This is a genomic window from Vibrio aestuarianus (genome assembly GCF_028858425.1).
In the GTDB taxonomy this organism is placed as follows: Bacteria; Pseudomonadota; Gammaproteobacteria; order Enterobacterales; family Vibrionaceae; genus Vibrio; species Vibrio aestuarianus.
Genome location: NZ_JAKNYQ010000001.1, coordinates 2,707,042 through 2,764,712, shown reverse-complemented (window position 1 = coordinate 2,764,712; position 57,671 = coordinate 2,707,042). Strand labels below are relative to the sequence as shown.

The 57,671-nt window shown below is 42.9% G+C and carries 49 protein-coding genes, 2 tRNA genes and 2 pseudogenes (2 of these 53 only partly in view); 39 read left to right on the top strand and 14 right to left on the bottom strand.

Features of this window, described 5'->3' with window-relative positions:
* From glmM to MCT08_RS12530, 13 genes are all read left to right on the top strand, one after another.
* Positions 1 to 963 carry the 3' portion of a phosphoglucosamine mutase gene (glmM, locus tag MCT08_RS12590; protein ID WP_176312904.1) on the top strand. It extends 378 nt beyond the left edge of the window, so only the last 963 of its 1,341 coding nucleotides appear in the window; its start codon lies off the left edge, out of view; its stop codon occupies positions 961 to 963.
* A 261-nt stretch (positions 964 to 1,224) separates the two neighbouring features.
* On the top strand, positions 1,225 to 1,560 hold the full coding sequence (gene secG, locus MCT08_RS12585) for a preprotein translocase subunit SecG (RefSeq protein WP_053311267.1): 336 nt from the start codon (positions 1,225 to 1,227) through the stop codon (positions 1,558 to 1,560).
* Between the two features lie 27 nt (positions 1,561 to 1,587).
* Positions 1,588 to 1,671, top strand: a tRNA-Leu gene (locus MCT08_RS12580).
* 54 nt (positions 1,672 to 1,725) lie between these two features.
* Positions 1,726 to 1,802, top strand: a tRNA-Met gene (locus MCT08_RS12575).
* A 206-nt stretch (positions 1,803 to 2,008) separates the two neighbouring features.
* Positions 2,009 to 2,464, top strand: a complete 456-nt coding sequence (rimP, locus tag MCT08_RS12570) for a ribosome maturation factor RimP (RefSeq protein ID WP_053311266.1) — start codon at positions 2,009 to 2,011, stop codon at positions 2,462 to 2,464.
* Between the two features lie 35 nt (positions 2,465 to 2,499).
* The gene (gene nusA, locus MCT08_RS12565) at positions 2,500 to 3,987 is read left to right on the top strand and encodes a transcription termination factor NusA (protein WP_053311265.1); all 1,488 of its coding nucleotides are present in this window, start codon (positions 2,500 to 2,502) and stop codon (positions 3,985 to 3,987) included.
* 24 nt (positions 3,988 to 4,011) lie between these two features.
* On the top strand, positions 4,012 to 6,723 hold the full coding sequence (gene infB, locus MCT08_RS12560; RefSeq protein WP_053311264.1) for a translation initiation factor IF-2: 2,712 nt from the start codon (positions 4,012 to 4,014) through the stop codon (positions 6,721 to 6,723).
* Positions 6,724 to 6,828: 105 nt separating this feature from the next.
* Complete coding sequence (gene rbfA / locus MCT08_RS12555) at positions 6,829 to 7,245, top strand: 30S ribosome-binding factor RbfA (RefSeq protein ID WP_053311263.1); 417 nt, start codon at positions 6,829 to 6,831, stop codon at positions 7,243 to 7,245.
* Positions 7,246 to 8,196: a tRNA pseudouridine(55) synthase TruB gene (truB, locus tag MCT08_RS12550; protein ID WP_168523209.1), complete on the top strand. Its 951-nt coding sequence runs from the start codon at positions 7,246 to 7,248 to the stop codon at positions 8,194 to 8,196.
* Positions 8,197 to 8,305: 109 nt separating this feature from the next.
* Positions 8,306 to 8,575, top strand: coding sequence for a 30S ribosomal protein S15 (rpsO, locus tag MCT08_RS12545; protein ID WP_053311261.1), 270 nt, complete (start codon positions 8,306 to 8,308; stop codon positions 8,573 to 8,575).
* 316 nt (positions 8,576 to 8,891) lie between these two features.
* Positions 8,892 to 11,027 carry a polyribonucleotide nucleotidyltransferase gene (pnp, locus tag MCT08_RS12540; protein WP_274678520.1) on the top strand — a complete coding sequence of 712 codons (2,136 nt, stop codon included), beginning with the start codon at positions 8,892 to 8,894 and terminating at the stop codon, positions 11,025 to 11,027.
* A 155-nt stretch (positions 11,028 to 11,182) separates the two neighbouring features.
* Positions 11,183 to 12,109 carry a lipoprotein NlpI gene (gene nlpI / locus MCT08_RS12535; RefSeq protein ID WP_053311397.1) on the top strand — a complete coding sequence of 309 codons (927 nt, stop codon included), beginning with the start codon at positions 11,183 to 11,185 and terminating at the stop codon, positions 12,107 to 12,109.
* A gap of 90 nt (positions 12,110 to 12,199) precedes the next feature.
* On the top strand, positions 12,200 to 13,543 hold the full coding sequence (locus MCT08_RS12530) for an MATE family efflux transporter (RefSeq protein ID WP_274678519.1): 1,344 nt from the start codon (positions 12,200 to 12,202) through the stop codon (positions 13,541 to 13,543).
* Between the two features lie 87 nt (positions 13,544 to 13,630).
* On the opposite strand, the gene MCT08_RS12525 is transcribed toward MCT08_RS12530, so the two are convergent.
* The 3 genes from MCT08_RS12525 to MCT08_RS12515 all read right to left on the bottom strand — a co-directional run bounded on the left by MCT08_RS12525 (position 13,631) and on the right by MCT08_RS12515 (position 17,689).
* Entirely contained in the window at positions 13,631 to 14,509 is an 879-nt protein-coding gene (locus MCT08_RS12525) for a U32 family peptidase (protein WP_420895659.1), read from the bottom strand.
* Between the two features lie 16 nt (positions 14,510 to 14,525).
* Positions 14,526 to 15,539, bottom strand: coding sequence for a ubiquinone anaerobic biosynthesis protein UbiU (gene ubiU / locus MCT08_RS12520; RefSeq protein ID WP_168523201.1), 1,014 nt, complete (start codon positions 15,537 to 15,539; stop codon positions 14,526 to 14,528).
* A gap of 98 nt (positions 15,540 to 15,637) precedes the next feature.
* The gene (locus MCT08_RS12515; protein WP_274678518.1) at positions 15,638 to 17,689 is read right to left on the bottom strand and encodes a sensor domain-containing protein; all 2,052 of its coding nucleotides are present in this window, start codon (positions 17,687 to 17,689) and stop codon (positions 15,638 to 15,640) included.
* A 197-nt stretch (positions 17,690 to 17,886) separates the two neighbouring features.
* On the opposite strand from MCT08_RS12515, the gene ubiT reads away from it, so the two are divergent.
* From ubiT to rimI, 4 genes are all read left to right on the top strand, one after another.
* Positions 17,887 to 18,414: a ubiquinone anaerobic biosynthesis accessory factor UbiT gene (gene ubiT, locus MCT08_RS12510; RefSeq protein ID WP_171979544.1), complete on the top strand. Its 528-nt coding sequence runs from the start codon at positions 17,887 to 17,889 to the stop codon at positions 18,412 to 18,414.
* On the top strand, positions 18,398 to 18,901 hold the full coding sequence (locus MCT08_RS12505) for a GNAT family N-acetyltransferase (RefSeq protein WP_053311254.1): 504 nt from the start codon (positions 18,398 to 18,400) through the stop codon (positions 18,899 to 18,901). The genes ubiT and MCT08_RS12505 overlap by 17 nt, the downstream gene beginning before the upstream one ends.
* Positions 18,902 to 19,060: 159 nt before the next feature.
* Positions 19,061 to 19,462: a DNA polymerase III subunit psi gene (locus tag MCT08_RS12500; RefSeq protein WP_274678517.1), complete on the top strand. Its 402-nt coding sequence runs from the start codon at positions 19,061 to 19,063 to the stop codon at positions 19,460 to 19,462.
* A gap of 7 nt (positions 19,463 to 19,469) precedes the next feature.
* On the top strand, positions 19,470 to 19,916 hold the full coding sequence (gene rimI, locus MCT08_RS12495; protein ID WP_274678682.1) for a ribosomal protein S18-alanine N-acetyltransferase: 447 nt from the start codon (positions 19,470 to 19,472) through the stop codon (positions 19,914 to 19,916).
* Between the two features lie 5 nt (positions 19,917 to 19,921).
* Here rimI and MCT08_RS12490 read toward each other — a convergent pair whose 3' ends face one another.
* A complete protein-coding gene (locus MCT08_RS12490; protein ID WP_274678516.1) occupies positions 19,922 to 21,973 on the bottom strand; it encodes a putative bifunctional diguanylate cyclase/phosphodiesterase in 2,052 nt (683 codons plus the stop codon).
* Between the two features lie 243 nt (positions 21,974 to 22,216).
* On the opposite strand from MCT08_RS12490, the gene prfC reads away from it, so the two are divergent.
* Positions 22,217 to 23,806: a peptide chain release factor 3 gene (gene prfC / locus MCT08_RS12485; protein WP_053311250.1), complete on the top strand. Its 1,590-nt coding sequence runs from the start codon at positions 22,217 to 22,219 to the stop codon at positions 23,804 to 23,806.
* Between the two features lie 117 nt (positions 23,807 to 23,923).
* Here the strand turns inward: prfC and srmB are convergent, their stop codons facing one another.
* Together srmB and MCT08_RS12475 are read right to left on the bottom strand one after the other, a co-directional pair.
* Complete coding sequence (gene srmB / locus MCT08_RS12480) at positions 23,924 to 25,162, bottom strand: ATP-dependent RNA helicase SrmB (RefSeq protein WP_053311249.1); 1,239 nt, start codon at positions 25,160 to 25,162, stop codon at positions 23,924 to 23,926.
* A gap of 92 nt (positions 25,163 to 25,254) precedes the next feature.
* A complete protein-coding gene (locus MCT08_RS12475) occupies positions 25,255 to 25,974 on the bottom strand; it encodes a tRNA1(Val) (adenine(37)-N6)-methyltransferase (RefSeq protein WP_274678515.1) in 720 nt (239 codons plus the stop codon).
* Positions 25,975 to 26,282: 308 nt separating this feature from the next.
* Here MCT08_RS12475 and brnQ point away from each other — a divergent pair, with 308 nt between their 5' ends.
* The 5 genes from brnQ (at position 26,283) to MCT08_RS12450 (ending at position 32,783) form a co-directional block, all read left to right on the top strand.
* Entirely contained in the window at positions 26,283 to 27,596 is a 1,314-nt protein-coding gene (gene brnQ / locus MCT08_RS12470) for a branched-chain amino acid transport system II carrier protein (RefSeq protein WP_168523187.1), read from the top strand.
* A 172-nt stretch (positions 27,597 to 27,768) separates the two neighbouring features.
* Positions 27,769 to 28,867 (top strand): peptide chain release factor 2 gene (prfB, locus tag MCT08_RS12465; protein ID WP_141652882.1). Its coding sequence is split into 2 segments (ribosomal slippage): positions 27,769 to 27,843 and positions 27,845 to 28,867, totalling 1,098 coding nucleotides; the frame shifts between segments, so codons are not numbered across the junction.
* A gap of 30 nt (positions 28,868 to 28,897) precedes the next feature.
* Complete coding sequence (gene lysS, locus MCT08_RS12460) at positions 28,898 to 30,430, top strand: lysine--tRNA ligase (RefSeq protein ID WP_274678514.1); 1,533 nt, start codon at positions 28,898 to 28,900, stop codon at positions 30,428 to 30,430.
* Between the two features lie 269 nt (positions 30,431 to 30,699).
* Positions 30,700 to 32,034: a cyclic-di-GMP-binding transcriptional regulator VpsR gene (gene vpsR / locus MCT08_RS12455; RefSeq protein ID WP_274678513.1), complete on the top strand. Its 1,335-nt coding sequence runs from the start codon at positions 30,700 to 30,702 to the stop codon at positions 32,032 to 32,034.
* Between the two features lie 497 nt (positions 32,035 to 32,531).
* Positions 32,532 to 32,783, top strand: coding sequence for a hypothetical protein (locus tag MCT08_RS12450; RefSeq protein ID WP_053311244.1), 252 nt, complete (start codon positions 32,532 to 32,534; stop codon positions 32,781 to 32,783).
* Between the two features lie 38 nt (positions 32,784 to 32,821).
* Here MCT08_RS12450 and MCT08_RS12445 read toward each other — a convergent pair whose 3' ends face one another.
* On the bottom strand, positions 32,822 to 33,856 hold the full coding sequence (locus MCT08_RS12445; protein ID WP_274675179.1) for an NADP(H)-dependent aldo-keto reductase: 1,035 nt from the start codon (positions 33,854 to 33,856) through the stop codon (positions 32,822 to 32,824).
* Between the two features lie 136 nt (positions 33,857 to 33,992).
* Entirely contained in the window at positions 33,993 to 34,658 is a 666-nt protein-coding gene (mutH, locus tag MCT08_RS12440) for a DNA mismatch repair endonuclease MutH (RefSeq protein ID WP_274678512.1), read from the bottom strand.
* Positions 34,659 to 35,275: 617 nt separating this feature from the next.
* Here mutH and rppH point away from each other — a divergent pair.
* From rppH to MCT08_RS12415, 5 genes are read left to right on the top strand one after another with little or no spacing between them, the layout of a single operon-like run.
* Positions 35,276 to 35,788: an RNA pyrophosphohydrolase gene (rppH, locus tag MCT08_RS12435; protein ID WP_168523179.1), complete on the top strand. Its 513-nt coding sequence runs from the start codon at positions 35,276 to 35,278 to the stop codon at positions 35,786 to 35,788.
* A 2-nt stretch (positions 35,789 to 35,790) separates the two neighbouring features.
* Positions 35,791 to 38,037: a phosphoenolpyruvate--protein phosphotransferase gene (gene ptsP / locus MCT08_RS12430; RefSeq protein ID WP_053311240.1), complete on the top strand. Its 2,247-nt coding sequence runs from the start codon at positions 35,791 to 35,793 to the stop codon at positions 38,035 to 38,037.
* A gap of 8 nt (positions 38,038 to 38,045) precedes the next feature.
* Entirely contained in the window at positions 38,046 to 38,837 is a 792-nt protein-coding gene (locus tag MCT08_RS12425) for a sulfite exporter TauE/SafE family protein (RefSeq protein ID WP_168523174.1), read from the top strand.
* A gap of 45 nt (positions 38,838 to 38,882) precedes the next feature.
* Positions 38,883 to 39,695: a prolipoprotein diacylglyceryl transferase gene (gene lgt, locus MCT08_RS12420; protein WP_168523173.1), complete on the top strand. Its 813-nt coding sequence runs from the start codon at positions 38,883 to 38,885 to the stop codon at positions 39,693 to 39,695.
* Between the two features lie 9 nt (positions 39,696 to 39,704).
* Positions 39,705 to 40,556, top strand: a complete 852-nt coding sequence (locus MCT08_RS12415; protein WP_274678511.1) for a thymidylate synthase — start codon at positions 39,705 to 39,707, stop codon at positions 40,554 to 40,556.
* 76 nt (positions 40,557 to 40,632) lie between these two features.
* Here MCT08_RS12415 and MCT08_RS12410 read toward each other — a convergent pair whose 3' ends face one another.
* Complete coding sequence (locus tag MCT08_RS12410; RefSeq protein ID WP_053311236.1) at positions 40,633 to 41,781, bottom strand: Na/Pi symporter; 1,149 nt, start codon at positions 41,779 to 41,781, stop codon at positions 40,633 to 40,635.
* 387 nt (positions 41,782 to 42,168) lie between these two features.
* Here MCT08_RS12410 and nhaR point away from each other — a divergent pair, with 387 nt between their 5' ends.
* Both nhaR and MCT08_RS12400 read left to right on the top strand, forming a co-directional pair.
* The gene (nhaR, locus tag MCT08_RS12405) at positions 42,169 to 43,059 is read left to right on the top strand and encodes a transcriptional activator NhaR (protein ID WP_053311235.1); all 891 of its coding nucleotides are present in this window, start codon (positions 42,169 to 42,171) and stop codon (positions 43,057 to 43,059) included.
* Positions 43,060 to 43,332: 273 nt separating this feature from the next.
* Positions 43,333 to 43,626 (top strand): ArsR/SmtB family transcription factor, encoded by a 294-nt coding sequence (locus MCT08_RS12400; RefSeq protein ID WP_172531813.1) that lies wholly within the window; start codon positions 43,333 to 43,335, stop codon positions 43,624 to 43,626.
* 164 nt (positions 43,627 to 43,790) lie between these two features.
* Here MCT08_RS12400 and rpsT read toward each other — a convergent pair whose 3' ends face one another.
* Positions 43,791 to 44,051, bottom strand: coding sequence for a 30S ribosomal protein S20 (gene rpsT, locus MCT08_RS12395; RefSeq protein ID WP_053311233.1), 261 nt, complete (start codon positions 44,049 to 44,051; stop codon positions 43,791 to 43,793).
* A gap of 257 nt (positions 44,052 to 44,308) precedes the next feature.
* On the opposite strand from rpsT, the gene murJ reads away from it, so the two are divergent.
* The 6 genes from murJ (at position 44,309) to ispH (ending at position 52,055) form a co-directional block, all read left to right on the top strand.
* Positions 44,309 to 45,871 (top strand): murein biosynthesis integral membrane protein MurJ, encoded by a 1,563-nt coding sequence (gene murJ / locus MCT08_RS12390; RefSeq protein WP_168523170.1) that lies wholly within the window; start codon positions 44,309 to 44,311, stop codon positions 45,869 to 45,871.
* Positions 45,872 to 45,942: 71 nt separating this feature from the next.
* On the top strand, positions 45,943 to 46,878 hold the full coding sequence (ribF, locus tag MCT08_RS12385; RefSeq protein ID WP_274678510.1) for a bifunctional riboflavin kinase/FAD synthetase: 936 nt from the start codon (positions 45,943 to 45,945) through the stop codon (positions 46,876 to 46,878).
* A gap of 62 nt (positions 46,879 to 46,940) precedes the next feature.
* The gene (gene ileS / locus MCT08_RS12380) at positions 46,941 to 49,781 is read left to right on the top strand and encodes an isoleucine--tRNA ligase (RefSeq protein WP_274678509.1); all 2,841 of its coding nucleotides are present in this window, start codon (positions 46,941 to 46,943) and stop codon (positions 49,779 to 49,781) included.
* 17 nt (positions 49,782 to 49,798) lie between these two features.
* On the top strand, positions 49,799 to 50,305 hold the full coding sequence (lspA, locus tag MCT08_RS12375) for a signal peptidase II (protein WP_172531816.1): 507 nt from the start codon (positions 49,799 to 49,801) through the stop codon (positions 50,303 to 50,305).
* Positions 50,306 to 50,472: 167 nt separating this feature from the next.
* Positions 50,473 to 50,904, top strand: a complete 432-nt coding sequence (fkpB, locus tag MCT08_RS12370; RefSeq protein ID WP_274678681.1) for an FKBP-type peptidyl-prolyl cis-trans isomerase — start codon at positions 50,473 to 50,475, stop codon at positions 50,902 to 50,904.
* A 188-nt stretch (positions 50,905 to 51,092) separates the two neighbouring features.
* The gene (ispH, locus tag MCT08_RS12365) at positions 51,093 to 52,055 is read left to right on the top strand and encodes a 4-hydroxy-3-methylbut-2-enyl diphosphate reductase (RefSeq protein ID WP_171980860.1); all 963 of its coding nucleotides are present in this window, start codon (positions 51,093 to 51,095) and stop codon (positions 52,053 to 52,055) included.
* Positions 52,056 to 52,138: 83 nt separating this feature from the next.
* Here ispH and MCT08_RS12360 read toward each other — a convergent pair whose 3' ends face one another.
* Positions 52,139 to 53,626, bottom strand: coding sequence for a carbon starvation CstA family protein (locus MCT08_RS12360; protein ID WP_053311227.1), 1,488 nt, complete (start codon positions 53,624 to 53,626; stop codon positions 52,139 to 52,141).
* A 270-nt stretch (positions 53,627 to 53,896) separates the two neighbouring features.
* Here MCT08_RS12360 and MCT08_RS12355 point away from each other — a divergent pair, with 270 nt between their 5' ends.
* A complete protein-coding gene (locus MCT08_RS12355) occupies positions 53,897 to 54,238 on the top strand; it encodes a DUF2799 domain-containing protein (protein WP_168523160.1) in 342 nt (113 codons plus the stop codon).
* A 51-nt stretch (positions 54,239 to 54,289) separates the two neighbouring features.
* Positions 54,290 to 56,086 (top strand): cation:proton antiporter, encoded by a 1,797-nt coding sequence (locus MCT08_RS12350; RefSeq protein ID WP_274678508.1) that lies wholly within the window; start codon positions 54,290 to 54,292, stop codon positions 56,084 to 56,086.
* Here the strand turns inward: MCT08_RS12350 and murQ (MCT08_RS12345) are convergent.
* From murQ (MCT08_RS12345) to MCT08_RS12340, 3 genes and pseudogenes are all read right to left on the bottom strand, one after another.
* Positions 56,083 to 56,304: pseudogene (gene murQ / locus MCT08_RS12345) on the bottom strand (N-acetylmuramic acid 6-phosphate etherase); the annotation flags it as partial. The gene MCT08_RS12350 and the pseudogene murQ (MCT08_RS12345) sit on opposite strands and share 4 nt — an antisense overlap.
* Positions 56,305 to 56,315: 11 nt before the next feature.
* Positions 56,316 to 56,409, bottom strand: a pseudogene (murQ, locus tag MCT08_RS18695) (N-acetylmuramic acid 6-phosphate etherase); the annotation flags it as partial.
* Positions 56,410 to 56,424: 15 nt separating this feature from the next.
* Positions 56,425 to 57,537, bottom strand: a complete 1,113-nt coding sequence (locus MCT08_RS12340) for an anhydro-N-acetylmuramic acid kinase (protein ID WP_274678507.1) — start codon at positions 57,535 to 57,537, stop codon at positions 56,425 to 56,427.
* A gap of 109 nt (positions 57,538 to 57,646) precedes the next feature.
* On the opposite strand from MCT08_RS12340, the gene nagZ reads away from it, so the two are divergent.
* On the top strand, positions 57,647 to 57,671 hold the start of the coding sequence (gene nagZ / locus MCT08_RS12335; RefSeq protein WP_168786807.1) for a beta-N-acetylhexosaminidase. Its footprint extends 959 nt past the window's final position; only the first 25 of its 984 coding nucleotides appear in the window; it begins with the start codon at positions 57,647 to 57,649; its stop codon lies beyond the right edge, outside the window.

Genomic DNA, 57,671 nt, shown 5'->3' with positions numbered 1-57,671 from the left:
GAATTGGCGATTGAGGCAGAACTGGATAAAGATATCGAGTGTGTTGAATCGGCAGAATTAGGTAAAGCAACACGTTTAGTTGATGCTGCCGGTCGCTATATTGAGTTCTGTAAAAGTACTTTCCCGTCAAAATTAAGTTTAGCGGGCTTAAAAATTGTGGTCGATTGTGCGCATGGTGCCACTTACCACATTGCTCCTAACGTATTTAAAGAGCTAGGTGCTGAAGTTATTGCGATGGGTGTTGAGCCTAATGGTCTCAATATCAACGATGAAGTCGGTGCTACAGATGTAAGAGCGCTACAGCAGCGAGTGGTCGCAGAAAATGCCGCGCTAGGTTTGGCATTTGATGGTGATGGCGATCGAATCATCATGGTTGACGAGCTTGGCAATAAAGTCGATGGTGACCAAATTGCGTACATTATTGCCCGTGATGCTCTGCGCCGAGGCGAGTTGAAAGGTGGTGTTGTGGGGACATTAATGACCAACCTTGGTATGGAAAATGGCTTAAAACAGCTTGGTATTCCATTTACCAGAGCTGCCGTTGGTGACCGCTATGTGATGGAAAAACTTCTGGAGAAGGGATGGAAAATTGGTGCTGAAAATTCAGGGCACATCATCCTGCTCGACAAAGTGACTACCGGTGATGCAATTGTTGCCGCTTTGCAAGTACTTGCATCGGTTGTTGGCAGTGAATTGTCGCTAAATGAATTAGCCAAAGGCATGACACTCTACCCACAAGTGTTAGAAAATGTCCGTTTTAGCGGTGATTCTAATCCTTTAGAAGCGGAAGCGGTTAAAGCTGCGGTTACTGCTGTTGAAGCTGAACTTGGCAGCAAAGGGCGAGTATTACTACGTAAATCAGGTACTGAGCCACTGCTACGAGTTATGGTTGAAGGTGAAGATGCGGAGTTGGTTGAAAATTCTGCACTGAAAATTGCACAAGCCGTGAAAGCAAGTTGTTAAATTAGCGCTAAATAACGGCTGACCTAAGCTTTATTTGATGAATCAGCATTAATAAACTTGGTTAGCCGTGTTTGTATTTGTTTATTGCCCTTTTTTTGAGCGTTTGATACGCAAACAGTGCTTTTTTACGAAATAGCGCTTGTCAGTGTTGGTTGCATTAGTTAGTATTGCGTCCGCCTTCGCTGAGGAGGCCGCTAGCCTTGTTCAAGTCAACTGATAAGAACGGCGCTGGCTCAACAATTTGGAACATAGGTGGAAGTAATGTTTACAGTTCTACTTGTGATTTACCTGTTGGCGGCGCTTGGTATCATTGGCCTAGTGTTAATTCAACAAGGTAAAGGCGCAGATATGGGAGCCTCTTTCGGTGCTGGCGCTTCAAACACTGTGTTTGGTGCTGGTGGCTCAGGAAATTTCCTAACCCGAATGACTGCAATTTTTGCAACAGTATTTTTCATCCTTAGTTTGGCATTAGGCAATATGTCTACGCATAAAACTGAATCACAATGGGTTGACCCTACACAAGGTCAAGTGATTGAGCAAACTACTGATGCCGCGGTTGATGTACCAGCAAAAGCTGGTGATGAAATACCGCAATAACTTATCGTTAGATAAGTATAAATAATTGCCGAGATGGTGAAATTGGTAGACACACTAGCATGAGGTGCTAGCGCCTATGGTGTGAGGGTTCGAGTCCCTCTCTCGGCACCATTATTTACAAACTTGTAAATCACTTGATTGAGCGTATAATGCTCGCAAGTCGGACGCGGGGTGGAGCAGCTTGGTAGCTCGTCGGGCTCATAACCCGAAGGTCGTCGGTTCAAATCCGGCCCCCGCAACCAATTCTTTAGGGTTTTGGATGCAAGTTTGAGCAGTGTCAACCTCACTGCAATTGAGAATTTAGATTCTCAATCATCAGGGTCCAGCAACAAAAAACCCCGACTTTCGGGGTTTTTTGTTATCTAAATTTCTCAAGCTGAGATTTTAGATAGTTGCTTGGGATTTAAATTGGGCTCTGTGCCCTTTTTTTGTTTCTGGAGTGGTTTAAATGACTGGTTTAGAAAGACAACTGACAGAAATGCTTGAAGCTCCAGTAGCAGCTTCTGGTTATGAGTTAGTTGGATTAGAATTTATTCGTGCCGGTGAGCACTCAACACTACGCATTTATATTGATCATGAAAATGGCATTCTTGTTGACGATTGTGCTGAAGTGAGTCGTCAAGTAAGTGCCGTTCTTGATGTTGAAGATCCAATTTCAGTGGCTTATAACCTAGAAGTTTCTTCACCAGGTTTAGAAAGACCACTTTTTAAAGCAGCACACTATGAACAGTTTGTTGGTCACGAAGTCAGCATCGTTTTGAAAATGGCTGTAGGCAACCGCCGAAAATGGAAAGGAATTATTCATTCTATTGAAGGTGAAACTGTTGCGATTAGCGTTGATGGGCAAGAAGAGCAATTTGCGCTTAGCAACATTTCAAAAGCTAACCTGATTCCTAAATTTTAGTTCTCCTAGAGAAAAGAGCTTAAGAGGCTAGATAAATGAGTAAAGAGATTTTAGCGGTAGTTGAAGCGGTTTCAAACGAGAAAGCAGTACCTCGTGAACGTATTTTTGAGGCGCTTGAAACTGCGCTAGCGACATCGTCAAAGAAGAAGCATGACATCGAAATCGATGTTCGTGTTGCCATTGACCGTAAAACGGGTGAGTTTGAAACATTCCGCCGTTGGTTAATTGTTGAAGAAGTAGAGAACCCAACGAAAGAAATTTCTTTCGAAGCGGCTAAGTACTACGACGAAACGGCAGAACTTGGTCAATATGTTGAAGACCAAATTGAGTCAGTAACGTTTGACCGTATTACCACGCAGACTGCAAAACAAGTTATCGTACAGAAAGTACGTGAAGCTGAACGTGCGCAAATTGTTGAACAGTTTATCGACAACGAAGGTGAGTTGGTTACTGGTGTGGTTAAGAAAGTGAATCGTGATTCTGTTATTCTTGACCTTGGTAACAATGCTGAAGCGGTTATCTTACGTGATGATCAGCTACCACGCGAAAACTTCCGTCCAGGCGATCGTGTTCGTGGTCTGTTGTACGCCGTTCGCCCAGAGGCACGTGGTTTCCAATTGTTCATTACTCGTTCAAAACCTGAGATGCTTGCAGAGCTTTTCCGTGTTGAAGTGCCAGAAATTGGCGAAGAGTTGATCGAACTAAAAGGTGCGGCTCGTGACCCTGGTTCTCGTGCAAAAATCGCAGTAAAAACCAACGATAGACGCATCGATCCTGTAGGTGCTTGTGTTGGTATGCGTGGTGCACGTGTTCAAGCGGTTTCAAGTGAAATTGGTGGCGAGCGTATTGATATCGTTCTTTGGGATGATAACCCAGCTCAGTTTGTTATCAACGCAATGGCTCCTGCTGATGTCGCCTCTATCATCATGGATGAAGACGCACATTCAATTGACATCGCTGTTGAAGCTGACAACTTAGCACAAGCTATTGGCCGTAATGGTCAAAACGTTCGCCTAGCGTCACAATTGACGGGTTGGGAATTGAACGTCATGACAGTGGCTGATCTTCAGAAGAAACACCAAGAAGAATCAATGGCTTCAATCGAGAACTTCATGAAGTATCTTGATATTGAGCAAGACTTCGCTGAGCTTCTTGTCGAAGAAGGTTTCTCAACACTTGAAGAAGTGGCTTATGTCCCAGAGGCTGAGTTGCTCGAAGTTGATGGCTTGGATGAAGATCTCATCGAAGAATTACGTACTCGCGCTAAAAATGCTCTAACAACGATCGCATTGGCACAAGAAGAGTCTTTTGAAGGTCTAGAGCCTGCTGAAGATCTACTTGCTCTTGAAGGTTTAGAGCGTGAAATGGCATTTAAACTGGCAGCCAAAGGTGTAGTAACACTTGAAGATTTAGCTGACCAAGGTATTGATGAACTTGAAAATATTGAAGGCCTTACCGAAGAACGTGCTGGTGAACTTATTATGGCAGCACGTAATATTTGTTGGTTTGGCGACGAAGAATAATTTTCAGCAAGGGGAGAAAGCGGCATGACACAACTAACAGTTAAAGCACTGAGTGAAGAAATTGGTACGCCAGTTGACCGCTTATTAGAACAACTTGCTGATGCAGGCATGAAAAAAACAGATGTAGATAGCGTTTCCGATGACGAGAAACAACAACTGCTATCTCACCTGAGAAAAGAACATGGCGACACTACTGGTGATAACGAACCGACGCGTTTGACTCTGCAACGTAAAACGCGCAGTACTCTTAGCGTGAATGCTGGCGGTGGTAAAAGTAAGAATGTTCAAGTTGAAGTGCGTAAAAAACGTACCTACGTTAAGCGCAGTGCAATTGATGATGAAGCAACACGCGAAGCTGAAGAAGCTGCACAGCGTGAAGCCGAAGAATTAGCGAAACGTGAAGCTGAAGAAGCAGCAAAACGTGAAGCTGAAGAAAAAGCAAAACGCGAAGCGGAAGAAAAAGCAAAGCGTGAAGCAGAAGAGAAAGCGAAACTTGAAGCACAAGCAAGTGACAAGAGCAACGCTGATGAGAAAGCAAAACGTTCTGCAGTGAAACCAGAACTTTCTGCTAAAGATAAAATTAAGCAAGAAGCAGCGCGAAAAGAAGCCGAAGAGCTAAAACGTCGTCAAGAAGCCGAAGCATTACGTAAAGCTGAAGAGGAAAGTCAGCGCCAGCTAGAAATAGCGCGTGAATTGGCTGAGAAGAACAAAGAGCGTTGGTCTGCTGAAGAAGAGAAAAAGGGTAGTATGGAAGAAAATACAGATTACCATGTTACGACTTCAACGTATGCACGTGAAGCCGAAGATGAAGCAGATCGCCGTGAAGAAGGTGCTCGTAAGCCAACCAAAGCGAACAAGCGCAAAATGTCATCTAAAGATGATAAGCAAGAGCGTGATTCTCGCCGCGGTAAAGTTCGTAAAGGTCGCATGTCTAAGCCTGCTTCTATGCAACATGGTTTTGATAAATCAGCGGTAGTTGCTAAGCAAGATGTTGTAATTGGTGAAACAATTGTTGTTTCTGAACTGGCGAGCAAAATGTCAGTTAAAGGCACTGAAGTCATCAAAGTGATGATGAAAATGGGTGCTATGGCGACAATTAACCAAGTGATTGACCAAGAAACAGCAGCGCTTGTTGCTGAAGAAATGGGCCACAAAGTTGTTCTTCGTAAAGAGAATGAACTTGAAGAAGCGGTACTTGCCGATCGCGACAACGATGCAGCGGCAGTAAGTCGTGCACCGGTTGTTACTATTATGGGTCACGTTGACCACGGTAAAACGTCAACACTTGATTACATTCGTAAAGCTCACGTTGCCTCTGGCGAAGCGGGTGGTATTACGCAGCATATCGGTGCTTATCACGTTGAAACACCAAACGGCATGATTACTTTCCTTGATACTCCTGGACACGCAGCGTTTACTGCTATGCGTGCTCGTGGTGCTCAAGCGACAGATATCGTTGTTCTTGTGGTTGCAGCAGACGATGGTGTTATGCCACAAACGGTTGAGGCTATTCAGCACGCTAAAGCGGCGGGTGTTCCTTTAATTGTTGCGGTTAACAAAATCGATAAAGAAGATGCAAACCCTGACAACGTTAAGAATGAATTAGCGCAATATGATGTTATCCCTGAAGAGTGGGGCGGTGAGAACATGTTTGTTCACATCTCTGCGAAACAAGGAACGAACATCGACGGTCTTCTAGAAACCATTCTGCTTCAATCAGAAGTTCTAGAATTGACTGCAGTTAAAGAAGGCATGGCCTCTGGTGTGGTTGTAGAATCTCGCCTAGATAAAGGTCGTGGTCCTGTAGCAACAGTATTGGTTCAATCTGGTACTTTGCGTAAAGGCGATATCCTTCTTTGTGGTCAAGAATATGGCCGTGTCCGTGCGATGCGTGACGAAAATGGTCAAGAAATCGTTGAAGCTGGTCCGTCAATTCCGGTTGAAATCATCGGCCTTTCAGGTGTTCCTGCGTCTGGTGATGAAGCGACTGTTGTACGTGATGAGCGTAAAGCTCGTGAAGTTGCAAACTACCGTCAAGGAAAATTCCGTGACGTGAAACTTGCTCGTCAGCAAAAATCTAAACTAGAGAACATGTTCTCTAACATGACTGCTGGTGAAGTTGCTGAATTGAACGTTGTTCTGAAAGCAGACGTACAAGGTTCCGTTGAAGCGATTGCCGATTCATTACGTAAGCTTTCTACTGATGAAGTGAAAGTTAACATCGTAGGTTCTGGTGTTGGTGGTATTACGGAAACTGATGCAGTACTTGCCGCAGCTTCTAACGCTATCGTACTTGGCTTTAACGTTCGTGCTGATGCTTCGGCTCGTCGTACTATTGAATCTGAAAACTTAGACCTACGTTACTACTCAATCATTTACCAATTGATTGACGAAGTAAAAGCGGCAATGAGCGGCATGCTAGCTCCAGAATTCAAGCAAGAGATCATTGGTCTTGCGCAGGTTCGTGACGTATTTAAGTCACCGAAACTGGGTGCAATCGCAGGTTGTATGGTGACTGAAGGTGTTATCAAACGTAGTAACCCAATTCGCGTACTACGTGATAACGTGGTTATCTACGAAGGTGAGCTAGAATCACTACGTCGCTTTAAAGATGACGTACAAGAAGTTAAGAATGGCTACGAGTGTGGTATCGGCGTTAAGAACTACAATGATGTTCGCGTTGGTGACCAAATCGAAGTCTTCGAAACAGTGGAAATTAAACGTACACTGGATTAATTGACTAACGTTGCTGTATTTAAATAGACAGTAATCGGTTGTTGAATACACCATGGGGGGCTGGGTTGAACCATCCCCCCATTCTTTCTATATGTGAGAAAAGATATGTCAAAAGAATTTAGCCGCACGCAGCGTGTATCGCAACAGCTGCAAAAAGAACTTGCCATGATCCTACAACGTGAAGTTCGTGACTCACGTTTGGGTATGGTTACCATCTCTGAAGTTGAAGTGTCTCGTGACCTTGCTTATGCAAAAGTGTTTGTCACTTTTCTATGTGTGGGTGAGCAAACTCCAGAAAGTTGTTTAGCGGCATTAAAAGAGCATGAAGTTCATATTCGTATGATGCTTGGTAAGCGCATTCGTCTGCGTTTGACGCCTGAAATCCGTTTTACTTATGACAATACTTTGGTTGAAGGTATGCGTATGTCAAACCTTGTAAGTGAAGTGGTCAGTAACGATAAGCGCAAACAAAAAGATGCTGGTCGTGAAGATGAACAAGCTGCAGAAGAAGGAAATGAATAAATGGCACGTCGTCGTAAAGGTCGCCCAATTAACGGGGTAATTTTACTTGATAAGCCAACGGGCATTTCTTCTAACGATGCACTGCAAAAAGTAAAGCGTATCTATTTTGCAGAAAAAGCGGGTCACACTGGAGCTTTAGATCCTCTCGCGACAGGTATGCTGCCTATCTGCTTAGGTGAAGCGACCAAGTTTTCCCAATTTCTGTTAGATTCTGATAAAAAGTATCGAGTGATCGCTAAACTCGGTGAGCGTACCAATACGTCAGACTCTGATGGTGAAGTGGTTGAAACGCGTCCAGTTAATGTCGAATTAGACAATTTACATGCTTGCATTGAGAAGTTTCGTGGCGAAACAGACCAAATTCCTTCAATGTTTTCAGCATTGAAGTACCAAGGTCGCCCACTTTATGAGTATGCTCGCGAAGGTATTGATGTTCCGCGCGAATCTCGCAAAATCACGGTATACGAAATTACACTGATTCGCTTTGAAGGCGATGAAGTGGAAATGGAAGTGCACTGCTCAAAAGGGACTTACATTCGTACGATTGTTGATGATTTGGGTGAAATGCTTGGATGTGGCGCGCATGTCACTATGCTACGTCGTACTGCGGTCGCTAAATACCCGTATGAAAAAATGGTGACACTAGAGCAGCTTAATGAGTTACTTGAGCAAGCGCGCGAGCAAGATATTGCACCAAAAGAGTTACTCGATCCGCTACTGATGGCTATGGATACCGCAGTAGAAGATCTCCCTGAGGTGAATTTGATTCCTGAATTGGCAGATATGGTTCAACATGGGCAGCCTGTTCAAGTATTTGGTGTACCAACCGAAGGTAGCGTTCGCATGACAATGGGAGAAGAAAAACTCTTTATTGGCGTGGGTGAAATCGATAACGATGGTCGCGTGGCACCGAAGCGTTTAGTGGTTTTTAGAGACGAAGAGTCACTATAAATAGCTATTGCTTAACGTGAGTGATTTCCCTATAATCCTCGCTTCGCGTAGCGGCTGAATCAGAGATTGGCTGCTACACCTTTAAACTTACTCTTATTAGGAGAGAATTATGTCTCTGAATGCAGAAACTAAAGCAGCTATCGTAGCAGAATACGCACGTGGCGAAGGCGACACAGGTTCACCAGAAGTACAAGTAGCACTACTAACTGCTTCTATCAACCACCTACAAGGTCACTTCAAAGCTCACAAAGGCGATCACCACAGCCGTCGCGGTCTACTACGCATGGTTTCTAGCCGTCGTAAGCTTCTTGATTACCTAAAAGGTAAAGATCTTGGTCGTTACCAAGACCTAATCAAACGTCTTGAGCTTCGTCGCTAAGATCGGTTTGTTCAGAAAAGGGGCTTTTAGCCCCTTTTTTGTTATCTAAATTTGGTACAACCTTCTCTAAGTAGTTTATACTACCCGCCGTAAAAGTGTGTTTTACACATTAGCAACCATACTTAAAGCATTACAGTCACCGAAGTCGGCCAGCAGGTCGCGGCTATTAAAAGTAGCGTTCAGATACAAGAGTGAGCCAAAGCATCATTCTTGCTTTCAAGAGTTAGAGCCTATTTTTACTAGTCGCGATTCGTAATGTCTTGAGTGTAATTTCATTTAATCTAGAGGTAACTCTAGAGCAAGGATACAAAGATACATGTTTGATAAACCAGTAGTGAAAACATTCCAGTACGGTAACCATACCGTGACTATCGAAACCGGCGTTATCGCGCGTCAAGCTACAGCAGCCGTAATGGTAACTATGGATGATACTGCAGTATTCGTTTCTGTAGTCGGTAAAAAAGAAGCGGTTGAAGGTCAAGACTTCTTCCCTCTTACCGTAAACTACCAAGAGCGTACTTACGCTGCAGGTAAAATTCCAGGTGGCTTCTTCAAGCGTGAAGGTCGCCCATCAGAAGGCGAAACACTAACGGCTCGTTTGATCGACCGTCCAATTCGCCCACTGTTCCCAGACGCATTCAAAAACGAAGTACAAGTTATCGCTACGGTTATGTCAGTAAACCCTGACGTTCAACCGGATATGGTAACAATGATCGGTACTTCTGCAGCACTTGCTATTTCAGGCATCCCGTTCAACGGTCCTATCGGTGCAGCACGTGTTGGCCACATTGATGGTCAACTTGTACTTAACCCAAGTATGACAGAGCTAGCTACTTCTAAGCTTGACCTTGTTGTTGCGGGTACTAATAACGCTGTTCTTATGGTTGAATCTGAAGCTGACAACCTAACTGAAGAAGAGATGCTTGCTGCAGTTGTGTTCGGTCACGATCAACAACAAGTTGTGATCAATGCGATCAACGAATTTGCTGCTGAAGTTGCCACTCCAGCTTGGGATTGGGTTGCTCCTGAAGAGAACACAGCACTTAATAATAAGATCGCTGAACTAGCAGAAGCTAAGCTTGTTGAAGCTTACCAAATTACTGAGAAGATGGCTCGCTACGACCGTATTCATGAAATTGCTGCTGAAGTAAACAATGTGATTCTTGCTGAAGATCCTGAAGCAAATACGAAAGAAATCCACACTATTTTCCACGATCTAGAGAAGACAGTTGTACGTCGCAGCATCATTGCAGGCAACCCACGTATCGACGGCCGTGAGAAAGACATGGTTCGTGCGCTCGACGTACGCACTGGCATTCTTCCTCGTACTCACGGTTCTGCACTATTTACTCGTGGTGAAACTCAGGCAATCGTAACTGCAACTCTTGGTACTCAACGTGATGCTCAAATCATCGATGAGCTAACAGGTGAGCGTAAAGATAATTTCCTACTACACTACAACTTCCCTCCATACTGTGTGGGCGAAACTGGTTTTGTAGGTTCTCCTAAGCGTCGTGAAATTGGTCACGGTAAACTGGCTAAGCGTGGTATTGCAGCGGTAATGCCTTCAGTAGAAGAGTTCCCATACACTGTTCGTGTGGTTTCAGAAATCACTGAATCTAACGGTTCATCTTCAATGGCTTCTGTATGTGGTACTTCTCTTGCTCTTATGGATGCAGGTGTACCAATCAAGTCTTCTGTTGCAGGTATTGCAATGGGTCTTGTTAAAGAAGGTGACGATTTCGTTGTTCTTTCTGACATCCTAGGCGACGAAGATCACCTTGGTGACATGGACTTTAAAGTAGCAGGTACTAACGACGGTATCACTGCACTTCAAATGGACATTAAGATCGAAGGTATTACCAAAGAGATCATGCAAATTGCTCTTAACCAAGCGCAAGGTGCACGTAAACACATTCTTTCTGTGATGGACCAAGCTATCTCTGGCGCTCGTGAAGAGATTTCTGAATTTGCTCCACGTATCTACACCATGAAGATCAGCTCTGAGAAAATCAAAGATGTGATCGGTAAGGGTGGCGCTGTTATCCGTGCTCTAACGGAAGAAACAGGCACAACGATTGAAATCGAAGATGATGGCACAATCAAGATTGCGGCAACCGATGGCGCTCAAGCGAAAGAAGCTATCCGTCGCATCGAAGAGATCACGGCTGAAGTTGAAGTCGGCGCTATCTATACAGGTAAGGTTGCTCGTCTAGCTGATTTCGGTGCATTCGTTAACATTCTTCCTGGTAAAGATGGTTTAGTACACATTTCTCAAATTGCTGATCAACGCATTGAGAAAGTGTCTGACTACTTGAAAGAAGGTCAAGAAGTTCAAGTTAAAGTACTTGAAATTGACCGCCAAGGCCGCGTTCGTCTAAGCATGAAAGAAGCGGTAGAAAAACCTGCTGAAGAAGCGGCTCAAGAAAAATCTGCACCAGAAGCTGAGTAATATAGTTTTAGGCAGAGAAGCTTAGGGCTTTAGTCGCCTTTTCGGCATAAAGCATGATATAAAGGGAGCGTTATTCGCTCCCTTTTTTATGCCTAAATTATCGCAATATAATGGATTTATTCGGTATTGGCTTGGGGTATACAGGAGTCTTATTTGTGAAATGGTTTCAAACACTAGCGCTGAGTATTTTGATATTTACGGTATCAGGCTGTGCTTCAACTCAAGATGAAAATCAGAGACAGTGGCTATATCCACCTATGGCGGTGCCTTTGCAGTCGACTGTGCAACAGGAAGTACAAATTGCACGTCTCACGCAATTGCTACAACGTGCAGACTTAGCTGACGATGTGCGCGCCAAAATGTTTTATGAGCGCGGCAACAGCTATGACAGCGTTGGACTACGTGATTTGGCTCGTGTCGACTTTAATCAGTCACTTGCGATTAACCCAGCTCAACCTGATATTTTTAATTTATTAGGCGTGTATTACACGCAAGTCGGGGAGTTTGATGCCGCTTATGAAGCGTTTGATTCAACACTCGAATTAGACCCTGATAACTTCTATGCCGAACGAAATCGCGCGATCGCCTTATATTATGGAGATCGCATTGATTTAGCGTTGCAAGAGATGACTCATCACTATCAGCAAGATCCAAGTGATCCGTTTCGTGCATTATGGTTGTATATCATTCAAAGCGAAGTTGACTCAGCTACCGCTCGCTCTGACCTGCTTAATCGTTATCAAGAACGTGACGAGCAGTGGGGGTGGGTATTGGTTGCTTTAACTTTAGATGAAATCTCTGAAGAGCAAGCTTTTAAAGCGATTTTAAACGGTTCTCGCGATAACACCTTATTGGCACAGCGTTTAACGGAAACCTATTTCTATCTGGCAAAACGTTACCAACAAGAAGGGGATTATGCTCATGCGATCTCATTGTATAAATTAGCCCTCTCTTTCAATGTGTATGAATATGTTGAGCATCGTTACTCCTTCCTTGAGTTGGGTAAAATATTTCAACAAGTGCGAGCTGAGTACCTGACAAAAGTACAGGCTGAAGCTAAAACGCAGGCGACTTCAGAGTAACTGGAAATATCTCATCTAAGCCGCTGCGTAATGCCGCGGCTTTTTTATTGCTCATCATGCCAAAAAAATAGATAGCTTATGGAGTGTCGTATGAAAAATTCGATTTATCGTCAGTTTTGGCGTTATACCATTCCAACGGTAGCGGCTATGTTGGTGAATGGCTTATATCAAGTGGTCGATGGTATTTTCATTGGTCACTATATAGGGGCCGATGGCTTAGCTGGGATCAACATTGCTTGGCCTGTGATCGGTTCTATTTTAGGAATTGGTATGTTGGTTGGGGTTGGTACTGGGGCGTTAGCGTCGATTAAACAAGGTGAGCAAGACATAACAGCCGCCAAACAGGTACTTTCAACTGGTTTATTATTAATACTGTTACTGACGCCAATTGTTGCCGCTATTCTCTGGTTTTATGCCGATGATTTTCTATTATGGCAAGGTGCACAAGGACGAGTATACGAGCTAGGTTTACAATACTTAGAGGTATTGATTATCGCTTGTGCTTTTACACTCGGTTCTATCGCAATACCGTTTTTACTGCGCAATGATGATAGCCCCAGTTTAGCAACGCTACTGATGGTCTGCGGTGCGATCATTAATATTGTGTTTGATTATATCTTGATCGCTTACTTAGGCTGGGAATTAATGGGCGCCGCGATCGCTACTGCTATTGCGCAGTTCAGTGTCACTTTACTCGGTATTGGCTACTTTTTTTCGTCACGTGCGAAGTTACGACTTTCGCTTGCTGTGATGACTTTTCAATGGTCATTATTACCTAAAATTTTTGCGATCGGCTTATCCAGTTTCTTTATGTACGCTTATGGTTCAATGATGGTCGCGGTACACAACACTCTGTTCACTCATTATGGCAGTGCGACGCTCGTTGGAGCTTATGCTATTTTGGGCTATATCGTGACGGTTTACTACTTAACGGTCGAAGGTATAGCTAATGGAATGCAGCCGCTAGCAAGCTTTAATTATGGCGCCAAGCATTACCACAATATTCGCAAGTTACTTCGATTATCAATGAGTATTGCGCTGCTCGGTGGTATCGGTTTTATAGTGTTACTTAACTTGTTTGCGCATCAAGTGGTCTCGGTGTTTAACTCGACTGACTCACAGCTTATGGTTGATGCGGTTCGCGGGCTGAGATTGCATATGTTTGCGCTGTTTTTGGATGGATTTTTGGTGGTGACGGCGGCGTATTATCAATCAACTAATCATGGTAGTAAGGCTCTCTTTATCACCATAGGTAATATGTTGATTCAACTTCCATTTTTATACTTATTACCGAAATTTTACGGTGTTACTGGTGTGTGGATTGCTTTTCCAATCTCAAACATTGCTTTGAGTTTATTGGTGGGGGCTATGCTGTGGCGAGATTTACGTTTACTGCCAAATGATCAATCGAAGCCGCAGCCAGTATTGGTATAAATTATAGTTGCCAGTTTATTGAAAACCGCCTCCTGAATTGAAGGCGGTTATACTTCAAGTGGTTTGGGTATATATACTTGCAGAGCATCAGCTCTGTTGGATCTCTAAACCAGCGAGTTGATGCCAATAACCGTTACATTGATGATCGACTAGCGGTGAAAAATGCGTGCCCTTCTCATTTGCTTTGAATTGTTCAAGCAGTGACAAGCTCTCTATACCGAGTGGGCTGAGACGAACCACATCAACCAACCCATCCATACTTGCTAAGTCATTAATCAAGTTATAACAATAGCCAGATTGCGTCTGAATACCATTGAGATTAAACACCGCTTGTCCTTCTTGGCTATGTACTTGAATGCCAGTTGGGTATTTGACGCAGCAAGTTTCGCACTCATCTTTTGCTCGGTTTTCCGCGCGAGCGGTAAAGCAACGTGCAGAGTAGGCTAATGGTAGATAGCCATGGCTAAAGACTTCCACTTCAAATTGATTTTTGATACCCAGTTCATCACATTGAATTAATACGTTTTTTAACCAGTCTCGAGATAGCTCAACTGGCATGCACCAACGAGTCATTCCTTGTTTTAGAAATAGCTGTAGCGTGTGCGCATTGTAGGTATTGACCGCAGGACCAACCACAAAAGGGACTCTTTTTTCACTGGCTAATTGAATCGCGGAAACATCATTGGCTTCAATCGCAAAATCACCGTTATCAATGTATTTCTTCATGATGGTGATTTCGCTAGGTGCCTCTAATAGTGCCATGGTGGATAACACCACTTGTTTACCAGTTTGAGAAAGCTCTTTAGCGATATCGAGCCAATGTTGTGTTTTCATCTCTCGCCGTTTTGAGCAGACAGACTCACCCAAATAGATAATATCTGCAGCACTTTGCTGTGCCTGCTGGTAGAAGTGTTCAACCTCTTGTTTTGGCCAGAAATAGAGTAAAGGACCCAGCGCGTATTTCATTGTATTTTCCATTCGATTACTGCCATTGACGGTGGTATGCACCCAGTGTGGTTTGCGTACCTTCGGACACATTGGCCAAGGCGGCATTCCACGCGGCTTCAACTTGGTATGCTTGTGGGTTAGCTTGGTAGCGATCTATTGCTGCACGCCAAGTACGAGTAACTTGCTCGACATAGGCGGGGCTACGTTGGCGTCCTTCAATTTTTACTGAAGTCACATTGGCTGCAAATAGTTCAGGAAGCAGCGATAGTGTATTAAGGCTGGTTGGCTCTTCTAGTGCATGATAGCGTTTGTTTTCGCCATCAATCACAGCTTCAAACCGGCCCTTACACAGAGTTGGGTATCCGGCATTTTCACCTGCAGCATATTTATCAATTAAAATCTCGTTTAAGCGAGATTCAAGACCCGAGTCGGTTTCTTGCCAGCGAACATATTTGGCGGGAGAGCAAGCGCCCACAGTATTGGGTGATTCCCCTGTCATGTAGGAAGAGAGATAACAACGTCCTTCAGACATTATGCACAAGCTACCAAAAGCAAATACTTCAAGCTCGACATCGGAAGTGATATTACGTGAAAGCTGTTTGACTTGGTGGATAGACAACACTCGTGGCAGGACCACGCGTTTAATGTTGAAGTTTTGTTTATAGAAATCGACTGCAGCGACATTGGTCGCTGATGCTTGTACCGAAAGGTGTAGCTCAAGGTCTGGATATTTATTGGCAGCGTAATCGAGTACTGCAATATCTGCGACGATCAAAGCATCAATGCCTAAGCTCGCTGCATTATCGACAGCGTTTGTCCAGCGTTCAAATCCATTAGGATGAGCAAAGGTGTTTAAAGCAACGTGAATTTTTTTCTTGTTGTCGTGAACGTATTGCACGGCTTTCTCTAATTTCTTGCCTGCGAAGTTTAAGCCTGCAAAGTGACGCGCATTAGTGTCATCTCGAAAGCCGATGTACACTGCGTCAGCACCGCAATCAATCGCAGTTTTTAGCGCAGGTAGATTACCTGCAGGACATAAAAGTTCCATTGCTCTGTAAGATATTTTGAGGAAAAGTGGCTGTATTTTATGAAGAATTATTAATGGCAAATTTGATGTAAGGCAGGTTTGCGGTGAATAAGTAAGATTTACTTGGCGAGACTCGTGCGGTGGCGGCGGTTTTGTACAAATAACTCTTCGACTTCTTGCCTTGGTTGAGGGCGATAAAAATGAAATCCTTGAATTGAATTGCAGTTTAAGTTCGAGAGTAAAGTCGCTTGTTGTTGTGTTTCTACACCTTCAGCAACAACCGTGAGGTTTAATGATTTCCCTAAATTAATGATATTTTCAATCACCGTCACTTGTTTGGGTAAGGTATCAATATCGGTGATAAAGGCTCGGTCAATTTTAAGCTCATCAATTGGGAATCTAGCAAGGTAGGAGAGTGACGAGTAACCAGTGCCAAAGTCATCAATCGAAAGCGAGAAACCAAGTTTTTTAATCGCATTTAGCATTTGCAGTGTGTGTTCACTGTCGCTCATGACTGCACTTTCGGTTAATTCGAAGGTAATACAGTTTGGATCCAACTCGGTGGTGCGCAGTAACTTTTCCATGTAATCGATTAGCTTAGGATTACCAAATTGTTCAGGAGAGAGGTTTATCGCCACACGCCCAGGCAAAATACCTTGTAGCTTCCAACGTTTAACGGTAGCAAAAACGTCACGCATCACAACGCGACCTAAGTGCTCAATTAATCCCGCCTTTTCCGCGACTGGAATAAAGGCTCCAGGGCTAATATAGCCTTCAACAGGGTGTTTCCAGCGTACTAATGCCTCAGCACCATTAATGCTAAAGTCGCGTGCATTGACCTTAGGCTGATACCACACTTCAAGCCCGTTTTGCTGCAATGCTTTTTGCAGTTCAATTTCTAACCATAAGCGCATCCGCGCTTCTTTGTTCATTTGATCATTAAATTTAATTAAGCGATTACGGCCACGATCTTTAGCTTCATACATGGCGGTGTCGGCATTCTGGAGTAGCATTCGTGCATCGTTACCATCACCTGGGTAGGTAACGCTACCAATAGAACAAGCGAGGCGCTTGCTGAAATGGTGAAGATCAAAAGGTTGATTAATTAGTGCAATAATACGTTCAGCAAGCATCTCTGCTGCGCGGTTATTTTCAGGCTCTGGCAGAATTAAACCGAATTCATCTCCACCGAGATGGCCAACAACCGCTTGTTGAGACAGCAAGCGTTTAAGGCGCATCGAGACTTCTTTGATCACCTTATCACCGATATGGTGACCTAAAGAGTCATTGATATTTTTGAAGTTATCAATGTCGAGATAAAGCATGACCAGTGATGTTTCATTTTGAATAAATTGCTCTAAACGTTTGGTAAATCCAAAGCGGTTATATAAACCAGTCAGTGAATCAATATGAATATCGGCTTGAGCGGTTGCAGATAGCTGTTTGGGTGAATCTTCAGCATCTTGGATCAACACCAATTGCGAGTTGTTACCTAACACAACGGTTTCACTGGCGTGTAATTGCACTTGTCTTTCAAAACCACACCTAGGGCCAGTTAGACAGACTAGAGGTGCCTTTGCTATCAATGAACTCAGTTGTGAACTGAAAACGGTTTTAGCCTTGTCATCAATAAACAGACTAGATAGGTCTTCACCGAGTAGTTCTGCGGTGCTTTCAAAGCCAAGTAGACGAGCGGAGGCTGGATTTGCTGAGATAATGCAGTCGTTGTCGACCAATAATAGTCCGTCAGGAAGCAAACAGGTAAGTGTTGAAAATTTACTTTCAGATTCTTCTAGAGAGCGAATCAGTATCTGTTTTTCAGATGTGTCAATGGCATGAAAAACAATCTGTTTTACTTCTTTGTCAATCAATATAGGTGAGATAGAAAAATGCAAGCTAGTTTCTAAATCTACTTCGTGGAGAGTTAATTCCGTTTCTAGAGTTTCACCTTGAAATGCACGTTCATAATAGGGTTTGAGATGATGATAGAAATACTCACCGAGAATTTGGCAGTCATTCATCCCAACCAATTCGGTTGAGCTCAGTCCAGCGATGTCGCAATAACGTTCGTTGACCATAACATAATTATGTTGGTCATCTAAGATCGCAAAAAAGAACGAGTTGTTCTCGGTTATCTTTGCAAACCAATGTTGTAAATGTTGCGAAGGCATCAAGGTACTACCAACTCTCCAGAGCACTTATATTCATGAGGATGTTACAACGTAAGTAACACATTAACTATAACTTTGATTGCAGCGATGGAAAAGGTTCACAAACAATGTACGTTTTTTGATGCATAACAGGAATCAGCACTATCACATCCATTATGATTAGCCACTACTACATTACAAGGTAACGGATAAAGCGCGTGATTAACAAGATTCGTACTCAACTAGTTCAAAACGCCGCATCAATTTTGCGATCTCCACTCCACTTATTACCGCAAACTGTACAAAAAAAAGCCTTGCTAGAAGGGCTTAAAACCATATTCCATGAGGCCTTAGAGGATGGTGACTTCGATTTTCTTGAAGGAAAATGGCTAAAAGTTTCCATACGAGATTTGAATCTGAGTTGGTACATCAGTTATGAAATGCAGCGGCTTGTTGTGGCAGACAAAGCACAACAAGAAGACGTTAGCTTTAGCGGGAATTTGAATGATTTAGTTCTAATTGCGGGACGCAAAGAAGATCCTGATACGCTCTTTTTCCAGCGTCGTCTTTCGATTGAAGGTGATACCGAACTTGGTTTGGAAGTGAAAAATCTAATGGATAGCGTTGATTTAGATCTTTTGCCTAAATCGTTACAGATGTTAATAAATCAGCTAGCAGATTTTGTGTATAAAGGCGTACAATCGTCGGCGACACAAAATGAGGTAATCAATGCTTATTCGAACTGAAGCCCCTGCAGACATCTTAGCAATCGACCGTTTATTGAAGTCTGCATTTGAAACCGATGCTGAAGCCAAGCTCGTGATGTCATTAAGAGAAAATAGTCACCTGACGTTAGCGCTTGTTGCGTGTGATGATGAAGGCGAAGTTGTCGGTTACGCAATGTTTAGCCCGGTCTTCCTCAATGGTGAAGACTTAAATTGGCAAGGGCTTGCACCGTTAGCGGTCAAAAAAGAGTGGCGCAGACAAGGCATTGCGGCGCAATTAGTCACTGAAGGGCTGATCTCTTTAGCTGAATTTGGTTATCCTGCTTGTGTGGTGCTTGGCAATCCAGAGTACTACCAACGGTTTGCTTTTGAAGATGCAGCGCAACTGGAGTTTCATTGCGCTTGGGACGTACCCGCTGGCGTTTTCCGTATTGCAGAGTTAGCTGATGGAGAATTGTCTGGACGCTCTGGTTTGATTGAGTACTGCTCAGAGTTCTCTGAACTGTAATTGTCTCACTACATGATTGTGAATTGGGAGCCAATGTGCTCCCAATTTTTATAGCGCTAAGCGTAGTTGATTCTCTTATTAGCCAAGATAAAGCGATTAACGGTTTCTGTATCGGCACTGATTTGCTAGCATTGCGGCGTTCAATAAGGTCATAAACAGATGTCAAATCACGAATATCAATATTTACAAGAAATGGGCATTCAGTATTGGGAGTTAGTGCATCCTGAGCGTTTATTAGGGGTGTCGTTACCTACGATTGATTTGCCAGACTCTTGCCGGTTACTACTGGTTTCACCCAGCTGCCCACAGCAAAGCAGTGCGTTGTTATTCTCTCGTGTGCTAAAAAGTATGGGGATTGAGCTAAATGATGCGCGTCATCTTGAACCTCAGTATATTGATCAATTAAGTGGATCTTTGCCTGAATGGGTTTGGTTTGCGGGCTGTGAGGCATCACACAGCGAAGTGTCGGCCAAGGTTTTAGTTTCTCCAAATCTTAGTGATATTGAGGGTAATAACGAACATCGCCGCGATTTGTGGCAGCAGATTTGTTCTTATGAGTAATACGTTGATGAATATTGATATCGTTCCATTATCTCTGCCTTATCTTGATGCCGTTTGGTGTATTGAACAACAAGCACACAGCCACCCTTGGGCTGAGTCTTTGGTGCGCGATATCAATAACCGTGGTGCTTGTCACTATGTGATGTTGAAAAATGAAGAGGTTGTCGGTTACTTTTACGCCCAGAATATTATTGGTGAAGTGACGTTATTGAACATAGCGGTCGATCCTAAGTGGCAAGGAAAGGGCTATGGTAAAATGCTGACCGAGTTTTTCTTAGCTATGTGTGAGAAAGCAAAAGCTGAAAGCGCATGGCTTGAGGTTCGTGAAAGCAATGTCCGCGCTTATTCTTTGTATGAGTCGTTAGGGTTTAATGAACTGGATCGCCGAGTTAATTACTACCCAACCGATAAAGGTTCAGAGGACGCGATCATCATGAGCTACTATTTTTTGTAAGCACATTAATGGTCGTGGATGTTATCTGGGGTGTTTGTTTCTATATGATAACAAGCAGCCTCAAAACGTTTCACGAGTTCGTTTGCCGGTAGTGGTTTATCGAACAAGTAGCCTTGAAATTGAGTGCATCCAAGTTGCTTGAGCGCATAAAGCTCTTCACAATCTTCGACCCCTTCGGCAATTACCTCTAAATTCAGGCGTCGAGCAATCATCAAAATCGTATCAACAATCGCTTGATCACTTTCATCTAAATGCAGTTGAGTGACAAACGAGCGATCAATTTTTAGCACATCAACAGATAATAACTTTAGGTAGCGCAACGATGAATAACCAGTACCAAAATCATCAATCGAAATACTTAAGTTGCTCTCTTTAAGCTGAACCATTTTTTGGATGGCGCTTTCAACATTTTCAAGTAATAAACCTTCTGTAATTTCTAACTCAATATGTTCACCGGTTATTCCTGCATGTTGTAGAGCTTGATTTATGTGCTCAACGAATGAGTCCTGAGAAAATTGCAGTGGGCTGATGTTTATTGCAAGACGACGAAAATGGGCAGGTAGCACACCTTGTTTTTTCCATGTCGCATATTGGTAACATGCCTGCTCAATGATCCACTGACCAATCGGAATGATTTGTCCTGTTTCTTCTGCGATGGGCATGAACACGCCAGGAGGTAGAACGCCTTTTGTTGGGTGATTCCAGCGAATTAATGCTTCGACTCCAATAATGTTATGTTTTTCATCTACCTGAGGTTGGTAGTAAAGCTCAAGCTGCTGCATGTTTAATGCTTCGTGCAGCCCTTTTTCTATCTCTAAGAACGACTCAACCTGAGCCTGCATTTCCGGCTCATAAAATATGTATTTATTGCGCCCATTCACTTTGGCTCTGTATAACGCGGTATCGGCTTGTCTGAGTACGTCGATATTTGTTTTACCAACCGAAGGAAAAATAGAAATGCCTACGCTGACGGTACAATACAGTTGGTGTTCATCAATGGAATACGGATTTGAAACTAACGCCAACAGTTGCTGCGCCAGTTCTTCGGCCTGGTTTCTGTTTAAATTTGGTATCAATATCGCAAATTCGTCGCCGCCGATCCTTGCGGCTAAATGACTACTTTTAAGCCATGCATCCATCCGCATCGCGATGGCTTTAATCAGTTTATCGCCAATAGTGTGACCTAATGAATCGTTAATGGTTTTGAAACGATCCAGATCGAGATAAAACAAAACCCCAGAAGTTTTCGCTTGAATACTTTCGTCAATGGCTTTGGTCAACATTTGTAATAACAAGCTACGGTTAGCAAGCCCAGTTAAGGTATCGTAATAGGCCAATTGATTGAGTTTGGCATCAGCAATTTCTCTATCTTTCCAGAGTGAATGAAAAGTAGAGGCAAGCTCACTGAGTTCATTATTCTGCTTTTGCAGCGGTGGTACGCTGGCACGTTCATTATCTTGTAGCGAGCGCACCCAAGAGGTGAGTGTCGTTAGAGGTCTTGATAATTTATAGTAAAAGAAAAACAGTAAAATAGAGGTTAGAAGTACGTTTCTAAATAGGTCAAACAGCAATACACGAGTAGTTTTAGCAATAAAACTTTCAGCGATTGAAGAACCGTTAACCGAAAAGCTTAATCTTCCCACCACCACATCAGAGCTCGGCTGATGTAAGTCTGTTTTGAAAACAGGAATCTCTGGCGTCAAGTAATTGGATAGCAGTTGCATGAAGGTGGTCTGAGGGTTTACCTCTCTGGTTTTACTGACAAGCGTGTCACCAAAATCATCAATAATTTCGACATGATAAATAGCGTTATCGACCATTAAGCTTGAAGCGACTTGCTCTGCGAGCATATTGTTTAAATGGTAAGCCGCTTGGCTTGCGTTAGCGTAGTTTTGTAATAACTTAAAGCGGTAATGATCTTTAATTCTGCTCTGTTCTTGGTGTAGATCAACCAAAATATGATACAAACTAAACCCTATCCCAAGGATCACAGAAACTAGGAACACGGTTTTGGCTTGTTTAAACGCCAGTGAATTTCGTTGTTTGGTTATTCGCATAGTACCCGCTTATTCCTTTTACCTTGTTAAGTTATAGTTCATATTTCTTGATAACTTAATTTGAATGAGCAAAGTAGTGAGTTTCTTTTCACCTTTAATTGAGCTTGCAAGCGGTAAGTACTGAGACGGAAGTTGCTCCTAGATCAAATATAGGGGAGAATACCGCGCAAAATTGAATCGAATCGCTGATGAGCAAAAGCACTTCTGCTTCCTTTAATACAGCACATTGAGAAGACCTGTTTCATGTCAAATACTCCTTTTTTAAGTGAAGTTTCTAAACGCAGAACCTTTGCTATTATTTCTCACCCGGATGCGGGTAAAACCACCATTACCGAAAAAGTACTTTTATTCGGAAATGCCATTCAGAAAGCTGGAACAGTAAAAGGCCGTGGCTCTAACCAGCATGCCAAATCAGACTGGATGGAGATGGAAAAAGAACGTGGTATCTCGGTGACAACATCGGTGATGCAGTTTCCTTATCACCAGTGCTTGGTTAACCTACTTGATACTCCGGGGCACGAAGACTTCTCTGAAGATACCTACCGTACGCTCACTGCTGTCGACTCTTGTTTGATGGTGATTGATGCCGCTAAAGGTGTCGAAGATCGTACACGTAAACTGATGGAAGTAACGCGTCTGCGTGATACGCCTATTGTGACCTTCATGAACAAATTGGACCGTGATATTCGCGACCCAATGGAATTGCTTGATGAAGTTGAAAACGAGCTCAATATCGCCTGTGCACCTGTTTCATGGCCTATCGGTTGTGGTAAAGAGTTCAAAGGCGTGTATCACATTCATCGTGATGAAACGATTTTATATGCAACAGGCCAAGGCCATACCATTCAAGAAGAGCGTATTGTTAAAGGGTTAGATAACCCTGAGCTGGATACAGCTGTCGGCGAAGACCTAGCATCACAATTGCGTGATGAGCTGGAACTTGTGCTTGGAGCTTCACACGAATTTGATCGTGAGCTGTTCTTGAAGGGGGAGTTAACGCCAGTTTTCTTTGGTACTGCTTTAGGTAACTTTGGTGTCGATCACGTGCTTGATGGATTGACTGACTGGGCTCCGGCACCCATGCCGCGTCAAGCCAATGAACGTATTGTGGAAGCAACTGAAGAGAAATTTTCTGGTTTCGTATTTAAGATCCAGGCAAACATGGATCCAAAACACCGTGACCGTATTGCTTTTATGCGCATCGTGTCGGGCACTTATAGCCAAGGCATGAAAATGAACCACGTGCGTAGCGGCAAGCAAGTGAGCATTTCTGATGCTGTTACGTTTATGGCGGGTGATCGCTCTCGTGCTGATCATGCGTATGCTGGTGATATTATCGGTTTACACAACCATGGTACGATTCAGATTGGTGATACTTTTACTCAAGGTGAGTCACTGAAGTTCTCTGGTATTCCCAACTTTGCCCCAGAACTTTTCCGTCGTATTCGTCTGCGCGATCCTCTGAAACAAAAGCAATTGCTTAAAGGGTTAGTACAGTTATCTGAAGAGGGGGCTGTACAAGTTTTCCGTCCGCTACAAAACAACGACTTAATTGTTGGTGCGGTTGGTGTGCTGCAGTTTGATGTGGTGGTTTCTCGCTTGAAATCAGAATACAACGTTGAAGCGATTTACGAAGGTGTCAATGTAGCGACAGCACGTTGGATTGAATGCGCAGATGAGAAAAAACTCGAAGAGTTTAAGCGTAAAAATCAAAGTAATATTGCACTCGATGGTGGTGACAACCTTGCGTATGTTGCGCCAACGATGGTCAACTTGAACTTAGCGAAAGAGCGTTTCCCTGAGATAGATTTCCGCGCGACTCGCGAACACTAATTCGTACTTTTCTGGTGGAAGTCATTTTCACCGGAAATTGAATTTAAAAGTGGAAATAGAAAAAATGCCGATGTGAAAACATCGGCATTTTTGATCAGTCAGTTTTACACACGAAGATTATTTCTTCTTTGGTTTTACTTTCTTTTTCTTGGCAATGGTTTTTGTTTTTTTGTCATCGGTCTTTTTCTTTTTCTTCTTAAATACCGATTTTTTGTGCTGAGGGCGCATATCTTTAATAAAGCGCTCTTTGATTTCTTCATCAACATAGCGAGCTACACGATCCATCATTTGTTGATCATGTGCTTCAACTAGAGATATTGCGTTGCCTTTTTTGCCTGCACGAGCTGTGCGGCCAATACGGTGCAGATAAACATCCGCAGAGCGAGGTAAATCGAAGTTGATTACGTGGCTCACGTCAGGAAGGTCGATACCACGAGCCGCAACATCCGTCGCTAGCAACACATTTACGTCACCTTCACGGAAACGAGTAATGGCATTGTTGCGGCGATCTTGTGGCATTTCACCTTGGATCCACGCACATGGAATTTGCGCTTTTTCCAATTCGGTACGTAAGTCGGCAAGGCGCTCACGTGTTTTAAGAAAGACGATAGAGCGCTCCGCTTGCTCGGTAAGGATCTTCTTCAGTAGCTCGACTTTATGTTCCATGGTGTCAGCACGGTGATACCACTGAGTGATTTTCTTGCGCTCACGACGAGAAGGATCGGCATTGATTTCAGCTGGTTCTTTTAATAGATCTGCTGTAAATCCTTCGACGCCGCGACCTTCTAGGGTTGCCGAGAAAAGGTGTGTTTGTTTACGCCAGCGACATTCTGCTGAAAGACGGTCAACGACTGGGCCAAAGCCCATATCCAACATGCGGTCAGCTTCATCCAAAATGAGCCATTCAATAGCGCGGCAATCAAAACGCTCACCTTCGATGTATTCCATCAAACGACCGGGCGTTGCAACCACAATATCTTGAGTGGTTGCAAGAATATCTGCGTGTTCTTGGTATTGAACACCACCGGTAATCGTAAAGATATTCAAGCGAGTATTTTTAGCCAGTGCGCGAGCTTGATCAGCGACTTGCATCGCTAATTCACGAGTTGGTGTCAAAATTAGTACGCGTGCAGGACCTGATTTTTTACGAGGAAAATCTAAAAGATACTGAAGTGCTGGTAAAACGAATGCAGCGGTTTTACCGGTTCCCGTTGGCGCTGAGGCAAGAATATCTCGTCCATCTAGGGCTTGTGGGATCGCTTCTGCTTGAACTTGGGTGGGACGTTCAAAGCCCATATCTTCAATGGCCGCAATAATGCTAGGGTCAAGATCGAGGTCAGCAAAGGTTTTGATCACAGTGAGTACTCCACAAGCCGAGGGGCTTATTTGGCAAAAAAATTAAGGTCGAACATTATAGTGGGATTGGTGATTAGGATCACATGTTATTTCTACATCTTGAGATAAAAATCTTTTGTTAAGGCGATAAACTCTTCGCTGTAACCATCTTGAGAATGAATAACTAGATGTGATTGCACGGTATCCGCCGCTGTGAAATTGAGCTCAATCAGAATGCGGTGTACGGGTTTATTGACTGTTGGTTGCACAGTACACAGTCGGCTGATATGCCATCCCAATGCTTTCGCTAAACTAATAAATAGCTCCCCTTCATATTTGGGTAAGACAAAACAGGCATTTCCGTTGGGATGAAGCAGTTTTTTTGCTTTTAGCAATAAGTCTTGGTGACTAAGGCTTGTAGTGTGCCTTGCGGTAGCGCGCTGTTGATGCTGAGACCGCTCGCCATCATTGAAATAAGGCGGGTTACAGATAATAGCATCAAATTGTTTCACGAATGGCGTATGTAGAATATCGCTATGTATGACTTGAATACGACTTGACCATGGTGAAGCTGCGCTGTTGTGACTGGCTGTTGCAAAAGCAAAGTCATCAATTTCGACAGCAGTAATATACGCATCGGGAAAGCGTTGAGCAGACATTAGCGCAAGCAGGCCCGTTCCTGTCCCAATATCTAAGATGGAATTGGGGGAATGAGTGAAGGCCCATGCACCGAGCAGTACACCATCGGTACTAACTGGCATACCAGAATGACCGCCTTCAACGGAAAACTGTTTAAATTTGAAGTCTTTAGTCTTTAATGTGCTACTTTTCATGATTATTTCAAAACTTGATTCATTTTAAGTGAATACCACCATTGTTACTGGTTTGTTTGGTTTTTTGTTCTAACTGTTGTTGTTTTGTATAATAAGATGATCGGCATATCATTCTATCTATTTTTTAACATTTAGGGTTTTTCACTGCTTTTTTGCTGTATATATAAATTAATATAGCGTTTTTGGCTTTGCCCTTGCGAAATATTAAGTGTTTCGTCATTATTCGCCCCTAATTTTAAAAATTAGATGTGGTTATATACCCATCAATGCATACACAACATTTATCAAATAATAATTAAGGGCTATCTGTGAAGCAGACGTTAAAACTAACAGATATTATCGCGATCGGCTTTATGCTTTTCGCGTTTTTCTTGGGTGCTGGTAACATCATCTTTCCGCCAATTGCAGGCCAACTTGCCGGGGATCACCTCTTTCCAGCAATGACAGGTTTCTTGTTTACAGCGGTTGGTTTACCGTTGATTACCATTATCGCAATTGCGATCGCTGGTGGCACATGGGATCACCTCACTAAAGATCTACCAAAACAAGCGGCAACGCTTATGGCGGTAATGATTTTTATCATTATTGGTCCTGCATTTGCAGCGCCACGAACTGGTCTTGTTGCCTACGAGATGGCGATTAAGCCATTTTTCATTGATGCTCAGCAATCACATTTGACACTTTTTTCCATTCTATTTTTTGCTGTAGCGATGTTTTTTGCCTGGTCTCAAGGCAAGTTAATTGACGTGATTGGTAAGGTGCTAACACCTGCATTATTTATTGCGCTGATCGTTCTTGCTGTGGCCGTTTTTATCGACCCTCAAGGTGAAATGCTGAGCGCACACGGTGAATATTTAACCCAACCATTTACGAAAGGCTTCCTTGAAGGCTACAACACAATGGATACGTTTGGTTCACTAATGTTTGGTATGTTGATGGTTGATGCTCTACGTAGCAAAGGTATCACTGAGCGTTCTGCAACCACTAAATATTTAATCAGTGCAGCATGTATTGCAGCGGCTGGTTTAGCATTTGTTTATGTTTCGCTGTTCTACTTGGGAGCTACGAGCTCAGTGGTTGCAGCTGGCGCTGAAAACGGTGGTGTGGTGCTTAGCCAATACGTTCAGGCATTATTTGGTCCTTATGGTCAAATTGTGCTGTCAGTTATCGTTCTATTGGCTTGTTTAACAACGGCGATTGGTTTAATTTCTGCATGTTCTGATTACTTTAGTTCATTGACTTCTATTACTTATAAAAAGTGGGTATTAATCATTGGTACTATTTGCGCTATTGTCGCTAATGTTGGCTTATCGCAGCTTATTTCGCTATCAGTACCTGCACTGTTTGCACTTTACCCAGTGGCGATTGCTTTAGTAGCCCTTACGTTTGTTCGTAGTAAACTGCCTAATCCTCGAGTGGCATACCGCGTAGTATTATTAATTTCATTGCTATTTGCTTTGATTGATGCCGCCAAGGTTGCTGGAGTTGATGTTTCTGCATTCAACATGCTACCACTGTTTGAAATTGGTATGGGATGGTTGTTACCAACTACTGTTGCAATCGTCTGTATGTTTTTTGTGGCAGGTTCTGTACAAGAAACACTGGTTAAAGAAACCGCTTAGTTCAAAAATAAAGTGAGAGACTGGTCATTTATGAGCAGTCTCTTTTTTTGTCTAAAAATGAAAGTAAATACTCGTTTCCCTTCTATCTCATCAAACTAATTTTTCCTGTATCTTCGTCACATTTTTAAGTAGAATTCTTCGGTTATTTTCTACTCATAAATGCTGAGCAAACATGTTTGAAATCAATCCTATTAAAAACCGTCTTCAGGATGTGTCAGAGCGCACAAATATCCTGAGGGGGTATCTTTGACTACGACGCTAAGAAAGAGCGTTTAGAAGAAGTTAATGCCGAACTAGAACAACCCGATGTGTGGAACGAACCTGAGCGTGCCCAAGCGTTAGGTAAAGAGCGCGCATCACTTGAAGCCGTTGTTGATACTATTGATCAGCTTGATCAAGGTGTTGATGACGTTGAAGGGTTGCTTGAGCTTGCTATTGAAGCTGAAGATCAAGAAACATTTGACGAAATTGGCCCTGAACTTGAAGAATTAGAAGTAAAATTAGGCCAACTTGAATTTCGTCGTATGTTTTCTGGTGATCACGATGGCTCTGATTGCTATATCGACTTGCAGTCTGGCTCTGGCGGTACTGAAGCGCAAGATTGGACTTCGATGTTACTGCGTATGTACCTTCGTTGGGCTGAAGCCAAAGGTTTCAAAACTGAAGTTATTGAAGTCTCAGAAGGTGATGTTGCGGGTTTGAAAGGTGCGACAGTGCGTATTTCTGGCGATTACGCTTACGGGTGGCTGCGCACGGAAACTGGGGTTCATCGCTTAGTTCGTAAATCTCCGTTTGACTCTAGTGGCCGTCGTCATACTTCGTTTGCTTCTGCATTCATATATCCTGAGATTGATGAAAACATCGCTATTGATATTAATCCATCGGATCTGCGTATTGATGTATACCGCGCGTCAGGTGCGGGTGGTCAGCACGTAAACACCACTGAATCAGCGGTTCGTATTACTCACTTACCAACCAATACCGTTGTTCAATGCCAAAATGATCGTTCGCAACATAAGAATAAAGATCAGGCGATGAAACAATTGCGTGCAAAATTGTTTGAACTTGAGTTACAAAAGCAAAATGCAGAAAAACAAGCCAACGAAGACGCGAAGTCGGACATTGGTTGGGGTAGCCAGATCCGCTCTTACGTATTAGATGACTCTCGCATTAAAGATCTACGTACAGGTGTTGAGAACCGTAATACTCAAGCAGTATTAGATGGCGATTTAGACAAATTTATTGAAGCTAGCCTGAAATCAGGTCTTTAAGCTTTTTCCGACATATAAGGTGCATGTAAAATGACTGATGCTGTTCAAAATGAAATGAATCAAGAGCAAATAGCGCAAGAAGAGAACAAACTGATTGCAGAACGTCGCAGCAAGTTGGATCACATCCGTAAGAGCTGTAAAGCAAATGGCCACCCTAACGATTTTCGTCGTGATAGCCTAGCGGGCGACCTTCAAAAACAATTCGCTGAAAAAAGCAAAGAAGAGCTAGAACAGCTAAATCATGTCGTTGCTATTGCTGGTCGTGTAATGGCTAAACGCGGTCCTTTTCTTGTGATTCAAGAGACGTCTGGTCGCATTCAAGCATACGCCGATAAAGCAGTACAACAAGCATTGAAAGAGCAATACCAAGGTTTAGACATTGGTGACATCATCGGTGTAAAAGGTGCTTTGCATAAATCTGGCAAAGGCGATTTATACGTGAATATGGAAGAATTCGAGTTGCTGACTAAAGCGCTGCGTCCTCTTCCTGAAAAGTTCCACGGTTTGACTGACCAAGAGATGCGTTATCGTCAACGTTACGTTGATTTAATCGTTAACGAAGATTCACGTAATGCATTTATTATTCGTTCTAAGCTTGTTGCTGCCATTCGCAGTTTCATGACCTCTAAAGGTTACCTAGAAGTTGAAACACCAATGATGCACGTTATCCCTGGTGGCGCTTCAGCTCGACCATTTGTTACTCACCATAATGCATTAGATATTGATATGTATCTGCGTATTGCACCTGAGTTATACCTAAAACGTTTGGTTGTTGGTGGCTTTGATCGCGTATTTGAAATCAACCGTAACTTCCGTAACGAAGGTCTTTCACCACGCCATAACCCAGAATTCACTATGATGGAATTCTACCAAGCTTATGCCGACTACAAAGATTTGATGGATCTAACAGAAGAGATGCTCAGCACGGTAGCATTGTCTGTTCTAGGTTCAACTTCAATGCCATATGGTGATCAAGTAGTTGAATTTGGCGGTAAATATGCACGTATGAGCATGTTGGAAGCCATTAAACATTACAACCCTGAGCATGAAGAGATCCAAGCGCTTGATAATGAAGGCGTGCAAAATCGTGAATTGATGGTGAAGATCGCCAAGTCAGTGCATGTAGAAGTAGAACCATTTTGGACTTGTGGCCAACTGTTAGAAGAAATCTTTGGTGAAACGGCTGAACCTAAGCTTATCCAACCAACGTTCATTACCGGTTATCCAGCCGATATTTCGCCATTGGCGCGTCGTAGCGATGACAACCCATTCTTTACTGACCGCTTTGAGTTTTTCATTGGTGGTCGTGAAGTAGCCAATGGTTTCTCTGAGCTAAACGATGCTCAAGATCAAGATGAACGTTTCCTCGCACAAGTTAACGCGAAAGATGCTGGTGATGATGAAGCGATGTTCTATGATGCAGATTACGTTGTTGCACTAGAGCATGGTTTACCACCAACAGCAGGTCAAGGGATTGGTATTGACCGTTTAGCTATGCTATTCACTAATACACATACTATACGTGACGTAATCTTATTCCCTGCGATGCGTCCACAGCAGTAATTGCTACTTTAGTTGATATTAGCCGCCTTAATTGGCGGCTTTTTTGTATCAGTTCTATTGAATAATTCCGTCATTTATATGAAAGAGGAAGCAAAACTTTCATCATAACTATGAAATACTTCTCTATATCGATTGGTAGATGGCTTATATAGCACCTAGTCTTAAAGATGAGACAGACTACATCGATAAGTCTCGTTAATGTATCGTTCGTCTGATGTGCCTAAAGTAGCACTGCATAGAAATATAAATCAAAAGATAAGGAATAGCTGATGGGAACTCAATTCCGAATGGATTCTGTCCCTGGTTCGCTTGTCGTGGTTGGTGGAACATACGAGCCTTGGTTATCTGTCCTTGAGCAGGTAGGCTGGCGCTGCACACAGTGTGCAGATTTACGTAAAGCGGATGTTCTGTTTTCTGAAACAGGTCCGTGTATCGGTATTGTTGATTTAAGCCACGATGAATTTAGCCTCAATGGTATTGCGAATTTAGTAAGTAATCATAAGCAAGTTCGCTGGCTTGCATTTATTCGAGAATCGCAATTGAGTTCCGATACGATTTGCCAGTTTATCGTGAACTTTTGTATCGACTTTTTTACCGCTCCAATTCCTGATGCGCAGCTTCTGAGTACGATAGGCCATCAGTTGGGGATGTTGAAACTCGAGAAGAAAGTGTGGCCACATTATGGCTCGACTGGTGACATCGGACTGATTGGTGATTCAACACCAGTCAAACGTCTTCGTGATCAAATCAAGCGTATTGGTCCAACTGATGTCAGTATTCTTATTTATGGTGAAAGTGGTACTGGTAAGGAGACGGTTGCTAGAGCGATCCATAAAACCTCCGCTCGTTCGCAAAAACCTTTTATTTCAGTAAATTGTCGAGCAATGTCTGAGAGCCGTTTTGAATGTGAGCTATTTGGTATTGGTTGTGACGATCCTGCGCAAACTCCACTGTTAGAGAAAGCTGATGGTGGTACTCTTTTACTCAATGACATTCTGACTTTACCAAAGAGCCAGCAAGTTAACCTGTTACGTTTCATGCAGGAAGGTACCATTGAGACTCCAGAAGGAGTAAAAGAAGTTGATGTCAGGATACTGGCGGCAAACTCTTCGGATATTGAAAAAGCGTTGATTGATGGAAACTTTAATGAAGAACTTTACCATTACATCAATGTGTTGCGTATTAATGTGCCTAGCTTAAAGGAACGGGCCGGTGATATTGCACTGTTGGCTCGTCATTTCTTACAAGAGTATTCTAAAGAATTTAACGCACAAGCTCGTAGTTTCACTGAAGAAGCAACACGTTCACTGACTCGTTATCACTGGCCGGGTAATGTTCGTGAGTTAATGAATCAGATCAAGCGGGTTGTTTTGATGTCAGACTCGGTAATGTTGGATGAAGTCCACTTAGATTTGCCGAAGCGAAGTGATGGTAAACGAAGTCTTAAAAGTATACGTGAGCGCTCTGAACGAGACGCACTGTTGCTGGTACTGGAATCTAACGCCGGTCAAGTCTCAATGGCCGCAAAAGAACTTGGTATTTCTAGAGCAACCATGTATCGATTGCTAAATAAACATAATTTAATTACTGAAAATACGTTTTAACACCATGATGTTAATAATAAAAATGGTCACTTCGTAAGAAGTGGCCATTTTTTTGTAATCATATCTTTTGTGAATAAGATATTCTTTAGGTGAATATCTTATCTTTTTCTATTGATTGGGTGTGATTATAGGTTAATACGTTGTTTTTAAATCAGTTGAATATTAATGGTTGAATAATAAGCTCAGTTGCTTAGAATTTAACCGTGAGATTAACTCACGTACATCTCTTATTGGATTAACTTACTTGCTTGGAGGCGCAACATGACACATTACGTATTTGTTCACACTGTTCGCGTTTCTGATGATATCACTATGCCCAAAGCGATTAAGCGTTCCGACGCTATTCGTATCTGTGATCATATCAAAGGCACTGATTTTTAGTTAATCCGTAACCTCTAATAGGCTGCGGAAAAATGGCAGCTTATGAGAGTGTTCTATCTACCTTTCCTTTGGCTTTCATTTTTCCCCAGTAAACATTTTAAAACTGGAGAATACCCATGCGTCATTCAATTTATCTACAACTTGCTACTCTACTTGTTCGTGCTGATTTGCGTCGTGAAGAACGCGAATGGAAACGAAAATTTCGTCGTAGTGCGTTTGACTTACCTGTGCATAACGTCCATCTGTTGAAAGATATTGGTCTAGAGAGTGATGGCCGTCCAATTGGTCAATCAGAGCCAGATGCCGTTAAAGCCGAGCGTCGTGTGCGTCATCTACGTCGAGTTTTAAGTGCGCGAATACCGACGTAATCAATAGGGGCTGGTTGCTTCACCAGCCCCGACGTTATTTATGGACAAGGATTGGAGTAAGTCGTCCCAATTTCTTGAATCTTAAGAAGCAGTTCTTCATCTAACACGACATCTAAACTATCTATGTTACTTTTCAATTGCTCCAAGTTTGTCGCTCCAATAATATTGGCAGCGACAAACGGACGTTGGTTGACAAATGCGAGAGCCATTTGAGCCGGATCTACGCCATATTGATTGGCAAGTTCTACATAGGCTTGGGTGGCTTTCATTCCCTGTGCAGTAAAGTAACGAGAAAAACGTTCATGCAAACTACAACGAGCTCCTTGCGGGCGAGCACCGTTGAGATACTTGCCACTCAAACAACCAAAAGCTAATGGTGAATAGGCTAACAGCTTAACCCCTTCAAAGTGACTGATTTCTGATAGCCCCACTTCAAAGCTTCTGTTTAGGAGGTTGTAGGGGTTTTGGATTGAGACTATTCGTGTCAAATCGTGCTTTTCAGCCAATTTTAACAGAGTCATTACTCCCCAAGGGGTGTCATTAGACACACCTACATACCGTACTTTGCCCACTTTAACTAAATCATTTAGTGCTTCAAGTGTCTCGATAAGCGTCACTTCTTCTTGCTCATCTGGATAAGGATAGTTGAGCTGGCCAAACATATTAGTTTGACGCTGTGGCCAATGCAGTTGGTATAGGTCGACATAGTCCGTTTTTAGACGACTAAGACTGTCATCAATAGCAAGGTGGACATTACGTCGGTCGAGTGACATGTTGTCGCGAATGTAAGGAACATTACGAGGTCCTGCTACTTTTGTCGCTAATACGATTTTTTCTCGTTTACCTGATTTTTCAAGCCAATTACCAATGTAACTCTCGGTTAATCCTTGAGTCTGTCCTGTAGGAGGTACGGGGTACATCTCTGCGGTATCAATGAAATTAACCCCTCGTTCAAATGCGTAATCGAGTTGTTGAAAGGCTTCTTGTTGACTGTTTTGCTCACCAAAAGTCATTGTGCCTAAACAGATTTTACTCACTTCCAGTGTTGAATGCGGCAGTTTGGTATATTGCATAATCCTTCCTTGCTGAATATCGCGGATGAGTGCGTGATGTTTTTTCACTATAAGCGAAGAATATTGATAAACGGAAATGAAATTTGTGACTAGAGATCAAACTGTTAACTATTTTACAGCCACTGACTTTACTTGTTTAAACAAAGTATCGCTCAAGAATTGTAGCAGTAAATTGAGTTCTTAAATAAAAGCCACGAGGCAAGGTTCTAATGGGTTTGCCATTAGCGCCATAGGCTTCGGTTAATACTCGGCCATTAGCCGCTTTAGGGCGTAGCTGTAATACTTCACCATGCCTTGCAGTGATCTGTTCTACATTGCCTAGCACAATAAATTCCATTAACTCTTCCCAGTCATTTTTGAGTTGTTGCTCTTCTTCTATTGAAGGGCTCCAAAGTAGTGGCGATCCAACGTGGCGTTCGGCAAGTGGAATTTCTCTTTCTCCTTCGATAGGAACCCACAAAACTCGTGATAGCTTGTTGCGTACATGACTTTGCTCCCAGGTTAATCCTTGAACACCGGTTAAGGGAGCAACGCAAACAAACGTCGTTTCAAGCGGTTTGCCTGAGTAACCTATTGGAATACTTTTTAGTTCAATGCCAAGTTGTTCGAAGTCTTGCTGAGGTTTACTGCCTGCGGTAGCCCCTAAATGCCACTCTAACAGTTGTCCAACCCAGCCCTTGTCTTTCTTAAGGTTAGGAGGAATCGGCATCTGAGCTTCTTCGGCCAGCTCACGAAAGCTTAGCCCAGCGATATTTTGCGCCCTAAGCAGCAGTTCATGTTCGGTTTTAGGTGCTGGTTTCATGATAGTTGGACTTGTAAAAGTCGGATTGTAGCAAATCTAACAGGTAATGTAGTGTTGTGTCGTGTTTGGATCTTTTGTCTAAAAGATCATCGAAAAGTGAGTTATCCACATGTTGACCTCAAAAATATTATACAGTTGGTAGGTATGTATGTATTTACAGGGTTTTTAGAGGGGGGATGTGACCATTCATTACGCTTATCTCTATAATTTCTGTTTTGTTGTGTGGATAACGAATTAAGTGGTGGATCTTTGAGCATCTTGCTAAAAGATCAAAACTTGTACGTTTCACAAGCAGGCTTGTATCGTTTTTTTTATTTTAACCTGTTGTTTTTGTTTGTTATTACTTTTATTTTGTATGTTGCTTTTTAATGGTCTGGATCGTGAATTATGCGGTTTTTATGCTTTAGAACGATATTCTTCACATAGTTACTCACAGAAAACGTGAATAAATGTGGCAGTGCTCTCATTATTTTGTTGATAAGTTCATTTTAGATTAAAAGTTATCCAATCTTCTGTTGGGAGCACATAAATCTCGTGTTAATCACATTAGTAAGTTTGCTCCGATTGGGGATATGTGGAAAAATCAAAGCAATTAAGATTTTATTAGAGGTTGGCCAGTGATCGATGGCGATGGTTACCGACTCAATGTTGGTATTGTGATTTGTAACAACCATGGTCAGGTATTCTGGGCGAAACGATACGGACAACATTCTTGGCAATTTCCACAAGGTGGAATTGATGAAGACGAAACTGCTGAACAAGCCATGTTTCGAGAGCTTTATGAAGAGGTTGGTCTCACCAAGAAAGATGTGAAAATCATAGCAACAAGTCGTCATTGGTTAAGATACAAATTACCCAAACGCTTAGTTCGCTGGGATTCACAACCGGTTTGTATCGGACAAAAACAGAAATGGTTCCTTCTGCGTATGGAATGTGATGAATCAAGAATCAACATGCAACGTGGAAATACCCCTGAATTTGATGGTTGGCGCTGGGTAAGTTTTTGGTATCCAGTTAGACAAGTGGTTTCTTTTAAGCGCGATGTTTATCGCCGGGCGATGAAAGAGTTTGCATCAGTTGCGATGCCATTTAAAGAACGTAAAGGTAAACGCAAAAACCGAAGAGGATAGACATGCTCTCTCAGCTAAGGGAAATAGTTGAACAAGTATCTAAGCTAGAAAACGTTTATCAAGCGTTGGATATTTTGGTTAAGCAAACGTGCAATGCAATGAGTACAGAGTGTTGCACTGTCTATCTTGCTAATGAAGAAAAGCAGCGCTTAGAATTGATGGCCACACAAGGCTTAAAATTCAAAGGCGATAAAATTCATCTCGGTTTTGATGAGGGGTTGGTTGGTTTAGTTAAGCGCTCAGCTGAGCTAATCAACCTTGCTGAAGCGTCGAAGCATCCTAATTTCAAATATGTCAAAGAGTTGGGTGAAGAGGTTTATCACAGCTTTCTTGGCACGCCGATTATCCACCGTAAGCGAGTACTTGGCGTGCTGGTGGTCCAGCAAAAATCTCCCCGTTTATTTAGTGAAATGGAAGAGTCCTTTATTGTGACTCTGGCCGCCCAAGTGGCAGTTATTATTGCTCATGCCCAAACACAAGGGCAGTGGTTACTTTCAAAGAATCAATTAGCAACGACGGGTGTTGCTGCGTCTTCTGGTGTCGCGATTGGCGAGTTTTGGTGGGATAACACTCAACCTCAGTTATCTGAGGTTTATCCGGCTTCTACGTTAGATATTGACCGTGAACAAGAATGGCTTTTACTAGCGATTGAAAATGCGCTTAGTGATTTTCGTCGGCTGAGAAAAAAATTAGATAGCGAAATCAATAAAGATGCTTTAGCTATCTTTGATCTTTTTACCCACTTATTAAACGATCCGATGTTACGCAGTGACCTTAAAGGTCAGATCCAAAAAGGTGATCGCGCCGATTGGGCGTTAAGACAAGTGGTCGAGACCTATTCAAACCGATTTGCCAGAATGTCGGACGTGTACTTGCGCGAAAGGGCGCAAGATATTCGTGAGCTTGGGCAGCGTCTGTTATTCTTTTTGCATAATAGTGAACATGATCAACAGCAGTTGGATAAGCCAATTATTTTGGTGGTACGAGAACTAACCGCCTCAATTTTAGCTTCCATTCCCAAAGATAAACTTCTCGCAGTGGTTTCTATCGAAGGGGCGGCTAACTCACATGCGGCGATTCTGTCACGTGCACTGGGTATTCCTGCCGTGATGGGAGTATCGCTTAATCTTAAAGAAATTAATGGTAAGCAAGGGATCGTTGATGGCTATAGTGGCAAAATATTCATTGCGCCTAATCGACAACTGTTAGCTGAATATCGTGCCTTAGCAGATGAAGAAACAGAGCTTTCTAAGATGGTTAATGAAACCATTGCTGAAGCTCCTGTGACTTTAGATGGTCAACGTATCGAATTGTTGCTCAATTCAGGGTTGAGCGCTGATACTAATATTGCTATCAATCAAGGTGTTGATGGTGTCGGCCTATATCGTACTGAAATCTCCTTTTTATTGCAGCATCGTTTTCCTTCTGAAGATGAACAGTTGCAACAGTATCGTAGTGTTCTTAATGCGTACCCTGATAAACGAGTCGTGATGCGAACCTTAGATATCGGTGGTGATAAACCATTACCATACTTGCCGATCGAAGAAGACAACCCATTTTTAGGGTGGCGCGGTATTCGTTTTACTTTAGATCATCCCGATATTTTCTTAATTCAACTGCGCGCGATGATGCGCGCCAGTATTGATCATCAAAACTTAAGTATTTTGTTACCCATGGTCTCGGGAGCAAAAGAGCTAGATGATGCACTGCACCTTATCCATCAGGCGTACCGAGAAGTCTCTGCTGTTGATGAGAAAATTGTAATGCCACAAATTGGCATTATGATTGAAGTACCATCGATGATCTATCTACTCCCACTAATCGCGAATAAGATCGATTTTGTCTCGGTTGGAACCAACGATTTAACACAATATTTATTAGCTGTGGATCGGAACAATGCCCATGTTGCTGATGTCTATGAATCGATGCATCCCGCAGTTGTGCTAGCACTGAAGCAAATTCATGATACCTGTAAGCTACATAATATTCCTGTTTGTGTGTGTGGTGAGTTGGCTGGGGATCCTATTGGATCGCTACTGCTGATTGGTTTGGGGTATGAGACGCTAAGTATGAATACGTCTAATGTGGCTAAAGTAAAGTATCTGGTACGTCATTCTCAATCTAAACATTTAAAAGCACTTGCTGACAAAGCGCTGATGCAACCTTATGGTAATGATATCTATAATATGATGCATTCATATTTTGAAAATAAAGGTTTTGCTGGCTTTATCCGTGCTGGTAAAAAATAGGAACCGATGTGAATTTTGAGTTGTTGTCTTTGCTCTTGTTGTTGGGCTCTGTTGTCGGTTTTATGGCTGGGTTACTCGGCATTGGTGGTGGGTTAATTGTTGTTCCTGCGCTGTTGTTTTTGCTTCCTATAGCGGGCATTGCTCCTGAATTGAGCATGCACCTTGCTTTGGCTACATCACTCGCGACCATCATTGTTACTTCAGGATCATCCGCTCTAAACCACCTTAAACTGGGCAACGTAGATATGTTTGTCGTGAAATGGTTGATGCCTGGTGTCATTGTTGGTGGCTTTCTGGGCTCAATTGTCGCTGAACTTATTCCGACTCAATATCTTCCTAAAGTGTTTGGTGTGATTGTTTTTTTCCTCGCTATACAAATGTTTCTATCGATCAAAGCGACCATCTCACGTAGCATGCCTAATGCGTGGGTGACGATGCTATGCGGTGGTGCTATTGGTGTTGTATCTAGCTTGGCTGGTATTGGTGGGGGGTCTTTATCTGTGCCATTTTTAAACCGCCATGGTGTTGAAATGCGTAAAGCGGTTGGTTCGTCTTCGGTGTGTGGCTGTGTTATTGCTATCTCTGGGATGATAGGTTTTATCTTACATGGTTACCAAGTTGAAAATCTTCCTCAGTACAGTCTGGGGTATGTTTATTTGCCAGCATTGGTCGCTATTGCCTCAACCTCTATTTTTACGACCAGAATAGGTGCCCGTTATGCGAGTCAATTACCTACAGTGGTCTTGAAAAAAATATTCTCCATTTTCCTTATGTGCATAGCGGTAACCATGCTGCTGTAATCAGTCATCATTTATCTATTACTTGCTTAATAAGAGAGCGCATTTATGTCTCAGGGTTTTATTCAATTTCCTAATATTGACCCCGTTTTAATTGCCATTGGGCCAATCTCCATTCGTTGGTATGGCTTGATGTATTTAGTCGGTTTTGTGTTTGCTATGTGGTTAGCGAATCGTCGCGCGGACAAACCAAACAGCGGCTGGACTCGAGAACAAGTCTCTGATCTTCTTTTTGCGTGTTTTCTAGGAGTAGTTGTCGGTGGTCGTATTGGCTACGTACTTTTCTATAACTTTGAATTGTTCCTCGATGATCCACTTTATCTTTTTAAAGTTTGGACAGGAGGTATGTCTTTTCACGGTGGTCTATTAGGTGTGATTAGTGCGATGTTCTGGTATGCGAAGAAAAATGGTCGCACTTTCTTTGGGGTTGCTGATTTTATTGCACCATTAGTGCCATTTGGGCTTGGTATGGGGCGATTAGGTAATTTTATGAACAGTGAATTGTGGGGCAGAGTTACGGATGTGCCTTGGGCGATAGTCTTCCCAAATGGTGGGCCAGTGCCACGTCACCCATCTCAGTTGTATGAAATGGCCCTAGAAGGGATTGTCTTGTTCTTTATCCTTAACTGGTTTATCAAGAAGCCACGGCCACTAGGGTCGGTTTCCGGACTATTTTTAGCTGGATATGGTACATTTCGCTTTCTTGTTGAATACGTACGTGAGCCGGACGCGCAATTAGGTTTATTTGGTGGGTTTATCTCCATGGGGCAAATTCTATCTCTGCCTATGGTGATTCTGGGAGTGTTGATGATGGTTTGGGCTTACAAGCGTGGCCACTACAAAGATGCAATCGCTAAGTAAGGAATTAGAGTGAAACAGTATTTAGATCTTTGTCGTCGAATCGTAGACGACGGAATTTGGATTGAAAATGAGCGTACCGGAAAGCGGTGTTTAACGGTGGTTAATGCAGATCTTACTTATGATGTTGGCAATAATCATTTTCCTTTGGTGACAACCCGCAAAAGTTTTTGGAAAGCGGCGGTTGCAGAGTTACTTGGTTATATTCGTGGCTATGATAACGCTGAGGATTTCCGTAAATTGGGTACCAAAACTTGGGATGCAAATGCAAACCTTAACGAAGCCTGGTTGAACAACCCATACCGCAAAGGGCAAGACGATATGGGTCGAGTGTATGGAGTTCAAGGTCGAGCATGGGCAAAGCCTGATGGCGGGCATGTGGATCAACTGCGTAAAATTGTTGATGACTTAACTCGTGGTGTTGATGACCGGGGCGAAATTCTCAATTTTTACAACCCTGGTGAGTTTCATATGGGGTGTTTGCGTCCTTGCATGTATAGCCACCATTTTTCACTTCTAGGCGATAATCTGTATCTCAACAGTACTCAACGCTCTTGTGATGTTCCGTTAGGTTTGAACTTCAATATGGTACAGGTCTACGTTTTTCTTGCGATTATGGCGCAAATTACGGGGAAAAAGGCGGGGGTGGCATATCACAAAATAGTGAATGCTCACATTTACGAAGATCAACTAGAGTTAATGCGTGATGTTCAGTTGAAGCGTGAACCACTTGCTCCTGCCCAGTTCCATATCAACCCCAAAATCACTTCATTGCAAGACTTAGAAACGTGGGTGACATTGGATGATTTCTGGGTGGAAGGGTACCAATGCCATGAAGCGATACAATATCCGTTCTCTGTGTAATCATTTCAGCTAATAAATAAAAAAATCCCCGCAGCGGATAGCGTTGCGGGGATTTTTTACTTCACCAATTTTTCGTTTAAGCGGTCAGTGCCAGTATTGATCCAGGCATAACGATGAAGACCGAAATTAAGTAACCCGCCACAACTGCTTTATTCTTAGTTGCCATCTCCGCGATTTTTTCAGCGCCTTTAATCGGCAGTTCACGTAAGAATGGAATACCGTAAATTACTACGGTGGCCAGAATATTAAAGGTTAAGTGTACCAGTGCAATTTGTAAGGCAAACACGGCGAACTCACCAGATACCGCAGTAGCCGCGAGTAGCGCTGTAATACAAGTACCAATATTTGCACCTAACGTGAATGGGTATACATCACGAACTTTTAGTACACCAGTTCCGACTAAAGGTACCATTAGGCTTGTTGTTGTGGATGAAGATTGCACTAATACGGTTACAATTGAACCTGAAAGAATACCGTGTAGTGGCCCACGGCCGATCGCATTCTTTAGCAATTCTTTAGCTCGACCGACCATTAAGCTTTTCATTAGTTTGCCCATGGCAGTGATAGCAACAAAGATCGTTGCGATACCAAGTACAATAAGTGCGATACCACCAATGGTGTCACCAAACACAGATAGCTGAGATTGTAAGCCGCTGACGACTGGTTTTGTTATTGGCTTAATGAAGTCAAGGCCTTTCATACTCATATCACCAGTTGCCAGTAACGGTGAAACTAACCAGTGTGAAATTTTCTCTAAAATACCAAACATCATTTCTAACGGTAGGAAAATGAGTACGGCTAATAGGTTAAAAAAGTCATGAATGGTTGCGCTAGCAAAAGCACGTTTGAATTCTTGTTGGCAGCGAACATGTCCAAGGCTAACAAGCGTGTTAGTCACTGTCGTACCAATGTTTGCACCCATGACCATTGGAATGGCTGTCTCGACAGGCAAGCCACCAGCCACAAGACCGACAATTATAGAGGTTACTGTGCTTGAAGATTGAATCAGCGCTGTTGCAACTAAGCCTATCATCAACCCCGCGATTGGATGCGAAGCAAATTCAAAAAGAACCTTTGCTTGATCTCCTGTCGCCCATTTGAAGCCACTACCCACCATTGCTACGGCAAGTAACAGTAAGTAAAGCATGAATGCCAAGTTCGCCCAACGCAACCAACGAGTGGTACTCGAAATCGGTGCGGCAGTAGTAGTCGCTTGGTTAATCATCATTTTCTCCATTGACCTATTTATTACATCATGCGGTCTGTTGTTGAATCTGAAAGCGATAGTAGAGCGGAAATATTTCATTAATATGACAGAAATATTGATATTGATTATTTTAATACTTATATCGGCAGTAGCTTGTGTTTTGATGATATTTTATTTATCTAACCAATTGAAAATATTGCTTTATTTAGAGTTGTGAACGTGTGTGATTAGCATCATAAATAGTGATTTTTTTCAGTATGTTGATTGCGTTATTGTCATCTTAAAATTGAAATTGATCGGTTATGCTATAACTAATTGTGTTTATATTTCGGTTTTTTCGAGTTTATTGAACATCAATGCTGAGTTTGATATAAACGCTGCATTAATCGTATCGAGTACCTAGTCATGTCTCACCTCAATTACAATCATCTTTACTATTTTTGGATGGTATGCAAACAAGGCTCAGTAACTAAAGCAGCAGAGGCTTTGTTCCTTACACCTCAAACGGTAACCGGGCAAATAAAAGCATTTGAAGAGCGTATGGATGGCAAGCTTACTAAGCGTAATGGAAGAAGCATTGAACCAACCGAGTTAGGCCAGTTGGTGTTTAAGTATGCAGATCGGATGTTTGGCTTGAGCTATGAAATGCTCGATATTGTAAATTATAGCCAACGTTCTAATTTATTATTTGATGTTGGCGTTGCAGATGCGTTATCTAAACGTTTAGTGAGTAAGATATTACTGACGACAGTGCCGGAGGATAATAGTATCCACTTACGCTGTTTTGAGTCGACTCATGAAATGTTACTAGAGCAACTTTCACAACATAAGCTGGATATGATCCTCTCGGATTGTCCGGTTAATTCAAGTCAAAGCCCTGGGCTGTTTAGTAAGAAGCTGGGAGAAAGCCCCATGAGTTTTTTCTGCTCTGGTCATTTAGGTGATGCCTCTTTTCCTGCGATTTTAGAGCAAAGAAAGCTATTGATCCCCGGTAGCCGAACCGCAATGGGGCGCAATGTTCTACAGTGGTTTGATCGTCAAGGCTTGCAGCCGAATATTCTTGGTGAATTTGATGATGTCGCACTAATGAAAGCTTTTGCTCGTTATCACCATGATGCTATTTTCCTCGCGCCTTCACTGTATATGAATGAAGTTGGTGATGATCTTCCGTTGCAATTAATTGGCCAAATTGATGATTTGAAAGAAGAGTACTACGTTATTTTTGCCGAAAGGATGATACAACATCCAGCGGTGAAAAATGTTTGTGACGCAGATTTTAGTAAATTGTTTGCATGACCATTTTATTACTGATGATAAATAGATTACTATCACACCATCCACCAAAACTATTAGTTATCGCTTGCCAAGCAATACCAAACTAAACAGGTTAGACGCCTCTATTGCTTTTATGAAAATTTTAATTGAATGATCGCAGTCGTAAGCGGAATAAAAACTAATACTATATAGTGAGCGCTTGCCTCACCTATGTAACCAATAGCCTGTTAGGTTTGGAGATATGCAAACTTGTGATGTGTTTGATGTAAGAAGTTGTTCCAGGGGGGCTTACTCATGAACCTACAAGAAATGGAAAAAAATTCCGCCAAAGCCGTTGTGTTGTTAAAAGCCATGGCTAATGAAAGACGTTTACAGATTTTGTGCCTACTACATAATCAAGAATTATCTGTTGGTGAACTGTGTGGCAAATTAGAGCTGAGTCAATCAGCACTTTCTCAACATTTAGCTTGGCTCCGAAGAGATGGTCTTGTTGACACGAGAAAAGAAGCACAGACAGTGTACTACACATTGAGTAGTGACGAGGTTAAAGCAATGATTGAACTATTACACGGTTTATATTGTAACTAACTATTAAATAAATAATGGCCGAATCCGATACGATGCATTGGCGTTGTTCGGATTTTTTTACGTTTATTTTAGAGTAAATGCTTTATTTTTTTGGCGGTGTATTTTGTACAGATATAAAAAAACCGGCGTTAGCCGGTTTTTATTCGCTTGGAATCAAGTCTAAATTATAGAGCTTTGATTGCTGCTGCGAAACGAGACTTATGACGTGCAGCTTTGTTCTTGTGAACAAGGCCTTTAGTCGCCATACGGTCTAGGATTGGTGTAACTGCAGCAAATGCAGCAGTTGCAGCTTCTTTATCGCCAGCTGCGATAGCTGCGATGGTTTTCTTCATGTAAGTGCGCATCATAGAACGACGGCTAGCATTGTGCTGACGACGTTTCTCAGCTTGGATAGCGCGCTTCTTAGCAGATTTACTATTTGCCAAGGGTCTAACTCCCAAAAACTTAGTTCGGTGACAATTTAAGGGCCGGGAATATCCCGCATTTGCTCTCAATTGTCAAATGATTTGTGCAAAAACCGTTCTAGGCCAAACAAATTTTGGTATAGGAAGGTCATCGCGGTTAAGATGCGTGGATTCTAACAGTATTTTTTTTCCAATGCTAATACTTATCTGCTCTCTCGCTGACATTCCTTATGTCTGGTGAAGGATAATGATGTTTTGGTGTGTTTTCCGAGGTAACAGTGAGCAAACGCCTACTTAAATCTGGCATGATTGTCAGTGCTATGACGTTGATTTCTCGTGTGTTGGGCCTAGTTCGTGATGTGGTTGTTGCGAATTTAATGGGGGCTGGTGCGAGTGCCGATGTATTTTTCTTTGCTAATAAAATTCCTAATTTTTTACGTCGATTGTTTGCCGAGGGCGCATTCTCGCAAGCTTTTGTTCCGGTATTAACGGAGTATCATGCCTCTGGTGATATCAATAAAACCCGCGAATTGATTGCCAAAGCATCAGGAACGCTAGGAGTTATCGTCACTCTAGTAACCTTAGTGGGCATCCTATGTTCTGGCGCAGTGACGGCATTGTTTGGCGCGGGGTGGTTTTTAGATTGGCTAAATGATGGACCTGATGCTCATAAATTTGAGCTAGCTAGCCTGTTGCTCAAAATTACTTTCCCATATTTGTGGTTTATTACCTTTGTTGCCTTGTCTGGGGCGATCCTTAATACGCTAGGTAAATTTGCGGTTTCGTCTTTTACACCTGTTTTTTTGAACGTAATGATCATCGGTTCTGCTTGGTTTATTTCACCGCAATTGCAGCAGCCTGAAATCGGATTAGCGATCGGTGTTTTTCTTGGTGGCCTGGTTCAGTTTCTATTCCAAATTCCATTTTTGGTTAAAGCGGGTTTATTTGTACGACCAAAATGGGGATGGAATGAACCCGGTGTCGTAAAAATTCGCACCTTAATGCTACCTGCGCTGTTTGGTGTGTCGGTCAGCCAAATCAACTTATTGCTTGATACTTTCATTGCCAGCTTTTTACAGACAGGCTCAATTAGTTGGCTTTACTATTCTGACCGCTTACTTGAATTCCCGTTAGGTCTTTTCGGTATTGCTATTGCAACGGTGATTTTACCTGCGTTGTCGCGTAAGCATGTTGATTCACACCGTGAAGGCTTTTCTCAAACGATGGATTGGGGGGTGCGCATGGTCTGTTTACTTGGTATCCCTGCCATGCTTGGATTGATCGTACTGGCTAAGCCAATGCTGATGGTGCTGTTTATGCGGGGCGAATTCTCGCCAAATGATGTCAATCAAACGGCGCTATCGCTATATGCATTTGGTTTGGGCTTGATTAGTTTTATGTTGATCAAAGTACTCGCGCCGGGCTATTACTCGCGTCAAGATACGAAAACACCAGTGCGGTATGGCATTATCGCTATGGTGTCGAACATGGTATTTAATGCGATGTTAGCATGGCATTTAAGCTATGTTGGCTTAGCGTTAGCGACTTCGCTCTCTGCTTTTATCAATATGGCGCTGCTATACCGAGGATTGCATCAGCAGGGTGTTTACCAAGTGACGATGAAAACGATCAGTTTTATTATCCGTTTAGTGATAGCTGGTGCGGTAATGGTGGCGGTAATTATTTGGCAACTTGATGAAATGAGCCAATGGTTAGAGTGGGATTTAACCCAACGAGCTATGACATTAATGATGTTAATTATCATGGGCGCCATGAGTTACTTGGTCAGTCTATTTGTACTTGGCATAAGGCCAAAAGATTTAAAAGCGGCGACAGATTAACGATGATTAGTATATAATCCGTCGGTTTCGCACCTTGTTAATCGAGAATTATAGGTTTTAAGCATTTTCCAATGGAATTGATCCGCGGCATTCATAATATTAAATCACAGCATAATGGTTGTGTATTAACCATCGGCAACTTTGATGGTGTTCATTTAGGGCATCAGCAAGTGTTGAGCCAAGTATCTGAAAAAGCTCAGCTATTAGGTTTGCCCTCGGTGGTAATGACGTTTGAACCTCAACCGTTGGAATTATTTGCTAAGCAAAATGCCCCCGCTCGGTTAACACGACTACGTGACAAGTTTGTACAATTGGGTAAATTGTCTATTGATCGCTTATTGTGTGTGAATTTTAACCATCATTTTGCTAACTTGGATGCGGAAGTCTTTATTCGTGACTTGTTGGTTGCTCAGTTGGGTGTTAAGTTTCTGGTGGTTGGTGACGATTTTTGCTTTGGTAAAAACCGTCAGGGAAATTTTGCGATGCTGCAACAAGCCGGACTTAAATTTGGCTTTGAAGTTGTCAGTACCCAAAGTTTTTGTTTACAGCAATTTCGTGTGAGCAGTACCGCTATCCGAGATGCTCTAGCAGGTGATGATCTTAAATCGGCCGCTCAAATGCTGGGTCGAGATTATAGTATCAGCGGCCGTGTTTCTCATGGCCGAAAGTTGGGAAGAACCATTGGTTTTCCCACAGCGAATATTCCATTAAAACGTTGCGTTTCACCAGTCTCTGGTGTTTATGTCGTTAAGGCTTTTGGTCTTGCTGAACAGCCAATTGGCGGTGTCGCTAATATTGGTCAAAGGCCGACAGTCAATGGGGTTCGTCAGCAACTTGAAGTGCACTTATTTGACTTTCATGCCAATTTATATGGTAAACAGTTAGAAGTGGCACTTTTACATAAGCTTCGAGATGAAAAGAAATTTGAATCGTTCGAAGCGTTAAAGCAACAAATTGAATTGGATGCTGATGCTGCAAGGGTGTGGTTGCATCAGCTAAAGAATTAATCGGATTATTCCACCGATTAAATAATGTCTAACTTCGCCCAATATAACGGAATTAAGAATCGATGAGTGATTATAAAGATACCCTGAACTTACCTGAAACAGGGTTTCCAATGCGTGGCAATCTGGCAAATCGTGAGCCAGAAATGCTTGAGCGTTGGTACAAAGAAGATCTTTACGGTGAAATCCGTAAAGCTAAGAAAGGTAAAAAATCTTTCGTACTGCACGACGGCCCTCCTTATGCGAATGGCGATATTCACATTGGTCACGCACTAAATAAGATTCTTAAAGACATTATTATTAAATCAAAAACCCTTTCTGGTTTTGATGCGCCATATGTTCCTGGCTGGGACTGTCATGGTCTGCCGATTGAATTAATGGTCGAAAAGAAGAAAGGGAAACCTGGTCAGAAAATTTCTGCTTCTGAATTTCGGGACGAATGTCGTAAGTATGCGGCCGGTCAAGTTGAAGGTCAGAAAGAAAGCTTCAAGCGACTAGGAATCATGGGTGAGTGGGACAAACCGTACCGCACCATGGATTTCGACACAGAAGCGAATATTATCCGTGCATTAGGTAAAATTGCTGACAACGGGCACTTATTCAAAGGTTTTAAACCTGTTCACTGGTGTACAGACTGTGGTTCGGCATTGGCTGAAGCGGAAGTTGAATACAAAGATAAAGTATCGCCTTCTATCGATGTAAAATTTACTGCCGCTGATGAATCCGCTTTGCTAGAAAAATTCACGTTAGCAAATGATCATGCTGGTCAGGGTGATATTTCTATTGTTATTTGGACGACAACACCTTGGACACTGCCAGCGAACCGCGCTGTGTGTCTGCGTGATGATCTCGAATACGTATTGATCCAAGTTGAAGCGAAAGGTGAACAGCAGCAACAGCGTCTTATCGTTGCTTCTGAACTCGCGAAAAGTGTAATGGACCGTGCTGGTATTGAGCATTTCCATAACCTTGGGTTTGCCAAAGGTGCAGATCTTGAACTTATTCAGTTCAATCACCCATTTTATAACTTCACAGTTCCTGCGATCCTTGGTGATCACGTTACTACCGATTCAGGTACAGGTGTGGTTCACACAGCACCAGGCCACGGTCAAGAAGACTTTATTGTTGGTAAACAGTATAACCTTGAAGTAGCAAACCCTGTTGGTTCTAATGGTGTTTATTTGCCAGACACTGAGCTGTTTGCCGGTCAACATGTATTCAAAGCCAACGAGTCTGTTTTAGAGGTTTTAAAAGAGAAAGGGGCGTTGTTGCATCATCACGCTTATGAGCACAGCTACCCACATTGTTGGAGACACAAAACGCCAATCATCTTCCGTGCAACACCGCAATGGTTCATCTCAATGGATCAAGCTGGCTTGCGTGCAAAAGCACTTGAGTCAATCAAAGGTGTTCAATGGATGCCAGAATGGGGTCAAAGCCGCATTGAAGGTATGATTGAAGGTCGCCCTGAATGGTGTATTTCTCGCCAACGTACTTGGGGCGTACCTATCGCTCTGTTTGTACATAAAGAAACCGCAGAACTACATCCAGATAGCCCTGCGCTTATCGAAAAAGTAGCGAAGTTGGTAGAAGAGAAAGGTATTCAAGCATGGTGGGATCTCGATGCCGCTGATCTTATGGGGGCAGAAGATGCAGCCAAATATGAAAAAGTGCTAGATACCTTAGACGTATGGTTTGACTCTGGTGTGACTCACTACTCGGTGGTCGATTCTCGCGAAGAGTTCAACGGTCATTCTGCTGATTTGTACCTCGAAGGCTCTGACCAACACCGTGGTTGGTTCCAATCGTCGTTAATTTCATCGATTGCGATGAAAGATGAAGCGCCATACAAGCAAGTGTTAACTCATGGTTTCGTGGTTGATGGCAACGGCCGTAAGATGTCGAAATCTATTGGTAACGTGGTTTCACCAAAAGATGTGACTAATAAATTGGGCGCTGATATTTTGCGTCTATGGGTTGCTTCTACTGATTACACTGGTGAAGTTGCGGTTTCTGATGAAATCCTAAAACGCTCTGCGGATGCCTATCGTCGTATCCGTAACACAGCGCGTTTCTTCCTGGCGAACTTGAACGGTTTCAACCCAGAAACAGATTTGGTTCCAGCAGAAGAAATGGTAGCGCTCGATCGTTGGGCTGTTGGTCGTGCATTTGCAGCTCAACAAGAAATCGTAAAAGCCTACGAAGAATATAATACGCATGGTGTGACTCAGCGCTTAATGCATTTCTGCTCTATCGAAATGGGTTCATTCTACCTTGATGTCATTAAAGACCGTCAGTACACAGCGAAATTGGGTGGTCATGCTCAACGTAGTTGCCAAACGGCGCTTTACTACATTGTAGAAGCTTTGGTTCGTTGGATGGCCCCAATCATGTCATTCACCGCTGATGAAATCTGGAATGAAATGCCAGGCGCACGTGATAAGTTTGTATTCACGGGTGAATGGTATCAAGGTCTGTTTGATCTTGCCGAAGGTGAAGAGTTGAATAACGAATTTTGGGCTGAAATCCAAAACGTTCGTGGTGCAGTAAACAAATTACTTGAAGATGCTCGTAAAGAGAAAATCATCGGTGGTGCGCTGCAAGCGGAAGTGACACTTTATGCTGATGACACTCTGGCGGCGAAAATCAACAAATTGGAAGATGAGTTGCGCTTTGTGTTGCTGACTTCAAAAGCTGAAGTTAAGCCTGTTAGTGAAAAAACAGCAGCGGCTCATGCGGCTGATATCGAAGGTTTGTTTGTTCAAGTCAACGCTACTGAAGCTGAAAAGTGTGATCGTTGTTGGCACCACACTCCAGATGTTGGCACTATTGCTGGCCATGAAACTATTTGTGGCCGCTGCGTGTCGAACCTTGATGGTGAAGGCGAAGTACGTAAGTTCGCTTAATAATATCGGGATTCAATATGACTGAGCAGACGCTTACATTAAAACAATCGGGCGTGCGCTGGCTATGGCTAGCGCTGCTGGTGTTTACCGTTGACGTTGGCGTTAAGTTGCTGGTGATGGAAAACATGGGTTACGGTTGGGAGAATCGCATTGAGGTTCTACCATTCTTTAACCTTCTGTATGTGCATAATTATGGCGCTGCATTTAGTTTTTTAAGTGACCAAGCTGGTTGGCAACGTTGGTTATTCTCAGGTATTGCCTTTGTAGTCACTGCTTTACTGACGTACTGGATGAGTAAACTACCGGCGCGAGAAAAGTGGAATAACATCGCATATGCGATGATTATTGGCGGTGCAGTCGGTAATGTCTTTGACCGAGTGGTGCATGGTTTTGTTGTTGATTATCTTGATTTTTTCTGGGGTAATCATCACTGGCCAGCATTTAACATAGCAGACAGTACTATCTGCATTGGTGCTGCGATGATCATCTTGGATGGTTTTCGTAAAAAAGACGATGCAAAGTAAGTATCGACAGAAAATTGAATAACCCTAAGCGCTGTCTGTTGATTCAGGTGGCGCTTTTTGTTTACTCTTCGTATCTAAAATAATATCGGTATGGAATGAGCGTATCTTAGTGTATTCGATACTTGAGTATGACGCTGATTTCTTCCATCAATAATAAGAGACGTAACGTGACGACGATAAAGCAAGATAGTACGGTGACCCTACATTTCACCATTAAATTAAAAGATGGCTCTGTCGCTGATAGTACTCATAATATGGGGAAACCAGCTAAATTAGTGATTGGTGATGGCAGTTTGAGTGAAAACTTTGAACAGTGCTTATTTAACCTTAGTGCTGGCGAATCAAAATCAATTGAGCTTCGTGCGGAAGACGCATTTGGTCTGCCAAATCCAGACAATATTCACTACATGGATCGCGCTAAATTTGTTGGTGATGCCGAAGTTGAAGTAGGCACCATCATGGCATTCAGCGGCCGCGATGGGATGGAAATTCCCGGTATTATTACGGCGATTGCGGGTGACTCTGTGACGGTTGATTTTAACCACCCACTGGCTGGGCAAGATGTCATTTTTGATGTTGAAATCTTGTCTGTAGAATAACTATACCAATCGTAGTAAATAACGGGTCATTCTAGCTTGTTAAAACACTCGATAACGGCGTTAGAATTTTTGATTGTAGAATCACTACTTATCGAAAAATCCCGCCTTGTTATCAAGCATTTTTCCTACGCTATTTCTGAACACTTATTTACTGTGATTAGTATTCGTTACCAGTGATAACCCATTCAATGAGCAATGAAATGAAAATATTGTTAGCAAACCCTCGTGGTTTTTGTGCCGGTGTTGATCGTGCAATCAGCATTGTTGAGCGAGCACTTGAGTTATATCAACCACCTATTTATGTTAGACATGAAGTGGTTCACAACCGTTTTGTTGTTGAGGGGCTAAAGCAACGTGGTGCGATTTTTGTTGAAGATTTACACGAAGTACCCGATGACAATATCGTCATTTTTTCGGCTCATGGTGTGTCACAAGCGGTGAGAAAGGAAGCTCAAGAGCGCGCTTTAACTGTGTTTGATGCAACTTGCCCTCTGGTTACTAAAGTGCATATGGAAGTGGCTCGTGCAAGTCGCAGAAGTATGGAAGTGGTACTGATTGGTCACGCTGGACACCCTGAAGTTGAAGGCACCATGGGGCAATACGCTAGCCAAGAAGGTGGCATGTATTTGGTGGAAACCCCACAAGATGTCGATGCACTTAAGGCGCTAGTAAAAGACCCAAGCCATTTGCACTATGTTAGCCAAACAACCTTGTCTGTTGATGAAACGGCCGATGTCATTGATAAGCTGCGTGAAGTCTTTCCTGATATCCAAGGTCCTCGTAAAGATGACATTTGTTACGCAACGCAAAATCGTCAAGATGCAGTACGTCAGCTTGCTCAAGAGGTGGATATAGTCGTAGTGGTTGGGTCGAAAAATTCATCTAACTCCACTCGTTTGAAAGAGCTGGCGGAAAAACTTGGTACACCAGGTTATTTGACCGATTGCCCTGAAGACATTGACCCTAAATGGTTTGATGGAAAGCAAAAGGTTGGCGTAACAGCCGGAGCCTCTGCACCTGAAGAGTTAGTCGACCAAATTCTGCAAAGAATTAAAGATCTTGGTGCAAAGAGTGTTGAAGAGGTTCTAGGACGTGAAGAAAATATGTTTTTTGAAGTACCGAAAGAGCTGCAAATTAAACAAATTGAATAAAACCAGCGATTAATTTTTGTCTTGATTGAGAAAAGGGGTTCCAGCAACGGAACCCCTTTTCTATTTGTGAAATACAGTATGTATTACGCGGTTTTTGTTACGGCTTTAGCTTGTTCTTCATCATCGGCTAAGTCGCTATCACCTTTACCTTTTGAAATTTTAATCACATATCCGGTAACGGCTAGAGTGAATAGAATCCCTGCAATGGTTGAGATTTGCATTGGTAAACCAAAACCTAATGTGCTGTTACTTAAAATGAAAGTTGCACAGACGGTTGTCATAAACATAGCTGGAACAGTTGCAATCCAGTGCAGTTTATTATGGCGTAATAGATAGGCTGAAGCTGTCCAAAGCATCATCACGGCAGTGGTTTGGTTGGCAAAACCGAAATAGCGCCAAATAATGCCGAAATCTACTTGAGTCAATACCCCACCAAGAACAAACAGAGGCAATGCCATCATCAGGCGGTTACGCAGCGTTTTTTGCTCCATGTTAAAGTATTCAGCAAGAATTAAGCGACTTGAACGGAAAGCGGTATCGCCAGAGGTGATTGGCAGAATGACCACTCCTAGGAAAGCAATGATGCCACCGAATACGCCAAGTAAGCCAAATGATGCGCTGTAGACTACGTTGCCTGGGCCACCATTTTTCACCGCTTCAGATAATGCGTCTAAAGAACCAAAGAAGGATAGGGCAATCGCACACCAAATAAGCGCGATAATGCCTTCGCCAATCATGGCACCGTAGAACACAAAGCGCCCATTCTTCTCGTTTTCCATACAGCGAGCCATCAAGGGTGATTGCGTTGCGTGGAAACCTGAAATAGCACCACAAGCAATAGTGATAAACAGTGCAGGCCAAAGTGGAAGATCATTCGGGTTCATGTTGGTGAACATGTCGCTCATCTCAAAGCCACCCATTACCGTATGTTCGCTAGATAGTGCAATTGCGGTCATTAATCCAACTGACATAAAAATCAGTAGCGCACCGAACAGTGGGTAGAAGCGACCAATGATTTTATCAACTGGTACAATCGTCGCCAGAATGTAGTAAGCGAAAATGATCACAACCATAGAAGTCATGCTAACTGTTAGGCTAGTTTGTTCATTGATAAGATTAGTGATCATGCCGGCAGGAGCGGATACGAAAACAACACCGACCAGTAAAAGTAGAACAATGGCAAAGATGTTCATAAAGTGTTTTGCGCCATTGCCTAGGTAACGACCTGTAATGGTTGGTACAGAAGCACCACCGTTGCGGATGGATAACATTCCAGAGAAGTAGTCATGTACCGCACCCGCAAAGATACAGCCAACAACAATCCACAACATAGCCGCAGGGCCGTATAATGCGCCCATGATCGGGCCAAAAATAGGGCCGACACCAGCTATGTTCAACAGTTGTACTAAGTAAACTTTTTTGGTCGACATCGGAACATAGTCGACGCCATCTGATTTTGTATGGGCAGGGGTTTTACGGTTTTCGTTAATTCCAAATACTTTTTCTACGAAAGCACCGTAGATGAAATATCCAGCAAGTAGCGCTGCGACACAGGTTAGAAACCACATCATAGCAATTGTCCTTTATTAATGAATTAAGCTCACTGTCGATAATAAAGGCTCCATTAACAATAAACCTGCCCTTTTCAGGTCAGTGGCAATATAGCCACTTTAATGGTTATTTTACTCAATAAGTGGTTTTCAGTATTTATCATCCCCTCACTTGATAATAGATTGGTGTTGTCCTTCAATTAGTGGCATTTTATGCGACGATGTGGCAATGAGTCGTCATTTTTTACGTTAACTGCTAGGCTGAATAAAAAGCATAAATTAAGGAAAATAATGAAAAAGTTAAATGTAGTGTTGGTTGTAATGGCTTTAACGGGTTGTGTTGCCTCTGAGGCTGAGCTTGCTCAGCAAGGCAACTGGCAGCAAATTGGTTATCAAGACGGTGTGGCCGGTCACAGCCAACGCAGTTATAAATTGTTATCAGAACTAGGCTCTGTCAAACAAGCGGATTACGAGTTAGGTTATACGCAAGGTGTTAAAGAGTATTGCAATCCTAATTTTGCCTATCAAATGGGGTTGTCTGGCCAATTTTATGAAGGGGTGTGTGAAGGCACTGATGATGCGCAGAAATTTCGTATGGAATGGCAACGCGGTTGGAATGAATTCACAAACTAGTTTGCCCATTTAAAGTATCACTACTACAACACTCCTTTTTAGAGAAAGTATATGCATGAAGAGTTTATCGCTTTGGCCATTGCGGCTATTGGCGTTCTTGGTTTAGCGTGTCAATGGCTGGCATGGCGCTTGCGACTGCCAGCTATTTTATTTCTATTGATCGCAGGGCTAGTTGTTGGTCCCTTAACGGGGTGGTTGCAGCCTCAAGCTTTACTCGGTGAATTGCTATTTCCTCTTATCTCTCTTGCTGTTGCTGTTATTTTGTTTGAAGGTAGTTTAACGCTTAACTTTAAAGAAATTCGCGGTGTGAATCATACAGTGTGGAGTATCGTCTCGCTCGGTGCGCTTGTTTCATGGGGAGTAACCAGCGCGGTTACACATTTCCTGCTGGGCTTTGATTGGTCGTTGGCATTACTGTTTGGTAGCTTAACGGTTGTTACTGGACCTACCGTTATTGTCCCGCTATTGCGTACTGTTAGGCCAAATGTTCGGCTTTCCAATATATTACGTTGGGAAGGGATACTGATCGATCCTCTGGGCGCGTTGTTTGTGGTGATGGTGTATGAATTTATTGTTTCTAGCAGTGAAGTGCATAGTCTGTATGTCTTTACTTTAATTCTCGCAGTGGGTTTAGCAATAGGCGCAGCCGCGGGACAAGCCGTCGCGGTGGTATTAAGGCGAGGTATGTTGCCTGAATATTTACAACCTTTCGCTGTATTAGCTGTGGTGCTTGGGGTCTTCTCTGCATCTAACGCTATTGAATCAGAATCTGGTTTGCTGACAGTGACGGTTATGGGGATGTGGCTCGCTAATGCTAAAAATGTCAATATTCAGCACATCTTGCACTTTAAAGAGAACCTGACTATTTTGCTGATCACCGGCCTCTTTATTCTTTTGGCGGCACGTATAGAGCTTGCAGATTTCCAAGCATTAGGTTGGAGCGCTCTATTATTGTTTGTGTTAATGCAGTTAGTTTCTCGCCCTTTGTCCATTTTTATAGCCACGGCTCGCAGTTCGTTATCGCTGAAAGAGAAGATATTTTTAGCTTGGGTTGCTCCGCGAGGAATTGTCGCAGCCTCAATTTCGTCACTGTTTGCAATAAAACTGACGTCGGCAGGTGTAGAGGGTGCGACGCTACTGGTGCCATTAACGTTTATGGTCATTATTGGTACTGTTATCTTGCAAAGTGCGACAGCACGTCCTATCGCCATAGCTTTGCAAGTTGCAGAACCTGCCCCGCGAGGCTTTTTGGTTATTGGTGCGAATGATGTAGCAAGAGAGCTTGGAAAAGCGTTTGCGAAGTACGATTGTCGAGTCGTATTGACGGATTCAAACTGGGACTATATTAGTCAAGCTCGAATGGCTGGGCTTGCTAATTATTATGGTAACCCCATCTCCAGCCATGCCGATGAATATTTGGATTTGATCGGTATTGGACATGTGGTCGCACTCACACCAGATAAGCATTTCAATATTATGGCTTGCATGCATTTTCTCAGTGATTTTGGTGAAAAGCGGGTTTTTTGTCTGAATGATCACCTTAATAGTAGCAGTAGCGATAAGCATAAAGTGGCTCAGGAATATCATGGTTTGTCATTGTTTAATGGTGAAGTGAGCTATAAAAAACTGGCCAGTTTGATCAACCAAGGTGCGGAAGTTAAACATACCAAATTGAGCGGAAACTTTACTTATCAAGATTATCTACAGCGACATAAAGAAAGTTTTGTGCTGCCTCTGTTTGTTGTGAACTTAAAAGGTCGAATTCAGATGTACCACGATACACAGGTATTTGAACCTGTAGAGGGCGAAACGGTTGTCTCTTTGATTAAAATCAACGAGAGCCACTAATGGCTCTCACCTTCTTCCATCGAACGACGCAAAAAAGCGTCGGATTCAGCCAACTTTTCCATTGCTTGCTGGTAGTTCAGCTCTGTTAGGTTCATCAAAATGGCGACTTTTGTATTGTTGTGAGTTTGTTCTAAAAGCGCCTCTGCTTCTGCTCTTTCGCAATCTGTTGCTTGCATTACAATTCGTACTGCTCGGGCGAGTAACTTCGGATTACTACTTTCAGCAATTTTTGAAGTAGGTAGCTGGTCGATATCCCTTGTTTCTGGGTTGCCAGCATCAGACACCAGATGAGAAAGTGCAGCAATAAGCGCATCGTTGGTCATAACATTCCTTACTGATTAATGAGCAGAATAAATTACCCCAAGCGAAGCGAGGCCGCGTGCACCGGTAACTTCAGGTAAATTACTTGGCAGGTTGTGCATTCTTCGTTGAGCGAGCCAAGCAAACGCCATCGCTTCCATGTAGTCACTATCCACGCCTTTGCTGCTGGTTGGTGCAATACGCCAGCTAGGTAGATGGGTTTGTAAGCATTCAACAAGCAAGGGGTTGCGAGCTCCGCCACCACACAATAAGAGTTCTGGATGTGGACCGAATTGGTATTGATTCACTTCAGTGGCAATGGTTAGTGCCGTGTATTCGCATAAGGTGCGTTGAACGTCCTGCGCCGCTACAGATAACCCCGCGATTTTTTGTTGTAACCATGGCCGATTAAATAGCTCTCTTCCGGTACTTTTAGGCGCGCTCAAGGCAAGATAAGGTTCTTGGCATAAAAGGGTTAGCAGTGGTTGATTTAGTTGTCCTGTTCTTGCCCAAGCACCATCAAGATCAAACGAACGTCCTGTGTGTTCGAAACACCACGCATCCATCAACATATTGCCAGGGCCTGTATCATAACCGAGTACTTTTTGCTGCGGTCGAAGTACTGAAATATTAGCAATACCACCGATGTTGAGTACCACAACCACTGAGTCGGTCGATTTGAAAATGGTATCGTGGAAAGCCGGAACTAGTGGGGCACCTTGTCCACCGAGCGCCATGTCTTTGCGGCGAAAATCGGCGACGGTATCAATACCCGTTTGAGTACTAATGATGTTGGCATCACCGATTTGCATGGTAAATGGGTAATCACCAGTCGGTTGATGGAACACTGTTTGGCCATGACAACCAATCGCTCGAATATCACTTGCTTGATAGCCGGATTTATCCAATAGCGCATGGACTGCTTCGGCAAAGAGATGGCCGAGCTGGTGGTCAAGTTCCCCGATCATTTTTAAATTGGTTGGCTGGCCGATGCAGATTTCAAGTAACCGCTGTTTTAATGCATCAGGCATCGGGAAATCATCATGAGCCAGTAAGCGGATGTGCTGATCATTAATTTCGACTAAGGCGGTATCGACTCCATCCATGCTAGTACCTGACATGACACCGATGTAACGTTCACAAGTTGTCATTGGTTACTCCTATTTCCATTGCTGTTGGCTCAAACAAAAGCATTGTAATAGAAATTCAAAGCGAATAATCTCGTCAAATTAACTATTTAACCAAATTATTGGAGTAAGTATGGGACCGTTATGGCTAGATGTGG

What these genes read in the sequence shown, in the direction of transcription:
- secG (WP_053311267.1), top strand. Translation starts at nt 1,225, where the DNA reads ATGTTTACAGTTCTACTTGTGATTTACCTGTTGGCGGCGCTTGGTATC.
- rimP (WP_053311266.1), top strand. Translation starts at nt 2,009, where the DNA reads ATGACTGGTTTAGAAAGACAACTGACAGAAATGCTTGAAGCTCCAGTA.
- nusA (WP_053311265.1), top strand. Translation starts at nt 2,500, where the DNA reads ATGAGTAAAGAGATTTTAGCGGTAGTTGAAGCGGTTTCAAACGAGAAA.
- infB (WP_053311264.1), top strand. Translation starts at nt 4,012, where the DNA reads ATGACACAACTAACAGTTAAAGCACTGAGTGAAGAAATTGGTACGCCA.
- rbfA (WP_053311263.1), top strand. Translation starts at nt 6,829, where the DNA reads ATGTCAAAAGAATTTAGCCGCACGCAGCGTGTATCGCAACAGCTGCAA.
- truB (WP_168523209.1), top strand. Translation starts at nt 7,246, where the DNA reads ATGGCACGTCGTCGTAAAGGTCGCCCAATTAACGGGGTAATTTTACTT.
- rpsO (WP_053311261.1), top strand. Translation starts at nt 8,306, where the DNA reads ATGTCTCTGAATGCAGAAACTAAAGCAGCTATCGTAGCAGAATACGCA.
- pnp (WP_274678520.1), top strand. Translation starts at nt 8,892, where the DNA reads ATGTTTGATAAACCAGTAGTGAAAACATTCCAGTACGGTAACCATACC.
- MCT08_RS12530 (WP_274678519.1), top strand. Translation starts at nt 12,200, where the DNA reads ATGAAAAATTCGATTTATCGTCAGTTTTGGCGTTATACCATTCCAACG.
- MCT08_RS12525 (WP_420895659.1), bottom strand. Translation starts at nt 14,509, where the DNA reads ATGAAATACGCGCTGGGTCCTTTACTCTATTTCTGGCCAAAACAAGAG.
- ubiU (WP_168523201.1), bottom strand. Translation starts at nt 15,539, where the DNA reads ATGGAACTTTTATGTCCTGCAGGTAATCTACCTGCGCTAAAAACTGCG.
- MCT08_RS12515 (WP_274678518.1), bottom strand. Translation starts at nt 17,689, where the DNA reads ATGCCTTCGCAACATTTACAACATTGGTTTGCAAAGATAACCGAGAAC.
- MCT08_RS12505 (WP_053311254.1), top strand. Translation starts at nt 18,398, where the DNA reads ATGCTTATTCGAACTGAAGCCCCTGCAGACATCTTAGCAATCGACCGT.
- MCT08_RS12500 (WP_274678517.1), top strand. Translation starts at nt 19,061, where the DNA reads ATGTCAAATCACGAATATCAATATTTACAAGAAATGGGCATTCAGTAT.
- rimI (WP_274678682.1), top strand. Translation starts at nt 19,470, where the DNA reads ATGAATATTGATATCGTTCCATTATCTCTGCCTTATCTTGATGCCGTT.
- MCT08_RS12490 (WP_274678516.1), bottom strand. Translation starts at nt 21,973, where the DNA reads ATGCGAATAACCAAACAACGAAATTCACTGGCGTTTAAACAAGCCAAA.
- prfC (WP_053311250.1), top strand. Translation starts at nt 22,217, where the DNA reads ATGTCAAATACTCCTTTTTTAAGTGAAGTTTCTAAACGCAGAACCTTT.
- MCT08_RS12475 (WP_274678515.1), bottom strand. Translation starts at nt 25,974, where the DNA reads ATGAAAAGTAGCACATTAAAGACTAAAGACTTCAAATTTAAACAGTTT.
- lysS (WP_274678514.1), top strand. Translation starts at nt 28,898, where the DNA reads ATGACTGATGCTGTTCAAAATGAAATGAATCAAGAGCAAATAGCGCAA.
- vpsR (WP_274678513.1), top strand. Translation starts at nt 30,700, where the DNA reads ATGGGAACTCAATTCCGAATGGATTCTGTCCCTGGTTCGCTTGTCGTG.
- MCT08_RS12450 (WP_053311244.1), top strand. Translation starts at nt 32,532, where the DNA reads ATGCGTCATTCAATTTATCTACAACTTGCTACTCTACTTGTTCGTGCT.
- MCT08_RS12445 (WP_274675179.1), bottom strand. Translation starts at nt 33,856, where the DNA reads ATGCAATATACCAAACTGCCGCATTCAACACTGGAAGTGAGTAAAATC.
- mutH (WP_274678512.1), bottom strand. Translation starts at nt 34,658, where the DNA reads ATGAAACCAGCACCTAAAACCGAACATGAACTGCTGCTTAGGGCGCAA.
- ptsP (WP_053311240.1), top strand. Translation starts at nt 35,791, where the DNA reads ATGCTCTCTCAGCTAAGGGAAATAGTTGAACAAGTATCTAAGCTAGAA.
- lgt (WP_168523173.1), top strand. Translation starts at nt 38,883, where the DNA reads ATGTCTCAGGGTTTTATTCAATTTCCTAATATTGACCCCGTTTTAATT.
- MCT08_RS12410 (WP_053311236.1), bottom strand. Translation starts at nt 41,781, where the DNA reads ATGATTAACCAAGCGACTACTACTGCCGCACCGATTTCGAGTACCACT.
- nhaR (WP_053311235.1), top strand. Translation starts at nt 42,169, where the DNA reads ATGTCTCACCTCAATTACAATCATCTTTACTATTTTTGGATGGTATGC.
- MCT08_RS12400 (WP_172531813.1), top strand. Translation starts at nt 43,333, where the DNA reads ATGAACCTACAAGAAATGGAAAAAAATTCCGCCAAAGCCGTTGTGTTG.
- ribF (WP_274678510.1), top strand. Translation starts at nt 45,943, where the DNA reads ATGGAATTGATCCGCGGCATTCATAATATTAAATCACAGCATAATGGT.
- ileS (WP_274678509.1), top strand. Translation starts at nt 46,941, where the DNA reads ATGAGTGATTATAAAGATACCCTGAACTTACCTGAAACAGGGTTTCCA.
- lspA (WP_172531816.1), top strand. Translation starts at nt 49,799, where the DNA reads ATGACTGAGCAGACGCTTACATTAAAACAATCGGGCGTGCGCTGGCTA.
- ispH (WP_171980860.1), top strand. Translation starts at nt 51,093, where the DNA reads ATGAGCAATGAAATGAAAATATTGTTAGCAAACCCTCGTGGTTTTTGT.
- MCT08_RS12360 (WP_053311227.1), bottom strand. Translation starts at nt 53,626, where the DNA reads ATGATGTGGTTTCTAACCTGTGTCGCAGCGCTACTTGCTGGATATTTC.
- MCT08_RS12355 (WP_168523160.1), top strand. Translation starts at nt 53,897, where the DNA reads ATGAAAAAGTTAAATGTAGTGTTGGTTGTAATGGCTTTAACGGGTTGT.
- MCT08_RS12350 (WP_274678508.1), top strand. Translation starts at nt 54,290, where the DNA reads ATGCATGAAGAGTTTATCGCTTTGGCCATTGCGGCTATTGGCGTTCTT.
- MCT08_RS12340 (WP_274678507.1), bottom strand. Translation starts at nt 57,537, where the DNA reads ATGACAACTTGTGAACGTTACATCGGTGTCATGTCAGGTACTAGCATG.